Origin of the sequence: Lysobacter arseniciresistens ZS79, assembly GCF_000768335.1 — a bacterium.
Classification (GTDB): Bacteria; Pseudomonadota; Gammaproteobacteria; order Xanthomonadales; family Xanthomonadaceae; genus Novilysobacter; species Novilysobacter arseniciresistens.
In genome coordinates, this window is record NZ_AVPT01000004.1 from 1 (window position 1) to 57293 (window position 57293).

At 69.2% G+C, this 57293-nt stretch carries 51 protein-coding genes and 2 tRNA genes (1 of these 53 running past the window's edge); 40 read left to right on the top strand and 13 right to left on the bottom strand.

The features are described from left to right. Positions 1-76: 76 nt before the first annotated feature. The 3 genes from rnfB to N799_RS03235 all read right to left on the bottom strand — a co-directional run bounded on the left by rnfB (position 77) and on the right by N799_RS03235 (position 3202). Positions 77-523: an Rnf electron transport complex subunit RnfB gene (gene rnfB / locus N799_RS03225; RefSeq protein ID WP_052101171.1), complete on the bottom strand. Its 447-nt coding sequence runs from the start codon at positions 521-523 to the stop codon at positions 77-79. Between the two features lie 34 nt (positions 524-557). Then, positions 558-2624 (bottom strand): methionine--tRNA ligase, encoded by a 2067-nt coding sequence (gene metG, locus N799_RS03230; protein ID WP_036207856.1) that lies wholly within the window; start codon positions 2622-2624, stop codon positions 558-560. 137 nt (positions 2625-2761) lie between these two features. After that, on the bottom strand, positions 2762-3202 hold the full coding sequence (locus N799_RS03235) for a DUF2147 domain-containing protein (protein WP_036207860.1): 441 nt from the start codon (positions 3200-3202) through the stop codon (positions 2762-2764). 227 nt (positions 3203-3429) lie between these two features. Here N799_RS03235 and apbC point away from each other — a divergent pair, with 227 nt between their 5' ends. Next, positions 3430-4470 carry an iron-sulfur cluster carrier protein ApbC gene (gene apbC / locus N799_RS03240; protein ID WP_425476946.1) on the top strand — a complete coding sequence of 347 codons (1041 nt, stop codon included), beginning with the start codon at positions 3430-3432 and terminating at the stop codon, positions 4468-4470. An 83-nt stretch (positions 4471-4553) separates the two neighbouring features. Next, entirely contained in the window at positions 4554-6095 is a 1542-nt protein-coding gene (locus N799_RS03245) for a tetratricopeptide repeat-containing sulfotransferase family protein (protein ID WP_338038878.1), read from the top strand. A 79-nt stretch (positions 6096-6174) separates the two neighbouring features. Here N799_RS03245 and N799_RS03250 read toward each other — a convergent pair whose 3' ends face one another. Continuing rightward, positions 6175-9063, bottom strand: a complete 2889-nt coding sequence (locus N799_RS03250) for a TonB-dependent receptor plug domain-containing protein (RefSeq protein ID WP_036207866.1) — start codon at positions 9061-9063, stop codon at positions 6175-6177. 354 nt (positions 9064-9417) lie between these two features. Here N799_RS03250 and dcd point away from each other — a divergent pair, with 354 nt between their 5' ends. After that, positions 9418-10005: a dCTP deaminase gene (dcd, locus tag N799_RS03255; protein WP_036207868.1), complete on the top strand. Its 588-nt coding sequence runs from the start codon at positions 9418-9420 to the stop codon at positions 10003-10005. A 35-nt stretch (positions 10006-10040) separates the two neighbouring features. Here the strand turns inward: dcd and N799_RS03260 are convergent, their stop codons facing one another. Continuing rightward, entirely contained in the window at positions 10041-10487 is a 447-nt protein-coding gene (locus N799_RS03260) for an HIT domain-containing protein (protein ID WP_036207870.1), read from the bottom strand. A gap of 10 nt (positions 10488-10497) precedes the next feature. Continuing rightward, positions 10498-11163: a dienelactone hydrolase family protein gene (locus N799_RS03265; RefSeq protein WP_036207873.1), complete on the bottom strand. Its 666-nt coding sequence runs from the start codon at positions 11161-11163 to the stop codon at positions 10498-10500. A gap of 152 nt (positions 11164-11315) precedes the next feature. On the opposite strand from N799_RS03265, the gene rimO reads away from it, so the two are divergent. After that, positions 11316-12689 carry a 30S ribosomal protein S12 methylthiotransferase RimO gene (rimO, locus tag N799_RS03270; protein ID WP_036207877.1) on the top strand — a complete coding sequence of 458 codons (1374 nt, stop codon included), beginning with the start codon at positions 11316-11318 and terminating at the stop codon, positions 12687-12689. Positions 12690-12892: 203 nt separating this feature from the next. Here the strand turns inward: rimO and greB are convergent, their stop codons facing one another. Then, positions 12893-13396: a transcription elongation factor GreB gene (gene greB / locus N799_RS03275; protein WP_036207881.1), complete on the bottom strand. Its 504-nt coding sequence runs from the start codon at positions 13394-13396 to the stop codon at positions 12893-12895. A gap of 124 nt (positions 13397-13520) precedes the next feature. Here greB and N799_RS03280 point away from each other — a divergent pair, with 124 nt between their 5' ends. Beyond that, entirely contained in the window at positions 13521-15008 is a 1488-nt protein-coding gene (locus N799_RS03280; RefSeq protein ID WP_052101172.1) for a rhomboid family intramembrane serine protease, read from the top strand. Between the two features lie 27 nt (positions 15009-15035). On the opposite strand, the gene N799_RS03285 is transcribed toward N799_RS03280, so the two are convergent. The 3 genes from N799_RS03285 to N799_RS03295 form a co-directional block, all read right to left on the bottom strand. Continuing rightward, entirely contained in the window at positions 15036-16292 is a 1257-nt protein-coding gene (locus N799_RS03285; RefSeq protein ID WP_036207884.1) for a DUF4013 domain-containing protein, read from the bottom strand. Between the two features lie 129 nt (positions 16293-16421). Then, on the bottom strand, positions 16422-16916 hold the full coding sequence (locus tag N799_RS03290) for a copper resistance protein NlpE (protein ID WP_052101173.1): 495 nt from the start codon (positions 16914-16916) through the stop codon (positions 16422-16424). 72 nt (positions 16917-16988) lie between these two features. Further along, positions 16989-18524 (bottom strand): helicase HerA-like domain-containing protein, encoded by a 1536-nt coding sequence (locus tag N799_RS03295; RefSeq protein WP_036207886.1) that lies wholly within the window; start codon positions 18522-18524, stop codon positions 16989-16991. Between the two features lie 161 nt (positions 18525-18685). On the opposite strand from N799_RS03295, the gene N799_RS03300 reads away from it, so the two are divergent. After that, the gene (locus N799_RS03300; protein ID WP_052101194.1) at positions 18686-20191 is read left to right on the top strand and encodes a transglycosylase SLT domain-containing protein; all 1506 of its coding nucleotides are present in this window, start codon (positions 18686-18688) and stop codon (positions 20189-20191) included. Positions 20192-20195: 4 nt separating this feature from the next. Here the strand turns inward: N799_RS03300 and asd are convergent, their stop codons facing one another. Further along, entirely contained in the window at positions 20196-21038 is an 843-nt protein-coding gene (asd, locus tag N799_RS03305; RefSeq protein WP_036207887.1) for an archaetidylserine decarboxylase, read from the bottom strand. A 22-nt stretch (positions 21039-21060) separates the two neighbouring features. Continuing rightward, positions 21061-21708, bottom strand: a complete 648-nt coding sequence (locus N799_RS03310) for an SCO family protein (protein ID WP_036207888.1) — start codon at positions 21706-21708, stop codon at positions 21061-21063. A 138-nt stretch (positions 21709-21846) separates the two neighbouring features. On the opposite strand from N799_RS03310, the gene prmB reads away from it, so the two are divergent. The 11 genes from prmB to N799_RS03365 all read left to right on the top strand — a co-directional run bounded on the left by prmB (position 21847) and on the right by N799_RS03365 (position 34035). Continuing rightward, a complete protein-coding gene (gene prmB, locus N799_RS03315) occupies positions 21847-22794 on the top strand; it encodes a 50S ribosomal protein L3 N(5)-glutamine methyltransferase (RefSeq protein WP_036207890.1) in 948 nt (315 codons plus the stop codon). Between the two features lie 114 nt (positions 22795-22908). After that, on the top strand, positions 22909-24009 hold the full coding sequence (aroC, locus tag N799_RS03320; RefSeq protein ID WP_036207893.1) for a chorismate synthase: 1101 nt from the start codon (positions 22909-22911) through the stop codon (positions 24007-24009). Between the two features lie 126 nt (positions 24010-24135). Further along, positions 24136-25155 carry an aspartate-semialdehyde dehydrogenase gene (locus tag N799_RS03325; RefSeq protein WP_036207896.1) on the top strand — a complete coding sequence of 340 codons (1020 nt, stop codon included), beginning with the start codon at positions 24136-24138 and terminating at the stop codon, positions 25153-25155. 94 nt (positions 25156-25249) lie between these two features. Then, positions 25250-27073 carry a type IV pilus assembly protein FimV gene (locus tag N799_RS03330; RefSeq protein WP_052101175.1) on the top strand — a complete coding sequence of 608 codons (1824 nt, stop codon included), beginning with the start codon at positions 25250-25252 and terminating at the stop codon, positions 27071-27073. 4 nt (positions 27074-27077) lie between these two features. Further along, a complete protein-coding gene (truA, locus tag N799_RS03335) occupies positions 27078-27926 on the top strand; it encodes a tRNA pseudouridine(38-40) synthase TruA (RefSeq protein WP_052101196.1) in 849 nt (282 codons plus the stop codon). Beyond that, a complete protein-coding gene (locus N799_RS03340) occupies positions 27923-28582 on the top strand; it encodes a phosphoribosylanthranilate isomerase (protein WP_036207902.1) in 660 nt (219 codons plus the stop codon). Before truA ends, N799_RS03340 begins: the two co-directional genes overlap by 4 nt. A 62-nt stretch (positions 28583-28644) precedes the next feature. Next, entirely contained in the window at positions 28645-29859 is a 1215-nt protein-coding gene (gene trpB, locus N799_RS03345; protein ID WP_036207906.1) for a tryptophan synthase subunit beta, read from the top strand. Between the two features lie 23 nt (positions 29860-29882). Further along, positions 29883-30695, top strand: a complete 813-nt coding sequence (gene trpA / locus N799_RS03350) for a tryptophan synthase subunit alpha (protein WP_036208234.1) — start codon at positions 29883-29885, stop codon at positions 30693-30695. A gap of 80 nt (positions 30696-30775) precedes the next feature. After that, positions 30776-31666 carry an acetyl-CoA carboxylase, carboxyltransferase subunit beta gene (accD, locus tag N799_RS03355; protein WP_036207910.1) on the top strand — a complete coding sequence of 297 codons (891 nt, stop codon included), beginning with the start codon at positions 30776-30778 and terminating at the stop codon, positions 31664-31666. 16 nt (positions 31667-31682) lie between these two features. Continuing rightward, positions 31683-33026, top strand: a complete 1344-nt coding sequence (gene glmM / locus N799_RS03360) for a phosphoglucosamine mutase (protein ID WP_036207913.1) — start codon at positions 31683-31685, stop codon at positions 33024-33026. A 67-nt stretch (positions 33027-33093) separates the two neighbouring features. Beyond that, the gene (locus tag N799_RS03365; protein WP_036207916.1) at positions 33094-34035 is read left to right on the top strand and encodes an isopenicillin N synthase family dioxygenase; all 942 of its coding nucleotides are present in this window, start codon (positions 33094-33096) and stop codon (positions 34033-34035) included. Here N799_RS03365 and N799_RS03370 read toward each other — a convergent pair. Continuing rightward, the gene (locus N799_RS03370; protein ID WP_036208236.1) at positions 34022-34531 is read right to left on the bottom strand and encodes a DNA-deoxyinosine glycosylase; all 510 of its coding nucleotides are present in this window, start codon (positions 34529-34531) and stop codon (positions 34022-34024) included. The genes N799_RS03365 and N799_RS03370 overlap by 14 nt on opposite strands. 94 nt (positions 34532-34625) lie before the next feature. Between N799_RS03370 and tpiA the strand changes: the two genes are divergently transcribed. From tpiA to truB, 23 genes are all read left to right on the top strand, one after another. Continuing rightward, positions 34626-35378, top strand: a complete 753-nt coding sequence (tpiA, locus tag N799_RS03375) for a triose-phosphate isomerase (protein ID WP_036207919.1) — start codon at positions 34626-34628, stop codon at positions 35376-35378. A gap of 49 nt (positions 35379-35427) precedes the next feature. Continuing rightward, entirely contained in the window at positions 35428-35862 is a 435-nt protein-coding gene (gene secG, locus N799_RS03380) for a preprotein translocase subunit SecG (RefSeq protein WP_036207921.1), read from the top strand. Positions 35863-35979: 117 nt separating this feature from the next. Then, positions 35980-36064, top strand: a tRNA-Leu gene (locus N799_RS03385). Between the two features lie 99 nt (positions 36065-36163). Beyond that, on the top strand, positions 36164-36520 hold the full coding sequence (locus tag N799_RS03390) for an NADH-quinone oxidoreductase subunit A (RefSeq protein WP_036207923.1): 357 nt from the start codon (positions 36164-36166) through the stop codon (positions 36518-36520). A 38-nt stretch (positions 36521-36558) separates the two neighbouring features. Further along, positions 36559-37104 (top strand): NuoB/complex I 20 kDa subunit family protein, encoded by a 546-nt coding sequence (locus N799_RS03395; RefSeq protein WP_407074586.1) that lies wholly within the window; start codon positions 36559-36561, stop codon positions 37102-37104. Between the two features lie 11 nt (positions 37105-37115). Then, the gene (locus tag N799_RS03400) at positions 37116-37838 is read left to right on the top strand and encodes an NADH-quinone oxidoreductase subunit C (protein WP_036208237.1); all 723 of its coding nucleotides are present in this window, start codon (positions 37116-37118) and stop codon (positions 37836-37838) included. A 50-nt stretch (positions 37839-37888) separates the two neighbouring features. After that, the gene (locus tag N799_RS03405) at positions 37889-39172 is read left to right on the top strand and encodes an NADH-quinone oxidoreductase subunit D (RefSeq protein ID WP_052101198.1); all 1284 of its coding nucleotides are present in this window, start codon (positions 37889-37891) and stop codon (positions 39170-39172) included. 44 nt (positions 39173-39216) lie between these two features. Further along, positions 39217-39744 (top strand): NADH-quinone oxidoreductase subunit NuoE, encoded by a 528-nt coding sequence (gene nuoE / locus N799_RS03410; protein WP_036207927.1) that lies wholly within the window; start codon positions 39217-39219, stop codon positions 39742-39744. A 3-nt stretch (positions 39745-39747) separates the two neighbouring features. Then, complete coding sequence (gene nuoF / locus N799_RS03415; protein WP_036207929.1) at positions 39748-41100, top strand: NADH-quinone oxidoreductase subunit NuoF; 1353 nt, start codon at positions 39748-39750, stop codon at positions 41098-41100. Next, complete coding sequence (gene nuoG, locus N799_RS03420) at positions 41097-43328, top strand: NADH-quinone oxidoreductase subunit NuoG (protein WP_036207931.1); 2232 nt, start codon at positions 41097-41099, stop codon at positions 43326-43328. Before nuoF ends, nuoG begins: the two co-directional genes overlap by 4 nt. 14 nt (positions 43329-43342) lie before the next feature. Next, positions 43343-44392, top strand: coding sequence for an NADH-quinone oxidoreductase subunit NuoH (gene nuoH / locus N799_RS03425; protein ID WP_275040603.1), 1050 nt, complete (start codon positions 43343-43345; stop codon positions 44390-44392). A gap of 7 nt (positions 44393-44399) precedes the next feature. Next, the gene (gene nuoI, locus N799_RS03430) at positions 44400-44903 is read left to right on the top strand and encodes an NADH-quinone oxidoreductase subunit NuoI (protein WP_036207934.1); all 504 of its coding nucleotides are present in this window, start codon (positions 44400-44402) and stop codon (positions 44901-44903) included. A 9-nt stretch (positions 44904-44912) separates the two neighbouring features. After that, a complete protein-coding gene (locus N799_RS03435) occupies positions 44913-45569 on the top strand; it encodes an NADH-quinone oxidoreductase subunit J (protein ID WP_036208242.1) in 657 nt (218 codons plus the stop codon). Between the two features lie 11 nt (positions 45570-45580). Beyond that, positions 45581-45883 carry an NADH-quinone oxidoreductase subunit NuoK gene (gene nuoK / locus N799_RS03440; protein ID WP_036208244.1) on the top strand — a complete coding sequence of 101 codons (303 nt, stop codon included), beginning with the start codon at positions 45581-45583 and terminating at the stop codon, positions 45881-45883. A 7-nt stretch (positions 45884-45890) separates the two neighbouring features. Next, positions 45891-47948: an NADH-quinone oxidoreductase subunit L gene (gene nuoL, locus N799_RS03445; protein WP_036207937.1), complete on the top strand. Its 2058-nt coding sequence runs from the start codon at positions 45891-45893 to the stop codon at positions 47946-47948. Between the two features lie 22 nt (positions 47949-47970). Then, complete coding sequence (locus N799_RS03450; protein ID WP_425476947.1) at positions 47971-49488, top strand: NADH-quinone oxidoreductase subunit M; 1518 nt, start codon at positions 47971-47973, stop codon at positions 49486-49488. A 48-nt stretch (positions 49489-49536) separates the two neighbouring features. Then, the gene (nuoN, locus tag N799_RS03455; protein WP_036207940.1) at positions 49537-50979 is read left to right on the top strand and encodes an NADH-quinone oxidoreductase subunit NuoN; all 1443 of its coding nucleotides are present in this window, start codon (positions 49537-49539) and stop codon (positions 50977-50979) included. An 83-nt stretch (positions 50980-51062) separates the two neighbouring features. Next, positions 51063-51139: transfer RNA gene (locus N799_RS03460), tRNA-Met, on the top strand. A 244-nt stretch (positions 51140-51383) separates the two neighbouring features. Then, entirely contained in the window at positions 51384-51986 is a 603-nt protein-coding gene (rimP, locus tag N799_RS03465) for a ribosome maturation factor RimP (protein WP_036208251.1), read from the top strand. A gap of 4 nt (positions 51987-51990) precedes the next feature. After that, on the top strand, positions 51991-53478 hold the full coding sequence (nusA, locus tag N799_RS03470; protein ID WP_036207943.1) for a transcription termination factor NusA: 1488 nt from the start codon (positions 51991-51993) through the stop codon (positions 53476-53478). 120 nt (positions 53479-53598) lie between these two features. After that, the gene (infB, locus tag N799_RS03475) at positions 53599-56169 is read left to right on the top strand and encodes a translation initiation factor IF-2 (RefSeq protein ID WP_036207946.1); all 2571 of its coding nucleotides are present in this window, start codon (positions 53599-53601) and stop codon (positions 56167-56169) included. Between the two features lie 3 nt (positions 56170-56172). Continuing rightward, entirely contained in the window at positions 56173-56544 is a 372-nt protein-coding gene (gene rbfA / locus N799_RS03480; protein WP_036207949.1) for a 30S ribosome-binding factor RbfA, read from the top strand. A 182-nt stretch (positions 56545-56726) separates the two neighbouring features. After that, positions 56727-57293: the 5' portion of a tRNA pseudouridine(55) synthase TruB gene (gene truB, locus N799_RS03485; protein ID WP_036207953.1), read on the top strand. Its footprint extends 375 nt past the window's final position; only the first 567 of its 942 coding nucleotides appear in the window; it begins with the start codon at positions 56727-56729; its stop codon lies off the right edge, out of view.

A 57293-nucleotide genomic window follows, 5' to 3' on the forward strand; every position in this document is an offset into this window, starting at 1 on the left:
CGAAGACACAAGCGGCTTCAGCCGCGATCGGCAATCGTGCAGCCGCGGCGGCCGCTGATCGGGGCTGAAGCCGGCCCTAAAGCGGCTGTGCGCCTGACACCATCACGATGCAGTCCACCGGGCACGCGGGTACGCACAGCTCGCAGCCGGTGCACAGCGGCTCGATCACCGTATGCATGTGCTTGGCGCCGCCGATGATGGCGTCGACCGGGCAGGCCTGGATGCACTTGGTGCAGCCGATGCAGTCGTCCTCGACCACCAGCGCGACTTCGCCGGGCCGGTACACGCCACGGCTGCGGTCGTAGGAGCGGGGCGGCCGGCCCAGCAGGGCTGCCAGCGCCAGCGCGCCGTGGTCGCCACCCGGCGGGCAGCGGTCGACGTCGGCCTCGCCGGCGGCCATCGCTTCCGCGTAGGGCCGGCACCCCGCGTACCCGCACTGGCCGCACTGGGTCTGCGGCAACAGGCGGTCGAGGCGTTCGACAAGGTCCTGCATGGTGATGGCGACGGAGCGGTGGTAGTGCATCCGGGCGCGACGGACCCGCCGCCGCGCATGGTCCTCAGCGGACCGGCATGCCGGCCTGCGCGGCGGTATCGGCGTCGAGCAGCGCCAGCGCGCCGGCATCGAAACCGGCCGACAGGATCATCCCCTCGCTCAGGCCGAAGCGCATCTTGCGCGGGGCGAGGTTGGCGATGAACACGACGTTGCGGCCGACCAGCTTTTCCGGCTCCGGGTAGGACGCGCGGATGCCGGAGAAGATCTGCCGCTGGCCGAGTTCGCCGGCGTCGAGCTGGAAACGCAGCAGCTTGTCCGAGCCGTCCACGAACGCGCATTCGAGCACCTTGCCGATGCGCAAGTCGAGCTTGGCGAAGTCGTCGATGCCGATGGTGGCGGGTGCCTCGTCACCGCTCTTAGCCGGTGCGGTGGCCGGCGCGGCCTGAGCCGTTCCCGCAGGGGCGGAGCTGTCGGTCGACTTCATGGATTCCTTGCTTGCTTCGGTCATGGCTTCGATCAGTTTCGGGTCGATACGGGTGAACAGCGGGGTGTAGGTGGCGATGCGGTGGGCGGTCAGCGGCGCGGCGATCGCGTCCCACCCGGCCACCGGGGCATCGAGGAAGGCCTCGGCCTGCGCGGTCACGCGCGGCAGCACCGGCTTGAGCGCGGTGTTGAGCACGCGGAACAGGTTCAGCGCCTGGGTGCAGACCGCCTGCAGCTGCGCGTCGGCGCCGTCCTGCTTGGCGATCACCCACGGCTTGTGCTCGTCGATGTAGCGGTTGGCCTCGTCCGCCAGCGCCATCGTCAGGCGCAGCGCGGCGGCAGCCTCGTTGCGGGCGTAGGCGTCGGCGATCGGCTGCAGTTGCTCGACGAAGCGCGCGTACATCGCCGGGTCCGGCAGCGCGTCGGCCAGGCGGCCGTCGAAGCGCTTGGCGATGAAACCCGCGCTGCGGCTGGCGAGGTTGACGAACTTGCCGACCAGGTCGGAGTTCACCCGGGCGACGAAGTCGGAAAGGTTGAGGTCGACGTCGTCGACGCCGCCGGCGGTCTTGGTGGCGAAGTAGTAGCGCAGCGCCTCGGGGTCGAGGCCGGCGTCGAGGTAGGTGCGCGCCATCACGAAGGTGCCGCGCGACTTCGACATCTTGGCGCCGTCCACGGTCAGGTAGCCGTTGACGTGCAGCCGGGTCGGCGCGCGGAAGCCGGCGCCGTGCAGCACCGCCGGCCAGAACAGGCCGTGGAAGTTGACGATGTCCTTGCCGATGAAGTGGTGCAGCTCGGCCTGGCTGTCACGCGCGAGGTAGCTGAAGAAGTCCAGACCCTCGCGCTCGCACAGCGCCTGGAAGCTCGACAGGTAACCGATCGGCGCGTCGATCCACACGTACAGGTACTTGCCCGGGTGTCCCGGGATCTGGAAGCCGAAGTACGGCGCGTCGCGCGAGATGTCCCAGGCGCGCAGGCCGCCCTCGGCGTCCAGCCATTCGCGCAGCTTGGCCTTGACCCCCGGTGCGGCGACGTCGCCCGCCAGCCACTCGCGCAGGAACGCCTCGAAGTCGCCGACCTCGAAGAAGAAGTGCTCCGACTCGCGCAGTTCCGGCGTCGCGCCGCTGACCACCGAGCGCGGCTCCTTCAGTTCGGTCGGGGCGTAGGTTGCGCCGCAGTGCTCGCAGTTGTCGCCGTACTGGTCGGGCGTGCCGCAGTTGGGGCAGGTGCCCTTGACGAAGCGGTCCGGCAGGAACATGCCCTTGACCGGGTCGTACAGCTGCGCGACCGAGCGGCGCTTGATGTGGCCGTTGTTGTCGAGCTTGGCGTAGATCGCCTCGGTCAGAGCCCTGTTGCGCGGCGAGTTGGTGGAGTCGTAGTGGTCGAAGGCGACGCCGAAGTCGGCGAAGTCGCGCTCGTGGCTGGCCTGGATGCCGGCGATGTAGGCCTCCGGGGTCATCCCGGCCTTCTCGGCGGCGAGCATGATCGGGGTGCCGTGGGTGTCGTCGGCGCAGACGAAATGCGCGGTGTGGCCGGACAGGCGCTGCGCCCGCGCGAAGATGTCGCCCTGGATGTAGCCGACCAGGTGACCCAGGTGCAGCGGGCCGTTGGCGTAGGGCAGGGCGCAGGTGACGACGAGCTCGCGGGACATGGGCGTGGCGTGGCTGGGGTAGCCGGCGATTATCGCATGGGCCGGCCGCCGGCCCGGAGCCGGCGTGCGCGGCGGCCGCAACGAAAACGGCCCGCCAAGTGGCGGGCCGTCGCGTGTCGATGTGCCGGGGCGTGGCGTTACTTGCGCACCCAGGTCTGGGTCTTGCCCAGCAGCGAGAAGCCCATGAAGCCGCGGACCTCGAGCTTGGCGCCACCTTCGACCGGCCGCATCTTCACCGAGTAGACCTTGCCGCTGGCGGGGTCCAGGATCTTGCCGCCCTCCCAGGTGTCGCCGTCGCGGGTCACGCCCCACAGGATCACCATGCCCTCGATCGGCTGGTTCTTGCGGTCGCCGTCGCACTCCTTGCACACCGGGTTGTCGCCCTGGGTCGACTGCAGAACCTCGACCACGCGGCCGGCGAGGCTGCCGTTGCGGGTCTCGTAGATCTCGACGGTGGACTTGGGCTGGTTGGTCTTGTCGTCGATCGTGGTCCAGGTGCCGACCGGCGTCTCCTGCGCGAACACGGAGAACGACAGCGCCAGCAGCGGCAGCGCGAGCAGGGTGGTCAGTTTGCGCATGATTCCTCCGGGGATTCGTGGTCGTTCGTTCGGCGGGCCTCGCGGCGCGGGCCGATCGCGCCCTTTATACCGCATCCGTACGGGCCCGCACCGCCGGTGGACGGGCCGGGGTTCAGCCTCATGAAGCCGGCCCGGCCCCTGACCTGGATCAGGGGGCCGGCGGGCGATCCTGCGACAATGGCGGCACCCCAAGGAGGCCCCACGTGAGCGACCCGCTGCAGAACCGAATCGAAGCCCTTTCCATTCCCGGCACGGCCATCGCCGTCAGCGAAGCCGCGGGGCGCGTCCGGGTGGCGCGTGCCGACGGCGCGGCGGCGGTCTCGATCGAACTGGGCATGCCGGTCGCGGGGCTGCAGGCCGATCTGCAGGAAGTGGTGTCGGCGCTGGTGGCGCAGGAGGGCTTGTCACTGTCGCGGCTGGAGCTCGCCCAGCGGATCACCGCGCACGCGGTCCAGCCCAAGCTGTCGCCGCTGCAGAAGGTGCGCAACATCATCGCGGTCGGTTCCGGCAAGGGCGGGGTCGGGAAGTCGACCACCGCGGTCAACCTCGCCCTGGCGCTTGCGGCCGACGGCGCGCGGGTGGGCGTGCTGGACGCGGACGTGTATGGCCCGAGCGTGCCGATGATGCTCGGTATCAGCGGCCGCCCTGACAGCCCCGACGGCAAGAGCATCGAGCCGATGCGCGCCCACGGCGTGGAGGCGATGTCGATCGGCATGCTGGTCGAACAGGACACGCCGATGATCTGGCGCGGCCCGATGGCCACCGGCGCGCTGACCCAGTTGCTCAACGACACGCGCTGGGGCGACCTCGACTACCTCGTCGTCGACCTGCCGCCCGGCACCGGCGACATCCAGTTGACCCTTGCGCAGAAGATCCCGGTGGCCGGCGCGATCATCGTCACCACCCCGCAGGACGTGGCGACGCTGGACGCGAAGAAGGCGCTGAAGATGTTCGAGAAGGTCGAGGTGCCGGTGCTCGGCCTGGTCGAGAACATGGCGGTGCACGTCTGCAGCAACTGCGGCCACGCCGAGCACGTGTTCGGCGAAGGCGGCGGCCAGCGCATGTCCACCCAGTACGGCGTGCCGCTGCTGGGCAGCCTGCCGCTGGAGCTGGCGATCCGCGAGCAGGGCGACGCCGGCGTGCCGGTGGTGGCGGCGCAGCCGGACTCCGCGGCGGCACAGGCCTACCGGACGGCCGCGCGGCAGGTGGCGGCGGCGTTGGCGACCCGTCCCCGGGTGACGCCGTCGATATCGGCGTCGCTGCTGTAGCGACTCGCCGCCGCGTTAGGATCATCCGATTCCCAAACGTGGTTTCCGGAATGAATGAGCCTGCTCACCAGTATGCGCGAGCGGTGGATGCCCTGAATCGCGGCGACTGGCGCAGCGCCCAGGTGCGGGCGGAAGAGTTGTTGTCCGTTGCCTCCGGCCACGCCGGCGTCCAGTTCGTCGCCGGCGTGGCGGCCCTCCACCTGCAACAGCTGCCGAGGGCGCTGCGCCATCTCGAAGCATCGGTCAGGCTCAATCCCGCCCGCGCGGACTACGCGGCGCAATGGGCGCGCGCGCTGGCGTCCGCGGCGATGACCCGCGAAGCGCTCGAGGTTGCGCGACGGGCGGCGGATCGGAACCCGCGGGACACGATGACCCTCGACACGCTGGGCGTGGTGTTCACCCTCTGCAATGCCCACGAGGACGCGGTGCCGGTCTTCCGGCGGGCGTCGGCGATGAACCCCGACGTTGCGAGCTACCACTTCAATCTCGCAACCTCGCTGAGCATCATCAACCGAATGGAAGAGGCCGAGCAGGAGTACGAGGCCTGCCTGGGCCGCGATCCGAAGTACTGGAAGGCGCACCTTGCGCTCGCCCAACTGCGCCGCCAGAGCGAGGCATCCAACCATCTCGATCGCCTGCGGGCGTTGCACGCGGATGTGGGCGGCGACCACCAGGGCCGGATGTACGTCAACCTTGCATTGGCCAAGGAGCTGGAGGATATCGGCGAGTACCGGCAATCGCTGGAGCATCTCCGGGAAGGGAAACGTGCCGGGAGAGAGGGGCGCGGCTACAGCTTCGAGCGCGATCAGGCGCTGTTCGACGCGCTGGTTGACGCATTCCCGGTCCCGATCGATCCGGTTGAAGGACATGACAGCCAGGAGCCGATCTTCGTGATCGGCATGCCGCGAACCGGTACGACCCTGGTGGATCGGATACTGAGCAGCCATCCGGACGTGCAGAGCGCCGGGGAGTTGCCTAACTTCGGCTTCCTGCTGAAGCGGATGTCGGGCAGTCGGACACCGGCCCTGCTGGATGCCGACACGCTCGCATCCGCGCAGGGCCTCGATCATGCGGCGCTTGGTCGTGCGTACGTGGACAGCACCCGGCCAGGTACCGGCCAGCGCCGGCACTTCGTCGACAAATTGCCCCACAACTTTCTGTATGCCGGACACATTGCCCGGGCCCTGCCGCGGGCACGGATCGTCTGTCTGCGTCGCAATCCGGTCGACACCTGCCTCAGCAATTTCCGGCAGCTGTTCGCGCAGGGGTCCCAGCACTACGACTATTCGTTCGATCTCCTGGATACGGGCCGTTACTTCCTCCAGTTCGAGCGCCTGATGGCGCACTGGAAGCGAGTGCTGCCCGGCCGCATCCTCGAGGTGGATTACGAAGCCCTTGTCGAGCAGCAGGAGCCCGAGACCCGACGGTTGCTGGAGTTCTGCGGGCTGCAGTGGAACGACGCATGCCTGGCGTTTGAACGCAACGCGGCGCCGGTGGCCACAGCCAGCCTTGCCCAGGTTCGGTCGCCGTTGTATCGGACGGCGGTCGGGCGCTGGAAGCGTCACGAAGACCAGCTGGGAGACCTGCTGGGACTGCTTGAGCAGGGCGGCGCAGCCATCCGGTGACCGGGCCCGCGGGGGCCGCGCATGGAAAGGCCCCGCCGAGGCGGGGCCTTTATTTGGCAACGTCAGGTCGATCCGGCGATCACTTGCCGAAGTTGTAACGCGCCTCCACATACATCGAACGACCGTACACGCTGTAGTTCCCGCTGTTGTACGGAGCTCCGCTCGTGCCCGGGAACGTGGCGTCGTAGGGAGGCATCTCGTCGGTGAGGTTGTTCACCAGGAACGACAACTCCAGCGTGTCGAGCGGGCGATAGCTGACACTGGCATTGAAGGTCGTGGTGGAGTCGAGCTTGGCTGCGCCTTCCGCGTCGTAGCCCGAGGTGCTGACCAGGGCGCGGTAGTTGGGCGTCTCACCGATCCAGTTGGCATACAGCGTGGTCGACCACTTGTCGCGGTTCCACGATGCCGACAACGTGGCCCGGTCCGCCGGGTCGCCGCTGTAGTACGGATCGTCGAGGTAGTCCAGCACCGGGTCACCTTCATACACGATGCGGTCATGCTTCAGGATGCGGGTGTAGTTGCCGTCGAAGGAGAAGGTGCCAGCACCGTCGGTCGGCATCACGTAGTTGAAGGCTGCGGTTGCGGCCTGCATCTCGCGCTTGGACACGTTGATCTTCGGGGTGAAGATCTCGACGACGTAGTTGTTGCTGTCCTGACGGGTGACCTGGGACAGCGTCTGCACGCAGGTCGGCGAGTTGATGTCGTCGATGCCCGCGCGGCAGCGGTAGTCCTGCATCATCAGCGCATCAGTGCTCTGCTGCGTGACTTCGTTGTCGATCTCCCAGCTGTAGTAGTCGGCCGTGAAGGACAGGCGGTTGGTCGGCGCCCAGACCACGCCGGCGTTCCACACGTCGGCGTTGATCGGCTCCAGGTCCACGTTGCCCGCCTGGGTACCGAACACCTGCCGGCTGGAGAACTGCGACGGGCACGCGTCGATCTGCGCCGGATCGGCCGGGTCATACCCGGCTTCACTGCACAGGTAGTAGTCGGTCACGAACGTGTAGAAGCCGCTGCGTCCCTGGAACTGGTCGGACAGCGTCGGCGCGCGGAACGCGGTGCCGTACTTGCCTCGCAGCATCAGGCTCTCGAGCGGACGGAACTCGACACCCAGGCTGTAGGTCGACTTGCTCAGTGTGCTGCCGCCGTCGGGCGAGAACGAGTCATAGCGTCCCGACCCGGTGACCGTCAGCATGTCGACGATCGGCATGCGCAGCTCGGCGGTCGCCGCATAGCGGTCGCGCTCGCCACCGCCGGCCACCGCCGTGGTGCCCCAGATCGAACCATCGAGATAGCGGGGATCCGGATCGTAGTTCCAGGTCTGCCGACCGCTTTCCAGTGCGATAGCGACACCGGCGTCGCCGCCGGGCAGCGAGAACAGCGAACTGTTGGTCACCTGTGCCCGGACCATCGCATCGGTGGTCTTGCTGCGACTGGTCGCATAGCCGGTGAAGCTGGCGAAGTCTTCCGCGGAGATGGGCTGGTAGAAGGCACCATAATCCGGGGTAAATACCGGATAAGCGCCGAAGTACGGATCCCAACCCTGTTGCGGACCCAGTACCCGGTCCTGGAAGTAGTCGTTGATGGCATCGGCCCAGCGGACAAAACCCTTCTCTTCCAGCTCGTAGCGCGTGTAGGTGCCACCGAAGTCGTAACTCCAGTCCGAGTCCCCGAAGTAGCCGTTGACGCCCAGCGCCGTCTGGTATGCGTCGCTCTGGTCGAAGCTCATCGAGTTGCGGAAACCCTCCGGCCCCATGTCCTCGGGGGCGAAGGCGCGCTGCAGGTTGATCAGGCCGTCCACGTCGGGGTCGTAGTAGTAACCCCACTTCACACCGGTGCCCCACCAGGTGTAGTTGGAACCGATGTGATAGCCGACCTCCTCGGTGCTGTAGAGAAGATCGGCATACAGCTGTGCGTTGTCGTTGAAGTCCCAGGTCACGTGGCCGACGAACTGGGCGGCTTCCTTCTCGTTGAGGATGGTGCGGTAGCCGGGCGTGAAGAACGAACCGCAGTATTCACCGGAACCAGGACGCACCTGCGGACCTTCAGTGCCGCCGAAGAAGTGGTCGACGTTGGAACACTCCGCGGCTTCCGGGGGCAGGTCGACGTAACCGAAGTTGCCGAAGCGGAACTGGCTGATGCCCTTGTAGCCGTACACCAGGAAGTCGCGGCTCGCGATCGGGGGCGAGGCGCCATTGGTATTGAACTGCCTTGTGAGGTCGCGCTGGTAGGCCCAGATCGGGTCGCGCTGCTCGAACTGCACGCCCATCAGGCCGTTCAGGCGCCCACCAATGGCCGAGAAACCATCGGCGATGCTGGCCCGGAAGCTCGAGCCGCCGCCATCCGAGTACCAGCCGCCGCGGACGCCAATGCTCGTGCCATCGGTGCGCTTCTTGAGCTTGATGTTGATGACGCCGGCGATCGCGTCCGAACCGTAAAGCGAGGATTGACCACCCGGCAGGATCTCGATCGTTTCGACCAGGTCGATCGGGATGTTGCTGATGTTGTTGAACGTGTCGCTGCCGTTGTACAGGGCCGGGAAGTTGGCCATCGGGCGGCCGTCGATCAGGTACTTGGTGTAGCCCGGATCAAGGCCGAACATGCCGATGGTCTCGGCGCCCTGGGTGAACGACGCGGAGCTCTGCGCGCCCTGGGTACCGCCGGTGGAGACCGCGTTTTCCTGCAGGACTTCGGCGACCGAGGTGAAGCCGCGGGAACGAATGTCCTCCGCGGTGATGGTCATGACGGGCGAGAAGGTCTCGATTTCCGTCTGCGGGATCAGGGAGCCGGTCACCAGGACCCGGTCAAGATTGGTGGCGCGCGACTCCGCCGTCTGGGAGGTGCTGTCCTCCGCTTCCGTACTCGTATCGGTGTCCTGTGCCATCACCCCGGTGGACACCGGTATCACCAAAGCCGCAATCAGGGCTGCACTCAAACGGCTGCGCTGCAGCCGGGAACTCTTAACTGCCATTCTGGATCCCCAAAGTTGAGCGTGCGCGTGTATCGGCATTCCGTTGCCAGCGACGCACGAAATGTCAAGTCTCCCTCCGGACGGCTCGACCTTAACATGGCATTAATGAGGTTGTCACAGTTCCGCTGGAGGCCTTGATTCCAGAGGCTTTCAGCTGGGTCGGGGCGTGTTCTGACACGGCCCTTCCCAAGGCCTGGCGACGCGGGAAGGCCCGTGCGCCAGGCGGGTGTCCCGGGTGCGATCGGGTTGATCTGTTTCAGGTGGGTCAGGGTGCCGTTGCGGGCCGCATTCCCTACAATCGCGGGTCCTGCCAGCGGCGCGGATCCGTGCCGGGCACAGCCTTCCGGGAGCCGCATGAGCATCAAATCCGACCGCTGGATCCGTCGCATGGCCGAGCAGCACGGCATGATCGAGCCGTACGAGCCGGGTCAGGTGAAGTTCGCCGACAAGGGCGGGGCCGAGGGGCAGCGGATCGTCAGTTACGGCACGTCCAGCTACGGTTACGACGTGCGGTGCTCGCGCGAGTTCAAGGTGTTCACCAACATCAACTCGACGATCGTCGACCCCAAGCACTTCGACCCGGGAAGCTTCGTCGACGTCGAGGCGGACGAGTGCATCATCCCGCCGAACTCGTTCGCGCTGGCGCGCACGGTGGAGTATTTCCGGATCCCGCGCGACACGCTGGTGGTGTGCCTGGGCAAGAGCACCTACGCGCGCTGCGGGATCATCGTCAACGTGACGCCGCTGGAGCCGGAGTGGGAGGGCCACGTGACGCTGGAGTTCTCCAACACCACGCCGCTGCCGGCGCGCATCTACGCCAACGAGGGCGTGGCGCAGATGCTGTTCTTCCAGGCCGCGGCCGACGATGTCTGCGAGACGTCCTACAAGGACCGCGGCGGCAAGTACCAGGGCCAGCGTGGCGTGACCTTGCCGCGGACCTGACTGCAAGCGTCAGTGCACCACGCGGCGACGCGTCGTCAGGCCGTGCCGGTCGCCTTGCCCAGCGCGGCCTGCAGCGCCGCGACTCGCTCCACCAGCATCTCGGCCGAATAGGGCCGCGCCGTGGCCGAGCCCCAGACGGGCCGCGGCCACGCGATGTCGTCGCGGAAGCGGGCGATCACGTGGATGTGCAGCTGCGGGACCATGTTGCCCAGCGCCGCGACGTTGAGCTTGTCGGGCTTGAACAGTGCCTGCAGCGCCCGGCTGACGGTGGTTATCTCCGCCGACAGCTCGGCTTGGCCGGCGGGATCAAGATCGATCCACTCGATGGCGCCTTCCACGCGCGGCACGAGGATCAGCCACGGGTGGTTGGCATCGTCCATCAGTCGCAGTTCGCTCAGGCCGAGGTGGGCGACCGGGTGGGTGTCGGCGGCGAGTTGCGGGTGCAGTTCCCAGCCGGATGCGGGCGGGCGGCGCGGGTTCATGGCGGGGGCCTCATCGCAGGTTGTCGGTGAAGAACGTGGTGGTGCGTTCCCACGCGATCGCGGCGGATTCGGGGGCGAAATCCTGCCCGCGCAGTTCGCAGTTGAAACCGTGGCCGGCGGGGTAGACGTGGATGGTCGCGCCGGGGTGTTTCTCACGATGCAGCGCGACGTCCGCCGGCGGAATGATCGTGTCGTGCTCGCCGAAGTGGAACAGCATCGGTGCGCGCAGCGGTTCGTCCAGGAACGGCACGCTGCGCCCGCCGTAGTAACTCACCGCCGGCAGCCCGAGCCGGGTGTTGGCCAGCATCGCCAGGGTGCCGCCCCAGCAGAACCCGACCGTCCCGGTGCGCAGGCCTTCCGCCTGCAGCGAGTGGGCCGCGGCGCCGACCAGGTCGACCGCCCGGTCGAAGCCCAGTTTCGCCGTCAGCGCGCGGCCCCGGTTGATGCCGGCGCGGTCGTAGTCGAGTTCGACACCGCGCTCGACCGGGTCGAACAGCGCCGGGGCGAGGGCGAGGAAACCGGCGTCCGCGAAGCGGGCGGCCACGTCGCGGATGTGGCTGTTCAGGCCGAAGATTTCCTGCACCACGACCACCGCGCCGCGGGAAGGACCGGCGGGTTCACAACGCCAGCCGCGGATGGGGCCGTGCGGGGTTTCGAGGTCGATCCAGCGGTTCATCGCGATTCCGTTCAGTTGCGGGCCGGGAACGGCTCCGGCCAGTCTAGCCCCGGGGGCTATAATCCGCGCCCGCCCGCGCCGATCGCGCCCCGCCCGTGAAGGGCACGGGGCGCGTCGTGCTTGCCGGCTCCATCCGCACACCCCGGTACCCCATGTCCATCCAGTCCGCCCCGTCCAGCAATCCCAAAGTCGGCTTCGTCAGCCTCGGCTGCCCCAAGGCGCTGGTCGACTCCGAGCGCATCCTTACCCAGCTGCGGGTCGAGGGCTACGACCTGGTACCGACCTACGACGACGCCGACGTGGTGGTGGTCAACACCTGCGGCTTCATCGACTCGGCGGTGGCCGAATCGCTCGACGCGATCGGCGAGGCGATGGCCGAGAACGGCAAGGTCATCGTGACCGGCTGCCTGGGCAAGCGCGAGGAGGTGATCCGCGAGGCGCACCCGGGCGTGCTGTCGATCAGCGGGCCGCAGGACTACGAGAGCGTGCTGGGCGCGGTGCACAAGGCGCTGCCGCCCAAGCACGATCCGTTCACCAGTCTCGTCCCGCGTCGGCCTCTCGAGGCCGACACAGACACGGTCGGCATCAAGCTGACGCCGAAGCACTACGCCTACCTGAAGATTTCAGAGGGCTGCAACCACCGCTGCAGCTTCTGCATCATCCCGTCGATGCGTGGCGACCTGGTCTCGCGTCCGGTCGACCAGGTCCTGCGCGAGGCCGAGAAGCTCGCGCTGAACGGCGTGCGCGAACTGCTGGTGATCTCGCAGGACACCTCGGCCTACGGCGTCGACCTGCGCTACGCCGAGCGCGAGTGGCGCGGCAAGGCGTACCAGACCCGCATGAAGGCGCTGTGCGAGGGCCTCGGCGAGCTCGGCCTGTGGACGCGGTTGCACTACGTCTACCCGTACCCGCACGTGGACGACGTCATCCCGCTGATGGCGGAAGGGAAGATCCTTCCGTACCTCGACATCCCGTTCCAGCACGCCAGCCCGCGCGTGCTGAAGCTGATGAAACGCCCCGGTGCGGTCGACAAGACGCTGGAGCGCATCCAGCGCTGGCGCGCGATCGCGCCCGACATCACCATCCGCTCGACCTTCATCGTCGGCTTCCCGGGCGAGACCGAGGCGGAGTTCGAGGAGTTGCTCGACTTCCTCGACGAGGCGCAGCTCGACCGTGTCGGTGCGTTCGCCTATTCGCCGGTGGAGGGCGCGAAGGCCAACGAGCTGCCCGATCCGGTGCCGGAGGAGGTCAAGCAGGAGCGGCTGGCGCGCTTCATGGAGCGGCAGGCGGCGATCAGCGAGGCCAAGCTCGAAGCCAAGGTCGGCACGGTGCAGCGCTGCATCGTCGACGCGGTCGACGGCGAGCTGGCGATCGCGCGGTCGATGGCGGATGCGCCGGAGATCGACGGCCTGGTGCAGATCCAGAACGGCTATTTCGCAGGCCTGAAGCCGGGCGATTTCTGCGACGTCGAGATCATGGGCAGCGACGAGCACGACCTGTTCGGCGAGGTGGTGTTCGGCGACTAGCCGCGGGAGCGGAGCCGCCGCCGCGTCGGACGCAGGAGCTGCGTTCGCGTGGTAGGAGTGACGTAAGTCGCGACCCGCCGAAGTTGTCCGGAGAGGACGCCGGCAGGATGCGGCGATGGCACGAGGCGGATTCAGGAAGCATCGCCGTTCGCCGACCCTCCACCGCCCCCGCAGGGGCGTGCCGGTCGCGACTTACGTCGCTCCTACACGGGATAACCGACGTCCACGATCGCGAACCGCCGCGCGCCACCCGGCAACTCCGCCTCGAACTCGTCATCCAGCCGCTTCTTCAGCATCGCCCGCGCCAGCGGTGAGTCGATGCTGATCCAGCCGGCCTTGGCGTCGGTCTCGTCGGGGCCGACGATGCGGTAGCGGCGGGTGTCGCCGCTGTCCACGTCCTCCACCTCGACCGTCGCGCCGAAGAACACCGCGGCCGGGTCGGCGGGTGCCTCGTCGACCACGCGCAGCGCCGGCACGCGCTTGCTGAGGTAGCGCACGCGGCGGTCGATTTCGCCCAGCTGCTTCTTGCGGTAGGTGTACTCGGCGTTCTCCGAGCGGTCGCCCTCGGCCGCGGCGGCGGCGAGGGCCTTCACCACTTCCGGCCGCTTGACCCGCCACAGCTCGTCGAGTTCGGCCTTGAGGCGTTCGTGGCCGGCGCGGGTGATCAGCGCGGTGCTCTTTTCTGCGGGGGGACGCCAGCGGCCCATCGGTACTTCCGGTGTGTTCGAACGGGGCTTATGCCCCAGCCGCGGCGGGCATTCAAGCCGCGCGTGCTTGCGCCGCGGGCGCGGGATCGCCGAGTCTTGCGCGCAACCGACACGGACGCCACCCATGCTGATCCTGCCCCTGCATCGCCCGATCAACCGCGCCACCTTCCCGGTGGTCACCGTGCTGCTGATCATCGTCAACGTGCTGGTGTTCTTCGGCTGGCAGGCCGGCGACGACGCGGCGATGCAGCGCGCGAGCCACCACTACGTCGCCAGCGGGCTGGCAGGGCTGGAGGTCCCGGCCTACGAGCGGCACCTGGTCGAGACATCGCAGGTCGACGTGCTGGAGGAGTTTCGCGGCGTTCCCGACGGCATCCGTGGCGATTACGTCGCCCAGCGCACCTTCACCGACGTCGCCTTCCTCGACGCCCTGCGCAGCGGCGCGTTGTTCGACGACGCGGCGACGCTGGAGGCATGGCGGCCGTTGCGCGCGGACTACGACGCCGAACTCGGCGAAGTGTTCACCCTGCGCCACATGCTGCGCAGCTCCGAGGTCGATCCGTGGCGGATGCTCGCCGCGGCGTTCCTGCACGGCGGGGTGATGCACCTGGTCGGCAACATGCTGTTCCTGCTGGCGCTGGGGTTGCTGGTGGAGGGTGCGCTCGGGCCGGGGCGCTACCTCGCGCTGTACCTGCTGGGAGCGGTCGGGTCGAGCGCGTTCTCGTTGATGTGGCGCTGGGGCGAGGTCGGTGGCGGGCTCGGCGCGTCGGGCGCGGTGGCGGCGCTGATGGGCGCGTTCTGCGTGGTCTGGGGGCGCCAGCCGGTGCGGTTCTTCTACTGGCTGTGGGTGGTGTTCGACTACGTGCGCGCCCCGGCGATCCTGCTGCTGCCGGCGTGGCTGGGCTGGGAGGTGCTGAACCTCAACCTCAACGGCGACAGCAACGTCGGTTTCGACGCGCATATCGGCGGGTTGCTCGCCGGCGCGCTGATGGGCGCGGTGCTGGTGGCCACGGGGCAGGTGCGGCAGTCCTTCATCCGCGACGACGGCGGGGTGGCGGTGGATGACCGGCTGGCGCGCGCGCAGGCCTCCATCGGCCGCATGCAGCTGGTGGAGGCGGACAGCCTGCTGGAGGAGCTGGCGCGCGAGCAGCCCGGAAGCTTCGAGATCAAGCTGCTGCGCTACCGCGTTGCACGCAACGGTGGCCGGGTGGCGGCCACGGCGGAGCGCGCGGCCGACGTGCTCGCGGCCGTTGCGCCCGATGCCGACGCGATCCGGGCGCAGGGCGACGTGCTGGCCGAGCTGCACGGCACCCCCCTCGCGCCGGCGATGGGCGATCGCCTGCGGCTGGCCGGGCGCTGGCTTGAGGCGGGCGCGCTGGACACGGTCGAGGCCGCGCTGAAGCCGGTGGCCGGTGACGACGGGGCCGAGACTGCGGCGCGGTTGTGGTTCCAACTGGCGCTGGCCCGGCGCGATCGCCACCAGGACGACGCCCACCGGCGCGCGTTGAGCCAGCTGGTCGAGCGATACCCGGCCCAGCCGCAGGCGGCGAAGGCGCGGTTCCTGCTGGGCGAGCCGGAGCCCGTGGACGGAGCGACGCAGCCGGCCACCTGAGCGGGCCGCGTCGCCCGCCCTCGACCGTCAGGCGGTGACCGGAACCTGCACGGCCTTCAGCGCGGCTTCGATCTTCGCCTGCAGCGCTTCGTCCTCGCAGCGCTCCAGCGCCTGTTCCAGCAGCGCGCGGGCCTCGTCGTCGCGGCCGCTGCGGTCGACCAGGAGCAATGCCGCGTCCAGACCCCAGCGCGGCGCGTCGGGGTGGCGCGGGTGCGCCTTCAGCAAAGCGCGGAGCGTGTCGGCCGCCAGTTGGCCTTGGCCGGCGAGGCGGGCGCGTTCGGCCAGCTGGCGGCCGTGCTCGACCTGTGCCGGGGCGAAGTCCGGGTCGGCGTCCAGCGTCTCGCGCAGCAGGCCCAGCGCACGCCGGTCCTGGCGCTCCAGCATCAGCAGGTTGAGGTACTGGCCGGCGTGTTCAGCCAGCGCCGCGGTGTTGCCGGACTGGCGCAGCAGGCGGTGGTAGAGCTCGTGCACGTCCAGGCTGACCGCGCGGCTGCGGGTCTCGGCGCGCAGCAGTTCCAGCGCCGTGTCGAGGTGGCCTTCGCGCACGTGGGCCTCGGCCTCGCCGAGCAGGTCGGCATCAGGCGCGTGGCGCGACGGCAGGCCGGCCGCGCCCGTGGGCTCGTAGCCCAGCGCCTCGTGGTACTGGTAGATCAGGTAGCCCATCAGGTGGAAGGCGGCGAACAGACCCCAGAACGACACCGCGGTCACCGCCAGCTCGGCCAGCACCGGCGGCATCCACAGCGCCAGCCATACGCTCGCGGTCAGCGCGCTGGCCTGGATCACGAACAGCAGGCCGAATACCGCCAGGTACGGCCAGCCGATCCGGCTGACAATCTCGAACGGCGTGGACGGATTGAGTGCGTGCGACAGGCTGCCGTCCATCGCCAGCGACATCACGCAGCCCGGCTGCAGGAAGGTCACCAACGCCAGCACCGCCAGCCCGATGATCGGCCCGCCGATCAACAGCGCCGCCACCACCACCACGATGAAGACCAGCTGCATCGCCACCAGCCGCAGCACCACGCCGTCGCCGGTGCCGATCACCACCTCCGGCGCCTCCATCCGGCCATCGGCGGTGGTGCGCAGGATCTCGAACGCGAACTTGTAGGCGCCGATCCAGACCAGCAGCGAAATGATCCAGCCGACGACCGGGATCAGCCCGAGCAGGCTGGCCAGTGTGAGCACGACCAGGCTGGCGAGCGCGGCGCCGCGGAAGGGGTAGAGGGTGATCGCGCGCAGGCGGTGCCAGAACGGCTCCGGCGTGTGGGTCTGGATGGACGACATCGGCTTCGCTCCCTGAACAAGGCGTTCATTCTGCGGGGGCGTGATGCGTCGTCACAATCCCCGGCCGGCAAATGACCGCCGACCGGGAGTGAAACACGGCCGTCGCGAGGGCGGCGGCCGCGGCTGCGATCAACCGGCCGGCTGGCGGTCGAGGCCGTAGTCCAGCCCGCTTTCGGCCGGCTGGCCATCGGCACCGAGCTGGGTGATGTGGTCGTTGGAGTCGATCGCGAACAGGCGGTCCTGCTCCGACTTGCTGTTGGGGTCGAGCAGGATCTGCGTGCCGTCCGCCTCGGCGGTCCAGGTCCCGTCCATCTGCGCCGGCGCGCCGGCTTCGTCCTGGTAGGTCTCGGTGATGGCGTAGGTGCCGTCGGGGTTGAGCACCAGGGTGGTGTCGATGCCGGGGCAGCTGGCGCACGGCAGGGTGCCGCTGAAGGTGCCGGCAAAGGCGCGGACGTCGAACTCGGCGCCCGCGGGGTCCGCGCCGGTGGGGACGATATCGACCGCGGCCGGCGCGGTGTCGGTCGCGGCGGGTGTGGTGTCGGTGGGCGCGGCCGGTTCTTCCTGCTTGCACGCACTGACGGCGAGCACGGTCAGGCAGGCGAGGGTGAGCAGTCGATGGGTCATGCGGGGACTCCTGTCAGTCGAGGGGCTTGGGGGAACGGGTCCGTGGCCGCCGCGGCCGCCACGGCAAACGGGTCAGCGGCCCTTGCCGAAGATGCCGCCGAGCAGGCCGCGCAGGATCTGCCGGCCGATCTGGCTGCCGATGGTGCGGGCGGTCTGCTTGGCCATGGTTTCGACCATGCCCTGCCGGCGGCTGGTGCCGAACACCGCGTTGCGCACGGCCTGGCCGAGCCCGCCTTCCTCGTCGTCGGCCTCGGCGCCCTTGGCCGGCGGCGCCGCGGCCTGTTCGGTGGCGGCCTCGGCCTTGCGAGCGAGCATCTCCTCGGCGGATTCGCGGTCGACGCGGGTGTCGTACTTCGCGCCCACCGGGCTGCCGGCGCGCACCGCGGCGCGCTCGGCGTCGGTGATCGCGCCCATCCGGCAGCGCGGCGGCGCGACCAGCGTCTGCTCGACCGGCATCGGCACGCCCTTGGCCTGCAGCGTCGACACCAGCGCCTCGCCGGTCCCGAGCCTGGCGATGGCTTCGGCGACGTCCAGCGCCGGGTTCTGCACGAAGGTTTCCGCCGCCGTGCGCACCGCCTTCTGGTCGCGCGGGGTGAAGGCGCGCAGCGCGTGCTGCACGCGGTTGCCGAGCTGGCCGAGGATGTCGTCGGGCACGTCGTCGGGGAACTGCGAGCAGAAGTACACGCCCACGCCCTTGGAGCGGATGATCCGGACGACCTGTTCGACGCGCTGCACCAGCGCCGGCGGCGAGTCCTCGAACAGCAGGTGCGCCTCGTCGAAGACGAATACCAGCTTCGGCCTGTCGAGGTCGCCGACCTCCGGCAACTGCTCGAACAGCTCCGACAGCAGCCACAGCAGGAACGACGAATACAGCCGAGGCTTCAGCACCAGGCTGTCGGCGGCGAGGATGTTGATCACGCCGCGGCCGGTGGTGGTGGTGCGCATCAGGTCGGCCAGCTCCAGCGCCGGTTCGCCGAAGAACATCCCGCCACCGTCGGACTCCAGCCGCAGCAGCGCCCGCTGGATCGCGCCGATCGACGGCGTGCTGACCAGCCCGTACTCGGTCGACACGCTCTTGCGCTCCTCGGCGACGAGGTTGAGCAGGGCGCGCAGGTCGTCGAGGTCGAGCAGCAGCAGGCCGCGGTCGTCGGCCAGCTTGAACACGATGTCGAGTACGCCGGACTGGGTGTCGTTGAGCTCCAGCATGCGCGACAGCAGGGTCGGGCCGATCTCGCTGACGGTTGCGCGCACCGGGTGGCCGAGCTTGCCGTAGAGGTCCCAGAACACCACCGGGCTGCCTTCGCTGGTGTAGCCCTCGATGCCGATCTGGTCGATCCGCGCCTGCAGCTTGTCGTTGAGCGTGCCCGGCACCGCCAACCCGGCGACGTCGCCCTTCACGTCGGCCATGAACACCGGCACGCCGATCCGCGAGAAGCCCTCGGCGAGCGTCATCAGGGTGACCGTCTTGCCGGTGCCGGTGGCGCCCGCCACCAGGCCATGGCGGTTGGCCAGGCGCGGCTGCAGGAAGACCCGGCCGCCGGTGTCCGGCAGTGCATCGGGGGTGGTGACGGCTTTGCCTACGAGGATCGACGGGGTGTCCTGCGCCATGTCCGCTTCCGTGGTGGGGTCGGCCGATTCTATGGCCTAACGCGCGCCGGTTCCGCCGCCGCGCGGGCAGCGTGACGGCGCGCGTGAAGAAGGGGCGTGCTCGATTGCCGGGTCACGATGGCGCGGCTAACCTGCAGAGCGTTCCACCCCCAGTGAAAGCCGTGCCTGTCCGACTGTCCCGAAGCCTCGCTCCGCTGCTCGTCCTCCTGCTTGCCGCCGTGTCCGCCGATGCCGCCGCCCAGTCGCGCCGCGACCGCGCCGCGACCGAAGCGCTGCAGCAGCGGATGCAGGAGGCGGAAACGCGTTACCGCGAGGCGATCGTGGCGATCGGCAACCACGACCCGGAAGGCGCGGCCCACGCCGACGCCGCGCTGGAGGACATGGAGGATGTGGTCACCGCCTGCGTCGGCCAGCGCGGTTGCTCCGTCACCACCATGCTCACCACCTACGAGCGGCTGCTCAAGCTCGGTGCCGACATCGAGGGCGGCGAGGGGCTGGAGGAGGAAGACCCGGACGCCGAATCGCACCACGCCGCGGCGATCGCCCGCGACGTGCCGGAGGCCGCGCGCGCGGCGGCGTTGCTGGGCGACGAACACGACTTCGACCACATGGTCCAGTACAACCCGGCGGTGCAGGAGGGCATCCGCCGCTGGCTGACCGACATGCGCGACGAATTCCTGACCAGCCACGAGAACTACCAGTACCTGCGCCGGTTGATGTGGCCGCAGTACCAGCGCGCCGGGCTGCCGGAGGCGCTGCTGTTCGGCATCCTCGCCAAGGAGTCCAACGGCCGGGTGCACTCGACCTCGCGCGCCGGCGCGTCGGGGCCGATGCAGTTCATGTACGCCACCGGGCGCCGCTTCGGCCTCGGCGAGGACGGCACCGGCTTCGACACCCGCTACGACCCGTATGCCGCTTCGGCCGCCAGCGTCGCCTACCTCAACGAGCGTATGGGCGAGCTCAACCGCAACATCGAGCTGGCGCTGGCGGCCTACAACGGCGGCGAGGGCCGCGCGCGCCGGGTGCACCGGGCCAACCCGGGCAAGAGTTTCTGGCACGTCGACGTCTACAACGAGTTCCCCCCGGAGACGCGTGACTACGTGCCGATGGTGATCGCCGCGGCATGGCTGTTCCTGCATCCCGACGAGTACGGGCTGAGCCTGCCGAAAGTGGACGCGCGGCCGGCCAAGCTGCAGCTGCAGCAACCGGCGTCGATCTACCAGCTGACGATCTGCCTGGGCAACCGCGGCGTGCGCGACGGCTACATGCGGGCGCTGCGCAACCTCAACCCGCGTTACCGCGCCGACGACATGCTGCCGGCCGGTGCCGTGCTCGACGCGACCCCGAAGATCGCCGGGCTGTACCGGCGGCACTGCGTCGACGGCTCGCGCGCGCGGCTGGCACGCGAACTGGTGGCCAGCGACCCGAGCCGGGCGATCGTGCGTGGCGGCCCGGATGCGCCGGTCGTGGTCGCCGCGGCAGTGCCCGCGCCCGTGCAGACCGCGGCGCCAGCGACCTACCGCGTCCAGCGCGGTGAAACCCTGAGCTCGATCGCGCGCAAGTTCGAATGCCGTGCCACCGAACTGGCCCAGGCCAACGGCATCCGCGGCCCGCGCTACACCATCCGCCCCGGCCAGCAGATCGAGCTGGCCGGCTGCGCCAATTGAGCCGTCAGCGCAGCGTCGCCAGCCGCTGGCCGAGCTTCACCGCCGACTCGGCGCACAGGCCGGCGGACAGCTCGGCCACGCCCGCCGGCAGCAGCACGATCACGGTCGAGCCGTAGTTGAACCGCGCCATCTCCTCGAAGCGCTCGATCGTGATGCCCTCGCCGCGGTAGTCGCGGGTGGTCACCCGGCTGCCGTAGGCGGGAATCTCCTCGCCGGCCCAGACCGTCTCCACGCCCGACACCAGCAGGGCGCCGACCATCACCACCGCCATCGGGCCGAAGTCGGTGTCGAAGTGGCAGACCAGCCGCTCGTTGCGCGCGAACAGCCGCGGCACGTGCCGCACCGCCGCCGGACCGACGCTGAACAGCCGCCCGGGCACGTGCACGGTCTCGCGCAGGGTGCCGGTCCACGGCATGTGCACGCGGTGGTAGTCCTTCGGCGAGAGGTAGACGGTCGCGAACAGGCCGTGCTCGTACGGCTGCGCCGCCCCGGTGTCGCCCAGCAGCTCGGTGGCGGTGAACGACTGCCCCTTGGCCTGGAATATCCGGCCGGCCTCGATCGCGCCGCACTGGCTGATCCGGCCGTCGGCGGGCATCAGCAGCGCGCGCGGGTCCGGGTCGGCGACACGCACGCCCGGCCGCAGCGCGCGGGTGAAGAACGCATTGAAGGTCGGGTAGGCGGCCGGGTCGGGCTGCGCCGCCTCGGCCAGGTCGACGCCGAACCTGCGGGTCACGTTGTCGATCAGCCAGCGCCGCACGCGCGGATGGTCGGAGTACGCCAGCCGGCGGGCCAGCGACGACAGCAGGCGGTGGGGCAGCGCGTAGGTGAGTCGGGTGGCGAGGCTCATCGGGGCTCCTGCATCGCACCGGTCAAGGCGCAGCGGCCTGGGTCAGCGCGGCGAGGTCGGCGGCGATGAGGTTGGGGTCGAACGGCGGCTGCACCAGCCCGGACATGCGGCCCTGTGGGTCCAGCACCGCCATCGAGGCGCTGTGGTCGACCGAGTACTGGTCGGCCGGCGCGCCATCCTCCGGCGGCACCTTGGCGAACACCATGCTCAGCGATGCGGCGAACTTCTCCAGCGCCGGGATGTCGGCGGTGGCCGCCAGCGTGTCCTTGTGGAAGGCGTGGGCGTACTCGCCGATGCGGTCGGGGCTGTCGCGTTCGGGGTCGACCGAGACGAACAGCACGCGCGGACGGATCGACTCTGGGATCGCCTCCCACTGCTTCTGCGCCTGCGACAGCTGTGCCAGCGTCATCGGGCACACGTCCGGGCAATGGGTGAAGCCGAGGAACACCAGGGTCCAGTGGCCCTTGAGCTCGCCCGGCACCAGCTGGGTGCCGTCGGACTGGCGGAGGCTGAAATCGGGCAGCTCGCGCGGGGGCTGGAACAGCCGCACCGCCTGCGTCTGCGGCCAGCCGGTCACAGCCGGCGAGGCGAAGTATTTCTGCGAGGCCCACAGGCCCAGGCCGGCGGCGACCGCGGCGATCAGGATGACGAGGGTGGTGCGGTTGAACATGGAGACCTGCGGGCGGCGCCCGGGCGCGTCGCGTTCGGGCAGTGGCCGCCATGATAGCGGGCGTCGGCCGCTATAATCGGCGCCCCTCCGCCTCCCCGAGCGCGCGCCGGCCGACCGCCGACGTGCCGACCGCACCGCATGGCCACTCCGCGCGCCGATTTCACCGACACCGCCTTCGAGCAGCTCTCCATCATCGACCTGATCCGCTTCGGTGGCAGCCGCTTCGCCGAGGCCGGGCTGACCTTCGGCCACAGCTACGACAACGCCCTGGACGAGGCGACCCAGCTGGTGCTGCACGCGCTGTCGATGCCGCACGACCTGAGCCCGGTGTACGGCGCCTCGCGCGTCAGCCGCGAGGAAAAGGCGAAGGTGCTGGCGCTGTTCGAGCGCCGCATCAACGAGCGCATCCCGGCCGCGTACCTGACCGGCGAGGCGTGGTTTGCCGGCCTGAGCTTCAAGTCGGACCCGCGCGCGCTGGTGCCGCGCTCGCCGATCGCCGAGCTGATCGAGAACGGCTTCGAGCCGTGGCTGGGCGGGCGCGAGGTGTCGCGCGCGCTCGACCTGTGCACCGGCTCGGGCTGTATCGCCATTGCGACCGCCCACTACCACCCGGACTGGCAGGTGGTCGGCATCGACATCAGCGACGACGCGCTGGCGCTGGCGGCCGAGAACAAGGCACGCCTGCACGCCGACAACGTCGAGTTCCGCAAATCCGACCTGTTCGCCGGCCTGCAGGGCGAGGTGTTCGACCTGGTCGTCACCAACCCGCCGTACGTCACCCACGAGGAGACCGACGCGCTGCCGGCCGAATATGCGCACGAACCCGAGCTGGGCCTGCGCGCCGGCGACGACGGCCTGGACCTGGCGCTGCGGATCATGCGCGACGCCCCCAAGCACCTGAGCGGGGACGGCCTGCTGATCTGCGAGGTCGGCGAGGCCGAGCGCGCGCTGGTCGAGCTGCTGCCGGAACTTCCCATGGCCTGGGTCGAGTTCAAGGTCGGGCAGATGGGCATCTTCGTGGTGGAGCGCGCCGACCTGGTCGCGCACCATGCGAGGATCAAGGCGCTGGCCGACGCGCGCGGCTGACGCCACCCCGTAGGAGCGACGCAAGTCGCGACCTGTACATCGCCTCCACCGCTCGGCGGGTCGCGACCTACGTCGCTCCTACACAGAAGCCATACGACAACCGCAGGAATCGCAGTGGCCAGCAACACCTTCGGAAAACTGTTCGCGGTCACCACCTTTGGCGAAAGCCACGGGCCGGCGATCGGCTGCGTGGTCGACGGCTGTCCGCCGGGGCTTGCGCTGGCACCGGAGGACTTCCGCCACGACCTGGAGCGCCGCGCGACCGGCCGCACCCGCCACACCTCCGCCCGCCGCGAAGCCGACGAGGTCGAGATCCTCTCGGGTGTATACGAGGGCATCACCACCGGCACGCCGATCGCGCTGCTGGTCCGCAACACCGACGCGCGCAGCAAGGACTACGCGAAGATCGCCGATCAGTTCCGCCCCGGCCACGCCGACTACACCTACTGGCAGAAGTACGGCGTCCGCGACCCGCGCGGCGGCGGCCGCTCCTCGGCGCGCGAGACCACGATGCGCGTCGCCGCCGGCGTGATCGCCCGGAAATGGCTGGCCGGGCGCCACGGCGTCCGTGTGCTGGGCTACATGTCGCAGCTGGGCGAGGTGACGCCGGGCCGTCGCGACCTCTCGGCCGTCGAGGACAACCCGTTCTTCTGGCCCGACGCCACCCAGGTGCCGGCGCTGGAGGCCTACATGGACGCCCTGCGCAAGTCCGGCGACTCGGTCGGCGCGCGGGTCGACGTGATCGCCACCGGGCTGCCGCCGGGCTGGGGCGAGCCGGTCTACGGCAAGCTCGATGCCGAACTCGCCGGCGCGCTGATGGGTATCAACGCGGTGAAGGGCGTCGAGATCGGCGACGGCTTCGCCTCGGTCGCCCAGCGGGGCAGCGAGCACCGCGACGCGATCGACGCCGCAGGGTTCGCCTCCAACCATGCCGGCGGCGTGCTCGGCGGCATCAGCTCCGGCCAGCCGCTGCGCTGCTCGGTCGCATTCAAGCCGACGTCCAGCCTGCGCCTGCCGGTCGACAGCCTCGACACCGACGGCAACCCGGTCGAAGTGGTCACCACCGGCCGCCACGACCCCTGCGTCGGCATCCGTGCCACGCCGATCTGCGAGGCGATGGTCGCGCTGGTGCTGATGGACCAGGCCCTGCGTCACCGCGCCCAGTGCGGCGACGTGGGCGACGTCACCCCGCGGGTGCCGCCGGGTAAACCGTAGCCGCCTGTAGGAGCGACGTCGGTCGCGACCTGAACATCACTCCAAGCGTTCGGCGGGTCGCGACTGATGTCGCTCCTACAAGAACTCCCCTCCAGAAACCGGCCCCGGCCCAGCAGGAACTCCCAGATGACCCAGTCCCCCAACGTAGCCATCGTCGGTGCCACCGGTGCCGTCGGCGAGACCATGCTGAAGATCCTCGCCGAGCGGAAATTCCCGGTCGGGCGGCTGCACGTGCTCGCCAGCGAGCGTTCGGCTGGCGGCAAGGTCGAGTTCGGGGCGAAGAAGATCGTGGTCGAGGACCTGGCCACGTTCGACCCGGCGGGCATCGACATCGCGCTGTTCTCGGCCGGTGGCAGCGTCTCCAGGGAGTACGCGCCAAAGTTCGCCGCGGCCGGCGCGGTGGTGATCGACAACTCCTCGGCGTTCCGCCAGGACGACGACGTGCCGCTGGTGGTGGCCGAGGTGAATCCGGACGCGGCGCGCAACCGCCCGCGCGGGATCATCGCCAACCCCAACTGCTCGACCATGCAGATGCTGGTCGCGCTGGCGCCGATCCACCGCGCCGCCGGCATCGAGCGGATCAACGTCGCCACCTACCAGTCGGTGTCCGGCACCGGCCGCCGCGCGCTGGAGGAGCTGGGCCGCCAGACCGCCGGCATGCTGAACTTCCAGGACCCCAGGCCGGAGGTCTACCCGGTGCAGATCGCCTTCAACGTGATCCCGCACGGCGGCGATTTCTGCGACAACGGCTACACCACCGAGGAGATGAAGCTGGTCTGGGAGACCCGCAAGATCCTCGGTGATGACTCGATTGCGGTGAACGCCACCGTGGTGCGGGTGCCGGTGTTCTACGGCCACTCCGAGGCGGTCCACCTGGAAACCCGCGACAAGCTGTCGGCCGCAGACGCCCGCGCGCTGCTGGAGGCCGCGCCGGGCATCGAGGTGGTGGACGCGCCGGAGGGCGGCGGCTACCCCACGCCGGTCACCCACGCTTCCGGCAAGGACCCGGTCTATGTCGGCCGCATCCGTGACGACATTTCCCATCCGCGCGGCCTGTCGCTGTGGGTGGTGGCCGACAACATCCGCAAGGGCGCCGCGCTGAATGCGGTGCAGCTGGCCGAACTGGTGCTCGCAGAACGCTCATGAATGTCTCGCAAGGCATTGAAATAGCGACGGGATCGCATTGCCGCGGGGCGCGCCGGTCGCTAGAGTCGCGCCAGGGGATGCAGCAGGAGTACCGGTGAATCGATTCGCGCAAACCGCCCTGGCACTGGCGCTGGCTCTGGCCAGCAGCTCGGCGGCCGCCCTCGGGCTGGGCCAGCTGGAGCTGAAGTCCAAGCTCGGCGAGCCGCTGGTGGCCGAGATCCGGATCATCTCCAACGATCCGGCCGAGCTGGAGCGCCTGCGCGCCGGGCTGGCGTCGCCGGAGACCTTTGCCCGGATCGGGCTGGAGCCGCCGCGCGGCGTGGTCGCCAACCTGCAGTTCGTCTCGGCGCTGGATGCCAGCGGCCGCCCGGTGATCCGCGTCACCAGCAGCGAGCCGATCCAGCAGCCGCTGCTGACCTTCCTGGTCGAGGTGGACTGGGGGCAGGGCCGGCTGGTGCGCGAGTACTCGGCGCTGCTGGACGCGCCGCGCACGGTGTCGGCACCGATGCAGCCGCCGATCGAGGCACCGGTGCTGGCGCCGTCCAACACGATCGTGCGTGAGCCGGAGCCGCTGCCGCCGGAACCGGAAGCCGAGGCGGAACCCGCGGATCCGGTCGCCGCGACGCCGGCCCCGGCCGAGGAAGCGCCGCAGCCATCCGCGATCACCCCGACCGCGCCGCCCCCGGCTCCGGTCGTCGCGCCCGGGTCGCGACCCCGCACCACCGAGTACGGAGCGGTCCTGCAGGGCGAGACCCTGTCGGAGATCGCCAGCTCGCTCGACCTCGGCGTCAATCTCGACCAGGCGATGATCGCGCTGCTCAACGCCAACCCGGACGCCTTCATCGACGGCAACGTCAACCTTCTGCGCCAGGGTGCGGTGCTGCGGGTCCCGGACCGCGACGAGATGCAGGCCACGTCGGTGGCGCAGGCGATGGCCCAGGTCCGCGAGCAGACCCGCGCCTGGCGCGCGATGCGTGCGCCGACCCCGCAGCCGGTGCTGGCCGACGCCGCCCCGGCACCGACGCAGGCGGACCAACAGACTGCCGCGGCCCCGGTGGGCACCACGACCGCCGACGCACGGCTTGAAATCGTCCCGCCCGGCGCAGGCGACGCATCGCAGGCGGGAAACCAGTCCGGCACCAGTGCCGGCGGCGAGGGCGACACCATGAGACAGGACCTGCAACAGACCCGCGAGACCCTGGCCGCGCGCGACGCCGAGCTGGCCGAGCTGCAAAGCCGGGTCGCCGAACTCGAGAAGCTGCAGTCCGACCAGCAGAAGCTGCTGGAGATGAAGGGCAACGAGTTGAACGCGGTGCAGGCGCAACTGGCGAATGCCGACAAGGCCGAGCAGGCGGCGCGTGGTTCGGGCCTGCCGTGGGTGCTGGGCGGTGCCGCGCTGCTGCTGCTGGCACTGCTGGGCGGCTGGTGGATGCGCCGGCGTCCCGCTGCGGCACCGTCGTTCCGGCCGAAGACGGCGCCGCCTTCGCCGCTGGCTGCCGGGTTCCCGGGTGCGACCGCCGTGCCAGCCGCGCCAGCCGCGACCATGCCGCGGGAAAGCCCTGCGTCCGACGTGGCGGACGAGCCCGCCGTGGCCGTGCAGCCACTGCACGCGTCGCCCGCACCCGTGCCGGCGACGCCGCCGCAACCGGCTGCCGTGCCGACCTGGCATCCGGGCAGCGCCGCTCGCAAGGAACCTGCCGCGCCCGTCGCACCGCACATCGCCCCCGGCCTCGACTTCGGCAATCCACCGGAGCCGTCGGACAGCGAAGCGCCGGGGCGTGAGCGGCTCGAACTGGCCCGCGCCTACCTCGACCTTGGCGACCGCGACAGCGCCCGCCAGCTGCTCGACGAAGTCGTGATCCATGGTGACCTGGCCGCGCGCCAGGAAGCGGCGCGGATGCTGCGCGACCTCGACTGACGCCGTGCCTGTCGAACCCGACCCGCCACCCGCCGGACCCGCCCGGCAGCCATCCGCGCGCCGGCGCTTCGCGCTCGGCGTGGAGTACGACGGCAGCGGATTCTCCGGCTGGCAGCGGCTCAACAAGCCCGGCGAGCCCGGGCGTCGCGACGAACCGACCGTGCAGGCGGCGCTTGAGCAGGCGCTGTCGTTCGTGGCGGGGGAGGCGGTCGAGGTTGTCTGCGCCGGGCGCACGGATGCCGGCGTGCACGCGGCCGCGCAGGTCGTCCACTTCGACGGACCGGCCCGGCGCGACCCGCGCGGCTGGGTGCTGGGCACCACCAGCCGCCTGCCGCCGGCGATCTGCGTGCGCTGGTGCGTACCGGTGGCCGACGACTTCCACGCGCGTTTTTGCGCGCGTGCGCGCCGCTACCGCTACTCGATCCTCAACCGGCCGGTGCGGCCCGCGCTGCAGCGCCAGTACCTGAGCTGGGAGCGTCGCCCGCTGGATGCCGACGCGATGCATCGCGCCGCCCAGGCGCTGGTCGGCGAGCACGATTTCTCCGCGTTCCGCACCGTGCATTGCCAGGCACCCCACGCGCGGCGCGACCTGCAGCATATCGACGTCAGCCGCGCCGGCGAGGTCGTCACCATCGAGGTGCAGGCCAACGCGTTCCTGCACCACATGGTCCGCAACATCGTCGGCAGCCTGCTGCCGGTGGGCCGGGGCGAACGGCCGGAGGGCTGGGTCGGCGAGCTGCTGACCGGCCGCGACCGCACCGCCGCCGGGCCGACCGCGCCGTCGGCCGGGCTGGTGTTCCTCGGGCCGCGCTACCCTGCACAATGGGGGCTTCCCGCCGAGGTCGAGCTGTGAACCGCATTCTTTTCCGCACCCGCATCAAGTTCTGCGGCTTCACCCGCCCCGGAGACGTGCGCCTGGCCTGCGAGCTGGGCGCCGACGCGATCGGCTTCGTGTTCGCGCGAAGCAGCCCGCGGCGGATCGAGCCGGAGGAGGCGAGGGCCATGCGCCAGGCGCTGGCGCCGCTGGTCGATGCGGTCGCGCTGTTCATGGACAACCCGGTCGACGAGGTGCGCGACGTCGTGCGCCAGATCCGCCCGAGCCTGCTGCAGTTCCACGGCGACGAGGACGACGCGTTCTGCCGCGGCTTCGGCGTGCCGTACCTGAAGGCGATCCCGATGGGCGGCGAACTCACCCAGCAGCACCCGGCCGCGCTGCACGCGCGTTACCCGGGGGCGGCCGGGTTCCTGTTCGACAGCCACGCCGCGGGCAGCGGTGGCGGCAGCGGCCGGACGTTCGACTGGGGACGCATCCCGGCCGGCGTGCAGAAGCCCTACGTGCTGGCCGGCGGGTTGACCTCCGACAACGTGTTCGACGCGATCATCGCCACGCTGCCGTGGGCGGTGGATGTTTCCAGCGGCATCGAGAGCGGGCCGGGCCTCAAGGACGGCGACAAGATGCGCCGCTTCGTCGAGGAAGTGCGCCGCGCCGACTGCCACGTGCTCGACTGAGCCTGTCCTGTTGCCACCGGCACCGCGATGCGGCGGCCGGGCGGCATTGTTGAAGAGCCCACATGCCTGTTTCCCCGATCGACTACCACGCCACCCCGGATGCCAGCGGGCACTTCGGCCGTTTCGGCGGCCGCTTCGTCGCCGAGACCCTGATGGGGCCGCTGCAGGAGCTGGCCGACGCTTACGACGCCGCCCGCGTCGACCCCGGCTTCATCGAGGCCTTCGACCGCGACCTTGCGCACTATGTCGGCCGCCCCAGCCCGATCTACCACGCCCGGCGCCTCAGCGACGAGGTCGGCGGCGCGCAGATCCTGCTCAAGCGCGAGGACTTGAACCACACCGGCGCGCACAAGATCAACAACACCATCGGCCAGGCGCTGCTGGCCAGCCGCATGGGCAAGCCGCGGATCATCGCCGAGACCGGCGCCGGCCAGCACGGCGTCGCCAGCGCCACCGTCGCCGCCCGGCTGGGCCTGGAGTGCGTGGTGTACATGGGCGCCACCGACATCGAGCGGCAGAAGATCAACGTCTACCGCATGCAGCTGCTCGGCGCGAAGGTGGTGCCCGTGTCCAGCGGCTCGGCCACGCTCAAGGACGCGCTCAACGAGGCCATGCGCGACTGGGTGACCAACGTCGCCGACACCTTCTACATCATCGGCACCGTCGCCGGCCCCGACCCGTACCCGCGCATGGTGCGCGACTTCAACGCGGTGGTCGGCCGCGAAGCGAGGGCGCAGATGCTGGCCGAGTACGGCCGCCTGCCGGACGCCGTGACCGCCTGCGTCGGCGGCGGCAGCAATGCGATCGGCATCTTCCACGCCTTCCTCAACGATCCGGGCGTGCGCATCGTCGGCGCCGAGGCGGCCGGCGAGGGCACCGACAGCGGGCGTCACGCTGCTTCGCTGTCGGCCGGGCGGCCGGGCGTGCTGCACGGCAACCGCACCTACGTGCTGTGCGACGACGACGGCCAGATCACCGAGACCCACTCGGTCTCCGCCGGTCTCGACTACCCTGGCGTCGGCCCCGAGCACGCCTTCCTCAAGGACACCGGCCGCGCCGAGTACGTCGGCGTCACCGACACCGAGGCGCTGGATGCTTTCCACCGCCTGACCCGCACCGAGGGCATCCTGCCGGCGCTGGAGTCCAGCCACGCGATTGCACAGGCGATCAAGCTCGCCCGCGAACTGCCGAAGGACGCGCTGGTGCTGTGCAACCTGTCCGGCCGCGGCGACAAGGACGTGCACACCATCGCCGCCCGCGACGGGATGGTGTTCTGATGTCGACCTCGCCGGATACCCGCATGAGCCGTATCGACACCCGTTTCGCCGCCCTGCGCGGCGCTGGCCGCAAGGCACTGGTGCCCTTCATCACCGCCGGCGACCCGTCGGACACGGCCACCGTGCCGGTGATGCACGCGCTGGTGGAGGCGGGCGCCGACGTGATCGAACTCGGCGTGCCTTTTTCCGACCCGATGGCGGATGGCCCGACCATCCAGCGCAGCTCCGAGCGGGCGCTGGCGCGTGGCGTGGGCATGGCGCGGGTGCTGGAGTACGTCGCGGAGTTCCGCCGGCGCGACGACGCCACGCCGGTGGTGCTGATGGGCTACCTCAACCCGGTCGAGATCCGCGGTGCCGGGGCGTTCGCCCGCGCCGCGTCGCAGGCTGGTGTCGACGGCGTGCTGCTGGTCGACCTGCCGCCGGAGGAGGCGGCCGGGTTCCGCGAGGCGTTCGATGCGCAAGGGGTCGCCCTGATCCTGCTGGCCGCCCCGACCAGTTCCGACGAGCGCCTCGCCCTGCTGCGGGACGCCGCCTCGGGCTACCTCTACTACGTGAGCTACGCCGGCGTCACCGGCGCCGACCACCTCGACACCGGCCTGGCCGGCCAGCGCCTGCGCGCTTTGCGCGAGGGCAGCCCGGTGCCGGTGGTGGCGGGCTTCGGCATCAAGGACGCCGACAGCGCCGCCGGCATGGCCGTCGAGGCCGACGGCGTGGTGGTCGGCAGCGCGCTGGTGGCTGCGATGGCCGACGTCGCCGACGATGCGGCGGCCGCCCGCGCGGGCGCCGCGTTCCTCGCGCCGCTGCGCGCCGCGCTGGACCGGCACCCTTGCGCGTGAAGCCCCTGCGCTAAACTGACCTGATCGCCCGCCGTCCAGACGGCGGCCGCCTGTATTGCCTGAACGGAACCACCCAACGCATGTCCTGGCTCAAGAAACTCATGCCGTCCGGCATCCGCACCGACAACGCGAGCGCCAAGCGCCGCAGCGTGCCGGAAGGTCTGTGGGAGAAGTGCGACCGTTGCGGCGCGGTGCTGTACCGCCCCGAGCTCGAGGAAAACCTCGAGGTCTGCCCCAAGTGCAGCCACCACCGGCCGATCCGCGCCCGTGCCCGTCTGGCCGCGCTGTTCGACCCGGGCAGCACGAGCGAGATCGCCGCCGCCCTGGGTCCGACCGACGTACTCAAGTTCAAGGACCAGAAGAAGTACTCCGACCGCATCAAGGCCGCGCAGAAGTCCACCGGCGAGCGCGACGCGCTGGTCGCGATGCGGGGCACGCTGAAGCAGCGCCCGCTGGTTGCGTGCTCGTTCGACTTCGCCTACATGGGCGGCTCGATGGGTTCGGTGGTCGGCGAGCGCTTCGCCCGCGCCGCCGAGACCGCGCTGGAGCTGGGCTGCCCGATGGTGTGCTTCACCGCCACCGGCGGCGCACGCATGCAGGAGAGCCTGTTCTCGCTGATGCAGATGGCCAAGACCTCGGCCGCGCTCGGCCGCCTGCGCGCGGCGGGCCTGCCGTACATCGCGGTGCTCACCCATCCGACCACCGGTGGCGTTTCGGCGTCGCTGGCGATGCTGGGCGACATCAACATCGCCGAGCCGGAGGCGCTGATCGGCTTCGCCGGCCCGCGCGTGATCGAGCAGACCGTGCGCGAGACCCTGCCCGAAGGCTTCCAGCGCAGCGAGTTCCTGCTCGAGCACGGTGCGATCGACCAGATCTGCGACCGCCGCGAGATGCGCGACCGGCTGTCCCACCTGCTTGCGCTGATGATGAAGCAGCCGCAGCCGGAAGACGACGCCGAGATCGCCAACTGAGCGCGGAGGAGAGCCTATGAGCCGCAAGTATTTCGGCACCGACGGCATCCGCGGCCGGGTCGGTGAAGGCCCCATCTCGGCCGACTTCGTGCTGCGCCTGGGCAACGCCTACGGCCACGCGCTGGCGCGCAACGCCTGGCGCAAGCCGCTGGTGGTCATCGGCAAGGACACCCGCATCTCGAACTACATGTTCGAGGCCGCGCTGGAGGCGGGCCTGGTCGCTGCCGGCGTCGACGTGCAGCTGATGGGGCCGATGCCGACGCCTGCGGTCGCGCACCTCACCCACTCGTTGCGCGCCGACGGCGGGATCGTGATCTCGGCGTCGCACAACCCGCATTTCGACAACGGCATCAAGTTCTTCTCGGCCCAGGGCGAGAAGCTCGACGACGCCACCGAACTGGCGATCGAGGCCGCGCTCGAGCAGCCGTTCCGGACCGTGCCGTCCGAGCAGCTCGGCAAGACGGTGCGCACCCGTGACGCGGTCGGCCGCTACGTCGAGGCCTGCAAGAACTCGGTGCCCAGGGGGTTCGACCTCGGCGGGCTGAAGATCGCGATGGATTGCGCCAACGGCGCGACCTACCAGATCGGCCCGCTGGTGCTGCGCGAGCTGGGTGCCCGGGTCGACGCCATCGGGGTCGAGCCCAACGGACTCAACATCAATGACGGCGTGGGCTCGACCCACCCGGAGACGCTGGCCGCGCGCGTGCGCGAGACCGGCGCCGACCTCGGCATCGCCTTCGATGGCGACGGCGACCGGGTGATGTTCGTCGATGGGCAGGGCGCGGTGTGCGACGGCGACGACCTGCTGTACATCCTCGCCCGCGACTGGCAGGCCAGCGGCCGGTTGCGTGGCCCGGTCGTCGGCACCCTGATGACCAACTACGGGCTGGAGCAGGCATTCGCGCAGGCGGGCATCGGCTTCATCCGCGCGAAGGTCGGCGACCGCTACGTGCACCAGCAACTCGTCGCCAACGGCGGCGTGCTGGGTGGCGAGGCGTCCGGCCACCTGCTGTGCCTGGACCGCGCCAGTACCGGCGACGGCATCGTCAGCGCGCTGCAGGTGCTGGAGGTGCTGTCGCGCCGCGGCATCGGGTTGCGCGAGGCGCTGGCCGGGCTGAGCCGGGTGCCGCAACGCACCGTCAACGTGCGCTTCGGCAGCGGTGCCAAGCCGGCCGAGGCCGAATCGGTGCAGGCCGTGCTGGCCGAGGTGCAGGCGGCGGTGCAGGGCAGGGGGCGCGCCTTTCTGCGCCCGTCGGGCACCGAGCCGGTGGTGCGGGTGACGGTCGAGGCCGACGACGCCGCGCTCGTGCAGGCCAACCTCGACCGTCTGGCCGAGGCCGTGCGTGCGGCGGCAGGTTGAGCCACCCAACCCGCCGTACAGCATCCGCCCCCGATCATTTCCGAAGTCCTTCCGTGGTATCGCCCGCATGCCCCCGTCCCGCATTCCGACCCTCGACATCCGCCGTTTCGACACCGACCGGGACGCGTTCGTCGCCGAGCTTGGCGCGGCCTACCGCGAGTGGGGCTTCGCCGGCATCCGCGGGCACGGTATCCCGGCCGGGCAGATCGATGCCGCCTACGACGTGTTCCGGCGCTTCTTCGCACTGCCCGATGAAGTCAAGCGCAAGTACCACGTACCGGGCGGTGGCGGCGCGCGCGGCTACACCCCGTTCGGGGTGGAGACCGCCAAGGGCGCGCAGCATTTCGACCTCAAGGAGTTCTGGCACGTGGGCCGGGAGATCCCGCGCGACTCCAAATACGCCGGCGTGATGCCGCCCAACCTGTGGCCGGAGGAGGTCCCGGAGTTCCGCGAAGTCGCCTACGGGCTGTACCAGGCGCTTGACGGTCTCGGCTCGCGGGTGCTGTCGGCGCTGGCGCTGCACATCGGCCTGCAGGAGGATTTCTTCGCCGACAAGACCGACAGCGGCAACTCCATCCTGCGGCCGATCCACTACCCGCCGATCACCGCGCCGGAAGTCCCAAACGTGCGCGCCGGCGCGCACGAGGACATCAACCTCATCACCCTGCTGGTCGGTGCCAGCGCCGAGGGGCTGGAGGTGCGCTCGCACCAGGGCGAATGGGTGCCGTTCACCGCCGACGCCGACACCATCGTGGTCAACATCGGCGACATGCTGCAGCGCCTGACCAACCACGTGTACCCGTCGACCACCCATCGCGTGGTCAACCCGCCGGGCGAGAAGGCCCGCCAGCCGCGTTACTCGACGCCGTTCTTCCTGCACCCCAACCCGGACTTCCTGATCGACGTGCTGCCGTCGTGCACCGGCGCCGAAAACCCGAGCCGCTATCCCGAGCCGATCACCGCGCAGGGTTACCTCGAAGAGCGCCTGCGCGAAATCAAGCTGAAGTGACGCCCGCCTCGCGCAGGGCGTCGCGCCAGGCGGCGAGCTTGGCGTCGACGCGTTGTGACGCGTTGGCCGGACTGGTCGACGGCAGCCGGCGGTAAATCAGTCCGTCGCGCGCCAGCGACGGCCGCACCAGCCGGCGGAAGCTCGCTTCGGCCTTGCCGCCGTTGAACAGCACCATGCCGATCCGCGGATACGCGTCGAACAGCGCGGCGAAGTCGTTCGGCCGGGCGGTCTCGTCACGGATCGCCGAGTCCAGGCTGCCCTCGCGCTCGCAACTGGCGAGCACGTCCCACACGGCCACGCCGGCCTCGACCAGCCGTCGGCAGCGGTGCGGGTAGGGCAGTTCGAAGCCAGCGCCCAGCAGTTCGCCCATGAACGGCCAGAAGCGGTTCTGCGGGTGGGCGTAGTAGCGACTGGCCTCCAGCGAACGCACGCCCGGCATGCTGCCGAGCACGAGCACCCGCGCACCGGCGCCGATGATCGGCGGAAAACTGCACACCACCGGCCCAGCGGGTTCCGCCGCGACGGGCGCGCGATGGCCCCGCCGCCGGACGCCTGCGCTAGAATCGCCGCTTTCATTGTCAGGGTGGGTCATGGCTCGTCGCAGGATCGTCGCGGGGAACTGGAAACTGCATGGCGATCGCCGCTTTGCCGGCGAATTGCTCGATGCGGTTGTCGAGGCCGTCGTACCGGCCGGGGTCGAGCGCATCATCCTGCCTCCGCTGCCCTACCTGGGTGAACTGGCCCACCAGTACGGCTCCCGCGGCGTCGCGTTCGGCGCGCAGGATGTCAGCGCCAATGCCAAGGGTGCCTACACCGGCGAGGTGTCGGCGGCGATGCTGGTCGACGTGGGCGCGCATTACGCGCTGGTCGGCCATTCCGAGCGCCGCCAGTACCACGGCGAGACCAGCGAGCTGGTCGCGGCCAAGTTCCTCGCCGCCCGGGCCGCCGGTCTGACGCCGGTCCTGTGCGTCGGTGAAACCCTCAGCCAGCGCGAGGACGACCAGACCTGGTGGCGGCTGGAAAAGCAGCTCGCACCGCTGCTCGCGCAGGGCGCGGAGGTGTTCGACGGCGCCATCGTGGCCTATGAGCCGGTCTGGGCGATCGGTACCGGCAAGACCGCCACGCCGGCGCAGGCGCAGGAGGTCCACGCATTCATCCGTAGCGAAATCGCCGCGCACGATGCTAGAATCGCTGGCTCGCTGCCGATCCTTTACGGCGGCAGCGTGAAGGCCGACAACGCCGCCGAGCTGTTCGCGCAGCCCGATGTCGACGGCGGCCTGGTCGGCGGGGCCTCGCTGGTGGCCGCCGACTTCAACGCCATCGCAACCGCGGCGGCACCCTGACCGGTATCGGGCCCGCCCGTTACCGACTCAATACGAGAGTTTTTTGCGAATGATGCTGTTCCTCACAGTCATCTATGTGCTGGTCGCGATCGCGATGGTCGCGCTGATCCTGATGCAGCGCGGCGCGGGTGCGCAGGCCGGCTCGGGCTTCGGCGGGGGCGCCTCGGCGACCGTGTTCGGTGCGCGCGGCGCGTCGAGCTTCCTGTCCAAGGCCACCAAGTGGCTTGCCATCACCTTCTTCGCGATCAGCCTGTTCATGGCGTGGCACGCGACCGATCGCAGCCGCGCCGAAGGGCAGGCCGTCGATCTCGGCGTGATGTCGCAGGTTCCGGTGGCGCCGGCTGCGCCGCAGGGTGACGCGGCGGTTCCGGTCGCGCCGGCGCAGGCGGTTCCCGCCCCGGCGGCGGAGGTTCCTGCGGCGCCGGTTACCGATACCGTGCCCCAGTCGCCGGAATCGGCACCGTCCGAACCTGCTGGCGAGTAACACAACACGATACAATGCGGTTCATGACGCCCGGCAAGGAAGTCGGGGGTCCGGTCATGATGACCGGAGCGGCGGCCCAGCGATGGGTGGCCCGATCAGGGAGATGCTGGAACATGTGCCCAGGTGGCGGAATTGGTAGACGCACTACCTTGAGGTGGTAGCGGCTTCGGTCGTGGGGGTTCGAGTCCCCCCTTGGGCACCACTCCAGTTGCACAACAGAACGGCATCCCGTGCCGACCGCGGCACCATCGATGCCGCCGAGCCAAGGCCGCGGGGACGCGGCGTAGCCGAGAGAACACAAGTGCTGGCCGAATACCTGCCGACCCTGCTGTTCCTGATCGTCGCCAGCGTCATCGGCGTCGCCCTGCTCGTGGTGGGTCACACCCTCGGACCCAAGCGCCCCACGCTGGAAAAGCTCTCGCCCTACGAGTGCGGATTCGAGGCCTTCGAGAGCGCGCGCATGCAGTTCGACGTGCGCTACTACCTCATCGCCATCCAGTTCATCATCTTCGACCTGGAAATCATCTTCATCGTGCCGTGGGCGACCGTGTTCCGTGACCTCGGGATCGTCGGCCTGATCGAGATGGGCATCTTCGCGAGCATGCTGCTGCTCGGTTTCATCTACGTGTGGAAGAAGGGAGCGCTGGAATGGGAGTGAGCGAGTCCAGGACCCTGGGCGATCGCGTCTCGGGCCTGATGCACAACCCGGTCCCGGAAGGGCGGCTCGACGACATCCTCCGCCCCGACGGCGACAACCCGCTGCTGCAGCAGGGCTTCGTCACCACCAACCTCGACACCCTGTGGAACTGGGCCCGCACCGGTTCGATGTGGCCGATGACGTTCGGCCTGGCCTGCTGCGCGGTCGAGATGATGCACGCCGGCGCCTCGCGCCTTGACCTGGACCGCTACGGCGTGGTGTTCCGCCCGTCGCCGCGCCAGTCCGACGTGATGATCGTCGCCGGCACGCTGGTCAACAAGATGGCCCCGGCGCTGCGCAAGGTCTATGACCAGATGCCCGACCCGAAATGGGTGATCTCGATGGGCAGCTGCGCCAACGGCGGCGGCTACTACCACTATTCCTACTCCGTGGTGCGCGGCGTCGACCGCATCGTGCCGGTGGACGTGTACGTGCCGGGCTGCCCGCCGACCGCGGAAGCGCTGGTGTACGGCATCCTGCAGCTGCAGAAGAAGATCCGGCGCGGCACCAATTTCGGCGAGAACCGGCAGGGCATGCGCGGATGAGCAGCGAAGGCATGAATCCGGCGGCGCTGTCGGAGCGCCTGCACGCACGCTTCCCCGAGGGGGTGGTCAGCCTCGCGCAGCCGCGTGGCGAGATCACCCTCGACGTCGAGCCGGCCGCCTGGCTGGCCGCGGCGCGCGTGCTGCGCGACGAGTTCGGCTTCGACACGCTGGTCGACGTCAGCGGCGTGGATTATCTGGGCTACGGCACCGACGAGTGGAACACGGAGCCGTCGTCCGAGGGTTTCTCGCGCGGCGTCGAGGGCAAGGGGCCGGGCCGCTTCGTCTGGGGCGAGTCGCCCAACGGCGCGGCGGACGCACCCGAGCGCCGCTTCGCCGCGGTGGCCCACCTGCTGTCGGTCGAGCACAACACCCGCGTCCGGCTGCGCACTTTCGCCGCCAACGACGACCTGCCGGTCGTGTCCTCGCTGACCTCCGTCTGGCCGGGCGCTGACTGGTTCGAGCGCGAGGCGTTCGACCTCTACGGCATCGTGTTCGAGGGCCATCCGGACCTGCGCCGGATCCTCACCGATTACGGTTTCGTCGGCCATCCGTTCCGCAAGGACTTCCCGCTGATCGGCAATGTCGAAGTGCGCTACGACGCCGACCGGCAGCGCGTGATCTACCAGCCGGTCTCGATCGAGCCGCGCGTGCTGGTGCCGCGGGTGATCCGTGACGACGCGCGCTATGAGACCGCCGTGCGCGAGTCGGCCCAGCGCCGCGAGGTGAAGCAATGAGCACCCAGGTCCGCGACGACGCGACCCAGATCCCGCCGCCGGCGGACTCCATGCCGCTGGTCAATACCTCGGGCCTGAAGAGCGCCGAGATCCGCAACTACAGCCTCAACTTCGGCCCGCAGCACCCGGCCGCGCACGGCGTGCTGCGCCTGATCCTGGAGATGGACGGCGAGGTCGTGCAGCGTGCCGATCCGCACATCGGCCTGCTCCACCGCGGCACCGAGAAGCTGGCCGAGTCCAAGCCGTTCAACCAGTCGATCGGCTACATGGACCGGCTCGACTACGTGTCGATGATGTGCAACGAGCACGCCTACGTCCGCGCGATCGAGTCCCTGATGGGGATCGAGGCGCCGGTGCGTGCGCAGTACATCCGCACGATGTTCGACGAGATCACGCGCATCCTGAACCACCTGATGTGGGTCGGTTCCAACGGGCTCGACCTCGGCGCGATGGCGGTGTTCCTGTACGCCTTCCGCGAGCGCGAGGAACTGATGGACTGCTACGAGGCGGTCTCCGGTGCGCGCATGCACGCGACCTACTACCGCCCCGGCGGCGTCTACCGCGACCTGCCGGAGCGGATGTCGAAGTACCGCGAGTCGCCGTGGCGCAAGGGCAAGGACCTCAAGCGCTTCAACGCGTGGCGCGAGGGCTCGCTGCTGGACTACCTCGACGCCTTCTGCGACGAGTTCCCGAAGCGCGTCGACGAGTACGAGACGCTGCTGACCGACAACCGCATCTGGAAGCAGCGCACCGTCGGCGTCGGCGTGATCAGCCCCGAGACCGCCAAGGCCTGGGGCATGACCGGCCCGATGCTGCGCGGCTCCGGCGTCGCCTGGGACCTGCGCAAGATGCAGCCGTACGCGAAGTACGCCGAGGTCGACTTCGACATCCCGGTCGGCACCAACGGCGACTGCTACGACCGCTACCTGGTGCGCGTCGCCGAGATGCGCGAGTCCACCCGGATCATCAAGCAGTGCGTGAAGTGGCTGAAGGCCAACCCGGGCCCGGTCATGGTCGACAACTACAAGGTCGCGCCTCCCTCCCGCGAGGAGATGAAGGACGACATGGAAGCGTTGATCCACCACTTCAAGCTGTTCACCGAGGGCTACTGCGTGCCGGCCGGCGAGACGTACTGCGCGGTCGAGGCGCCGAAGGGCGAGTTCGGCTGCTACCTGATCTCCGACGGTGCCAACAAGCCGTTCCGGGTCAAGCTGCGCGCGCCCGGTTTCGCGCACCTGTCGTCGATGGACACGGTGGTGAAGGGGCACATGCTGGCGGACGTGGTGGCGATGATCGGCACCTACGACGTCGTGTTCGGCGAGATCGACCGCTGATCCCGCCGGGAACGGCGGCGATCGGCTGAGGACCTATTGAAGAAATGAAAGCGACCGGAAATTTCGAGGCTTGCCGAGACGTCGACCCGATGGTGGCGCTGTCGGACAAGACCCGTGCGCACATCGACCATTGGCTCACCAAGTTCCCGCCCGACCGCAAGCGTTCGGCGGTGCTGCAGGGGCTGCACGCGGCGCAGGAGCAGAACGGCGGCTGGCTGAGCGACGAGATCATCGCCGCGGTCGCGCGTTACCTGTCGATCCCGCCGGTGTGGGCCTACGAGGTCGCCAGCTTCTATTCGATGTTCGAGACCGCACCGGTCGGCCGCAACAACGTCGCGTTCTGCACCAACATCAGCTGCTGGCTCAACGGCGCCGAGGCGCTGGTCGAGCATGCCGAGAAGAAGCTCGGCTGCAAGCTGGGCGAGTCCACCGCCGACGGCCGCGTCTTCCTTAAGCGCGAGGAAGAGTGCGTGGCCGCGTGCTGCGGCGCGCCGGTGGTCGTCATCAACGGCCATTACCACGAGAAGCTCGACACCGCGAAGGTCGACGAGCTGCTGGACGGGCTGGAGTAGGGCATGGGGCACCACGATTACAGCAAGGGCTACGGCCCGGTCGGCCCGGCGCCGCAGGAGCACAACGTCGTCTATACGACGCTGCACTTCGACAAGCCCTGGTCGTACGAGAACTACCTGAAGACCGGTGGCTACAGCGCGCTGCGCAGGATCATCGACGAGAAGATGGACGGCGCCGCGATCATCGAGATGATCAAGCAGTCCGGCCTGCGCGGCCGTGGCGGCGCGGGCTTCCCCACCGGGCTGAAGTGGAGCTTCATGCCCAAGCACGATGGCGAGAAGTACATCCTGTGCAACTCGGACGAGTCCGAGCCGGGCACCGCCAAGGACCGTGACATCCTGCGCTACAACCCGCACGCGGTGATCGAGGGCCTGGCGATCGCGTGCTACGCCACCAACACCAAGGTCGCCTACAACTACCTGCGCGGCGAGTTCCACCACGAGCCGTTCGAGCACCTTGAAGAGGCGACCCGCGAGGCCTACGCCAACGGCTGGCTGGGCAAGAACATCCTCGGCAGCGGCATCGACATCGACATCTACAACGCGCTGGGCGCGGGCGCCTACATCTGCGGTGAGGAAACCGCGCTGATGGAGTCGCTGGAAGGCAAGAAGGGCCAGCCGCGCTACAAGCCGCCGTTCCCGGCCAACTTCGGCCTGTACGGCAAGCCGACCACGATCAACAACACCGAGACCTACGCCTCGGTGCCGGCCATTGTCCGCAACGGAGCGGAGTGGTTCCTCAACCTCGGCAAGCCCAACAACGGCGGCGCCAAGGTGTTCTCGGTGTCGGGCCACGTCGCCCGCCCGGGCAACTACGAGATCCGCCTCGGCACGCCCTTCGCCGAGCTGCTGGAGATGGCCGGTGGCATCCGCCCGGGCCGCAGGATCAAGGCGGTGATCCCGGGTGGATCGTCGATGCCGGTGCTGCCGGGCGAGACGATGATGGGCCTGACGATGGACTACGACGCGCTGCAGAAGGCCGGCTCCGGCCTGGGCTCGGGAGCCGTCATCGTGATGGACGACACCGCGTGCATGGTCCGCGCCTGCCGGCGCATCGCGCGCTTCTACATGAATGAAAGCTGCGGCCAGTGCACCCCGTGCCGCGAGGGCACCGGCTGGATGTACCGGATGGTCAACCGCATCGCCAACATGGAGGCGACCCTCGACGACCTGGAAATGCTGCGCACCGCGGCCGGCCAGATCGAAGGCCACACCATCTGCGCGTTCGGCGAGGCCGCGGCGTGGCCGATGCAGGGCTTCCTGCGGCATTTCCGCCCCGAGTTCGAGTACGCGATCGTGAACAAGCGGTTCCTCGTCGACGACCAGGCGGCCGGCCTCGTGGAGAAGGCCGCATGAGCGCACAGCCGGAAAACCCCAACGTGCCCGCCGACCACGTCACCATCCAGATCGACGGCGTGGAGATGCACGCGCCCAAGGGCTCGATGATCATCCAGGCCGCCGACAAGGCAGGCATCCCGATCCCACGCTTCTGCTACCACGACAAGCTGAGCATCGCGGCCAACTGCCGCATGTGCCTGGTGGACGTGGAGAAGATGGGCAAGCCGGCGCCGGCCTGCGCCACGCCGGTGATGGACGGGATGAAGATCAGCACGCGCAGCGACAAGGCGCTGGGCGCGCAGCGCAACGTGATGGAGTTCCTGCTGATCAACCACCCGCTCGACTGCCCGGTCTGCGACCAGGGCGGCGAGTGCGAGCTGCAGGACCTGTCGCTGGGTTACGGGCGCTCGGTGAGCCGCTTCGTCGAAGGCAAGCGTTCGGTGGCCGACGAGGACATCGGTCCCCTGGTCGCGACCGAGATGACGCGCTGCATCCACTGCACGCGCTGCGTCCGTTTCACCGCCGAGATCGCCGGCACCTACGAGCTGGGCGGCATGTACCGCGGCGAGAACCTGCAGATCGGCACCTACGACGGCAAGCCGTTGACCACGGAGCTGTCGGGCAACGTCATCGACGTCTGCCCGGTCGGCGCGCTGACCAACAAGCCGTTCCAGTTCAAGGCCCGCGCGTGGGAGCTGGTGGCCCGCGAGTCGCTGGGCTACCACGACGCGCTGGGCAGCAACCTGTTCCTGCACGTCCGTCGCGGCCAGGTGCTGCGCTCCGTCCCGCGCGACAACGACGCGGTCAACGAGTGCTGGTTGTCGGACCGTGACCGCTACTCGAACCAGGGCCTGTACGCCGACGACCGCGCGACCGCGCCGATGGTCAAGGACGGCGGCCAGTGGCGCGAGGCGAGCTGGGACGAGGCGCTCGCGCGCGCCGCGAAGATCCTGCGCGAGAACGGGGCCGACGGCCTCGGCATGCTCGTCCACCCGGCCACCTCGAACGAGGAAGGCGCGCTGCTGGCGCGGCTGGCCGATGCGCTGGGCAGCGGCAACATCGACCACCGCATCTCGCAGCACGATCTGTCCGACGCGGCCGTCGCCGCGACCTTCGCGATGCCGGTCACCCAGATCGAGAAGGCCGACCTGGTCGTCCTCGTCGGTGCCAACCTGCGCCACGAACTGCCGCTGGTGAACGCCCGCGTGCGCAAGGCGTGGCTGGGCGGCGCCAAGGTGCACGTGGTCAACCCGGTCGACTTCGAGCAGACCTTCGACGTTGCCGGCAAGCAGATCGTCGCGCCCTCGGCGATTGCCGGTGCGCTCGGCAACGCCGGGCTGCGCGAGGCGGCGACGTCGGCCTCGCGGGCGGTCGTGATCGTCGGTGCGCTGGCCGAGAACGGCCTGCACGCCGCCGCGATCCGCGCGGCCGCCGCCGACTTCGCGCGTGCTACCGGCGCCGCGCTGTGCCGCATCCCGCAGGGCGCCAACGCGGTCGGCCTGTCCGACCACGGCGTGCTGCCGACCGGCCGCGACGCGGGGGGGATGCTCGCCGAGCCGCGCACCGCGTACGTCGTCTACGGCATCGAGCCGGGCCTTGACTTCGCCGACACCGGTGCCGCGATGACGGCGCTCGGCGGCGCCCAGGTCGTGGCATTCAGCCAGTTCGCCTGCGAGTCGACCCGCGCGGTTGCCGACGTGATCCTGCCGATCGGCCTGCTGCCGGAAATCGACGCCACCCTGACCAACCTCGACGGCCGCGAGCAGGTCGTGGTCGCCGGCGGCAAGCTGCCGGGCGAGGCGCGTGCCGGCTGGCGCGTGCTGCGTGCGCTGGGCGGGCTGCTGGAGGCCGAAGGCTTCGACTTCACCGACCTGGCCGGCCTGCGCGCCGGCATCGCCAAGCGCGATGTCAACGTCGCCGCCGGTCGTGCGCCGCAGCAGTCCGGTGACGGTGCCGAGCTGGCTTCCAGCGTCGGCATCTACCGCAGCGACGCGGTGGTCCGCCGCGCCGCCGCACTGCAGGCGCATCCGCTGAACCGCGCGCCGCAGGCGGTGATCCATCCGGCCGACGCCGAAACGTTCGGCCTCGCCGACGGCGTAACCGGCCGGTTCACCACCGCGCAGGGCACTGCGACGCTGCCGGTGTCCACCAGCGACCGGATCGCGCGCGGCACGGTCTGGGTCGAAGGCGGGCATGGCGCCACCGCGCCGCTTGCCGCCGGCCGCGTGCAGGCGGGGAGGGCTTGAGCATGGTGTCGGGCATGATCGACGCGATCCACGACGGTTTCCTGTCCTTCGGCATGCTGGGCGAGGGCGCCTGGATCGTGCTGAAGATCCTGCTGATCGCGATGCCGGTGATCATCGCCGTCGCGTTCTACGTGCTGTGGGAGCGCAAGCTGATCGGCTGGATGCACGCACGCCACGGGCCGATGTATGTAGGCATGGGCATCCTGCAGACTTTCGCGGACGTCTTCAAACTGCTGTTCAAGGAAGTCATCCAGCCGTCCAGTGCCTCGCCGTTCCTGTACCGCCTGGCACCGCTGCTGGTGCTGGTGCCGTCGTTCGCTGCGTGGGCGGTGGTGCCGTTCGACGCGCAGCTGGTGCTGTCCAACGCCAATGCCGGCCTGCTTTACCTGCTGGCGATGACCTCGCTGGGCGTGTACGGGATCATCCTCGCCGGCTGGGCATCCAATTCGAAGTACGCCTTCCTCGGCGCGATGCGTGCCGCCGCGCAGATGGTGTCCTACGAAATCGCGATGGGCTTCGCGCTGGTCGGCGTGATGGTCGCCGCCGGGAGCCTCAACCTCAGCGAGATCGTGATGGCGCAGGCCGGCAACGGCGGCCTGTTCGAGTGGTTCTGGCTGCCGCTGCTGCCGCTGTTCGTCATCTACTTCGTATCCGGCGTGGCCGAGACCAACCGTGCGCCGTTCGACGTGGTCGAGGGCGAGTCGGAGATCGTCGCTGGCCACATGGTCGAGTACTCGGGCGCCTCGTTCGCGCTGTTCTTCCTGGCCGAGTACGCCAACATGATCCTGATCAGCTTCCTGGTCTCGATCTTCTTCCTCGGTGGCTGGCTGAGCCCGTTCCAGGGTCTGGGCATCCCGCTTCTGTCAGTCGATGGCTGGTGGTGGCTGTTCGCCAAGGTATTCATCTTCGCCAGCGCCTACATCTGGTTCCGCGCCACGTTCCCGCGCTACCGCTACGACCAGATCATGCGGCTGGGCTGGAAGGTGTTCATCCCGCTGTCGATCGCGTGGATCGTCGTCGCCGCACTGATGGCGTACTACGGCGTGTTCCTGCCGGGGCAATGAGACTGAGATGAGCAATTACGCGCCAAACAAGATCGTGTCGTACTTCCGGAGCCTGCTGCTCATCGAGCTGCTCCAGGGCATGAAGCTGACCCTCGGCTACCTGTTCAAGCCGAAGTACACGCTGATGTACCCGATGGAAAAGACCCCGCAGTCGCCGCGTTTCCGCGGGATCCACGCGCTGCGCCGGTATCCCAATGGCGAGGAGCGCTGCATCGCCTGCAAGCTGTGCGAGGCGGTGTGCCCCGCGCTGGCGATCACGATCGACTCGGAGAAGCGCGAGGACGGCAGCCGCCGCACCACGCGCTACGACATCGACCTGTTCAAGTGCATCTTCTGCGGCTTCTGCGAGGAGTCGTGCCCGGTGGACTCGATCGTCGAGACCCACATCCACGAATACCACTTCGACCAGCGCGGACAGAACATCGTCACCAAGCCGCAGCTGCTGGCGATCGGCGACCGGCTCGAGGCCGAGATCGCCGAGCGCCGCGCCGCCGACGCGCCCTACCGCTGAGTGCCCGACATGGACCTCGCTTTCATCGCCTTCCTCGTCTTCGCCCTGACCGCGGTCGCCGCCGCGATCGGCGTGATCAGCTTCCGCAACCCGGTGCATGCGGCACTGTCGCTGGTGCTGACGTTCTTCTCCGTGGCCTGCGTGTGGCTGATCGCCGGCGCGGAGTTCCTTGGCGTCGCGCTGGTGCTGGTCTACGTCGGTGCGGTCATGGTGCTGCTGCTGTTCGTCGTGATGATGCTCGACATCGACGTCGCGCCGCTGTGCGAGGGCTTCGTGCGCTACCTGCCGCTGGGCCTGGCGGTGGCGGTAGTGATGCTGGTGGAGATCCTGCTGCTGATCGGCGTCAAGGCGCAGGTCTCGACGCCGCTGGCGGTCGACCCGACCGCCGGGATCTCCAATACCGCGTGGCTGGCGCGTGCGCTGTTCACCCGTTTCCTGCTGCCGTTCGAGACCGCCGCGGTGATCCTGACCGTGGCCGTGATTGCCGCGGTGATGCTGACCCTGCGCCGCCGCGAGGGCGCCAAGCACCAGAACCCGGGTGACCAGGCCCGCGTGCGTGCCGGCGACCGCCTGCGGATGGTCAAGGTCGACGCGGTCCGGCCGGCGCCGGAGCTGCCGCCGCGTTCGCTCGATGAGTCCGCGTCCGACGTGGAGGTGAAGCCGTGACCCTGTTCGCCCTGACCCCGGGCCATTTCCTCGCGCTGGGCGCCGCGCTGTTCTGCATCAGCGTCGCCGGCATCTTCATCAACCGCAAGAACGTCATCGTCCTGCTGATGTGCCTGGAGCTGCTGCTGCTCGCGGTCAACATCAACTTCGTGACGTTCTCGCGGCAGTTCGGCGACCCGGCCGGCCAGGTGTTCGTGTTCTTCATCCTGACCGTCGCCGCGGCCGAGGCTGCCATCGGCCTGGCGATCCTCGTCACGCTGTTCCGCAACCGGCGCACGATCAACGTCGCCGAAATCGACACGATGAAGGGCTGAGCCGGGTATGGAGTACGCCATTTCCAAGTCGCTGCTGCTGGCGATCGTGCTGGCCCCGCTGCTGGGTTCGATCATCGCCGGGCTGTTCGGCCGCCAGGTCGGCCGCGCGGGCGCGCACAGCGTCACCATCCTCGGCGTTGCCGCCAGCTGTGCGATGTCCGCATACGTGCTGTGGCAGCTGGTCGGGCAGGGCGCCGCGCCGTTCAACGAGAACGTCTACACCTGGTTCCAGGTCGGCGGCATCGAGGCGCACGTCGGCTTCATGGTCGACAAGCTGACCGCGATGATGATGGTGGTCGTCACCTTCGTGTCGCTGCTGGTGCACCTCTACACCATCGGCTACATGCACGAGGACGACGGCTACCAGCGTTTCTTCAGCTACATCTCGCTGTTCACCTTCTCGATGCTCATGCTGGTGATGAGCAACAACTTCCTGCAGCTGTTCTTCGGCTGGGAAGCGGTGGGCCTGGTGTCGTACCTGCTGATCGGTTTCTGGTTCAAGAAGCCGACCGCGGTGTTCGCCAACCTCAAGGCGTTCCTGGTCAACCGCGTCGGCGACTTCGGCTTCCTGCTCGGCATCGCCGGCGTGCTGCTGATGTTCGGCTCGCTCGACTACGCGACCGTGTTCGCCAATGCGCCGGCCATCGAAGGCATGACCATGTCGATCATCGCCGGCAAGGAGTGGTCGGTCGCGACGGTGATCTGCATCTGTTTGTTCATCGGCGCGATGGGCAAGTCGGCGCAGGTGCCGCTGCACGTCTGGCTGCCCGACTCGATGGAAGGCCCGACCCCGATCTCGGCGCTGATCCACGCCGCGACGATGGTGACCGCGGGCATCTTCATGGTTGCGCGCATGTCGCCGCTGTTCGAGCTCAGCCAGACCGCGCTCAACTTCATCCTCTTCATCGGTGCCACCACCGCGTTCTGGACCGGCCTGATCGGCATCGTGCAGAACGACATCAAGCGCGTGGTCGCGTACTCGACGCTGTCGCAGCTGGGCTACATGACCGTTGCGCTCGGCGTGTCGGCCTACAGCGCCGGCGTGTACCACCTGATGACGCACGCGTTCTTCAAGGCGCTGCTGTTCCTCGGCGCCGGCTCGGTGATCATCGCGATGCACCACGAGCAGGACATGCGCCGGATGGGCGGGCTGCGCAAGTACATGCCCATCACCTACTGGACGATGCTGCTGGGCACCCTGGCGCTGGTGGCGACGCCGTTCTTCAGCGGCTACTACTCCAAGGACGTCATCATCGAGGCGACCCACCTTGCGGCCGCCAGCGACCGCGCCGGCTGGATCGGCCACTACGCCTACTGGGCCGTGCTGCTGGGCGCCTTCGTCACCGCGTTCTACAGCTTCCGCCTGCTGTTCATGACCTTCCACGGCAAGGAGCGGTTCCGCGACTCGCACGGCCATGACCACGCGCATGACGACCACGGCCACCACGGTGCGCACGAGCCGCACGAGTCGCCGTGGGTGGTGACCGTCCCGCTGGTGCTGCTGGCGATCCCGTCGGTGCTGATCGGCTTCTTCACCGCCGGGCCGATGCTGTTCGGGACCGACTGGAGCGGCCACGCGGAGCAGCTCCCGTTCTTCCTCGGCGCGATCGAGGTCGACGCCGCGCGCGACGTCATGGCGACGCTCAAACGGGAGTTCTGGCACGGCCCGGTGGCGCTCGCGCTGCACGCGGTCAAGGCGCCTTCGTTCTGGCTGACGCTCGCCGGATTCGGGCTCGCCCTGGTCATGTACTGGTGGAAGCCGGAGCTGGCCACCCGCGCGCGCGAGACCTTCAAATGGCCGGTGCGGGTGCTGGAGAACAAGTACGGCTTCGACGCGCTGTGGATCAATGGCCTCGCCGGCGGCAGCGTGCGGCTCGGCCAGGCCTCGCGCGCGGTCGACACCCACCTGATCGACGGCGTGGTGGTCAACGGCAGTGCGCAGTCCGTGGGCCTCGTCGCCCGCGTCGCCCGCGCGCTGCAGTCGGGCTTCCTCTACCACTACGCCTTCGCGATGATCCTCGGCCTGATCGTGCTGCTGGCCGTGCTCATCTCGACTTTGAACTGACAAGGACCGCGACGTGAATCCTGTGCCTGCATCAAGCACGCTGCCCTTGCTGAGCCTGCTCGTCTGGCTGCCGATCATCGGCGGCTTCGCCACCCTCGCGTTCGGCAACGGGCGCGCCAACGCGGCGCGCTGGTTCGCCACCGCGGTGGCCGCGCTGACCCTGCTGCTGACCCTGCCGCTGTTCACCGGCTTCGACATGGCGACGCCGGCCATGCAGTTCGTCGAGGACCACGCGTGGATCCCGGCGTTCGACATCCGCTACAACCTCGGCGCCGACGGCATCTCGGTCGCGCTGGTCGGCCTGACCACGTTGACCTCGCTGCTGGTGCTGATCGGCGCGTGGAACGTCGACAAGCGCGTCAGCCAGTACTACGCGGCATTCCTGATCCTCGAAGGCCTGATGGTCGGCGTGTTCGCCGCGCTCGACGCGATGCTGTTCTACGTGTTCTTCGAGTGCATGCTGATCCCGATGTTCATCATCATCGGCGTCTGGGGCGGCCCGCGCCGGGTGTACGCGTCGATCAAGTTCTTCCTGTACACCTTCCTCGGTTCGCTGTTCATGCTGGTGGCGCTGATCTACCTGTTCATGAAGGGGGGCAGCTGGCAGCTGGCCGACATGTACGCGCTGCCGCTCACCGCGACCGAGCAGATGTGGATCTTCTTCGGATTCCTGATCGCGTTTGCGGTGAAGGTGCCGATGTTCCCCGTGCACACCTGGCTGCCGGACGCGCACGTGGAAGCGCCGACGGCGGGCTCGGTGATCCTGGCCGCGATCATGCTGAAGATCGGTGGCTACGGCTTCCTGCGCTTCGTGCTGCCGATCGTCCCCGACGCCGGTGCCGAGTGGGCGTGGCTGGTGGTCGCGGCCAGCCTGGTGGCCATCGTCTACGTCGGTCTGGTGGCGCTCGCCCAGGACGACATGAAGAAGCTGGTCGCTTACTCGTCCGTGTCGCACATGGGCTTCGTGACCCTCGGCGTGTTCATCGCGTTCGCACTGGTGCGTGACTACGGCAACCTCGACGGCGCGCGCCTCGGCCTGCAGGGCGCCATGGTGCAGATGATCAGCCACGGCTTCATCTCCGGCGCGATGTTCACCTGCATCGGCGTGCTGTACGACCGCATGCACACGCGGCGGATCTCGGACTACGGCGGTGTGGCCAACTCCATGCGCTGGTTCGCGCTGTTCTACGTGCTGTTCGCGATGGCCAACTCGGGCCTGCCGGGCACGTCGGGCTTCGTCGGCGAGTTCATGGTGATCATGGCGAGCTTCCAGAAGCACCCGCTGATCGCGTTCTTCGCCGCGCTGACGCTGATCATCGGCGCCGGTTACACGCTGTGGCTGGTCAAGCGCGTGTTGTGGGGCCCAGTGGCAAACGACAACGTCGCCAGCCTCAAGGACATCGACGGCCGCGAGTGGACCGTGCTCGGTGTGTTCGCCATCGGCACGCTGCTGGTGGGCGTGTGGCCCAAGCCGTTGACCGACCTGATGGAACCGTCGATCGCCAACCTCGCGATGCAGATCGCGGCCTCCAAGCTGTAAACCCGGACCCGGTTCGGCGCACCACGCCGACCCTTCAGAGATTTGCCCATGATTGCAGTACGTTCCGCCGCCGAGTTGATGCCACTGCTGCCCGAGCTGGTGCTGGTCTGTGGTGCCTTCGCGCTGCTGATGCTCGACCTGTTCCTGCCGGCCGGGCGCCGGGTGGTGACCCACCTCGGTGCGATCGCTCTGCTGCTTGCGGTGGTGGTGCTGGTGGTCTGCGGTGTCGGCGGCCATGGCGACGTGCTCGGCGGCATGTTCGTGCGCGACACCGCGGCCGACGTGATGAAGATCTCGATCGCCGGCATCGGTGCGCTGGCGATGGTCTACCTGTGGCCGTACCTGCGCGAGCGCGGGCTATACCAGGGCGAAGTGTCGGTGCTGATGCTGTTCGCCACCCTCGGCATGATGCTGCTGGTGTCGGCCGGTTCGCTGGTGATGGTCTATGTCGGCCTGGAGATGCTGGCGCTGTGCTCGTACGCGCTGGTCGCGCTGGACCGCGACAGCCCGTTGGCCTCCGAGGCCGGCATCAAGTACTTCGTGCTCGGCGCGCTGGCGTCGGGCCTACTGCTGTACGGCCTGTCGCTGGTCTACGGCTCGACCGGCACGCTGGATCTCAGCGAGATCGCGGTCGCGGCGCAGGCCAGCGGCGCGTCCACCATGCTGGTGACCGGCGTCGTCTTCATGGTCGCCGGCATCGCCTTCAAGTTCGGCGCGGCGCCGTTCCACATGTGGCTGCCGGACGTCTACCACGGCGCGCCGACCCCGATCACGCTGTTCATCGGCTCGGCGCCGAAGCTGGCGACTTTCGGCATGACCTACCGCCTGCTCGAGGTCGGCGTCGGCCCGCTGGACGACCACTGGCGCCTGATGCTGGCCGGCCTGGCGGTGCTGTCGCTGGCGCTGGGCAACCTCGGCGCGCTGGTGCAGACCAACTTCAAGCGGATGCTGGCGTTCTCGACCATCTCGCACGTCGGCTTTCTGTTCCTCGGCTTCGCCGGGGGCGGGGCGGACGGCTTCGCGGCGGCGCTGTTCTACGCGATCAGCTACGCGATCATGGCCACCGCCGCGTTCGGCGCGATCGTGGTGATGTCCAGCCGCGGCTTCGAGGCCGACCGCATCGACGACTACAAGGGCCTCAATGCCCGTAGTCCGTGGCTGGCGTTCATGATCCTGGTCACGATGGTGTCGCTGGCCGGCGTGCCGCCGTTCCTCGGCTTCTGGGCCAAGCTCGCGGTGCTGCAGGCCGCGATCGAGGGCGACATGCTGTGGCTGGCGATCGTCGGCATCGTGTTCGCGGTGGTCGGCGCGTTCTACTACCTCCACGTCGTCAAGGTCATGTACTTCGACGAGCCCGAAGGCGCGATGCCGGCACCGAGCGGCAACCGCCCGATGCGCATCGTGTTCGGCGTCAACGCGCTGGCGCTGCTCGCGCTGGGCCTGGCCTGGAATCCGATCATGGCGTGGTGCCAGCGCGCCTTCGCGGGCTGACACGGGGATCCACGCGGCCGGCAGGAAAATTTCCTGTTCAGGCTTGCGAAGTTCGAAGTCCGTCGCTATCATGGACGGCCTGATGCGGGGTGGAGCAGTCTGGCAGCTCGTCGGGCTCATAACCCGAAGGTCGCAGGTTCAAATCCTGCCCCCGCTACCAGCTTCGGCGCAGCTTTTTTAAAGCTGGATGAGGAAGCCTCTTCGCGAGGCTTTCTTTTTTAAGCCGGCGGCTCGGGCTAGGCGACGCGTTCTGCTCACGCGTCGCACCGACATCCAGCGGTACGGACAAGGGGCCCTCGGGCCCTTTGTCGTTTCCGGCCTTCGGGCCGGGGTTTCCGCCCCTGCCTCGCCGTCGTGCGGCACCGCAGGAATATTCGCCAGTCGCAACCGCAGGAGTGCAGCGCGTGACGGACAAAGCGACCGAGATTTCCCGCCTGCTGGCCCCGACCGTCGAGTCGCTGGGGCTGGAGCTGCTGGGTATCGAGTACCTGCCCGCACCGGGTGGGGCAGTGGTGCGCCTGTACATCGACGTTCCGGCGGAAACGGCGGGCGAGGGCGACGGCGAGGAGCCGCGCGCGGTCGGCATCGAGGACTGCGAGGCGGTCAGCCGGGAGGTGTCCGCCCAGCTCGACGTCGAGGACCCGATCAGCGGCAACTACACGCTCGAGGTGTCGTCGCCCGGGCTGGACCGCCCGCTGTTTACGCTCGCGCATTTCCAGCGCTTCGTGGGCGAGACCGCGAAGGTGACCCTCAAGCTGCCGCAGGACGGCCGTCGCCGGCTGACCGGCACGATCGCCCGCATCGAGGGCGGCGACATCGTTTTCCTGGTCGACGGTGCGGAGTTCACCGCGGCGTTCGACAACATCGACAAGGCGCGCCTGGTCCCCGACTGGGCCGCGCTGGGGCTCGCCCCCGCAAAGCCCGGCGGCAAGCGTCGCCAGGACAACCCGCAATCCGACAAACCAACCAACAAGCCGGCGGCCGACAAGCCGACCCCGGCGGAGTAACGAGATGAGCAAGGAACTGTTGCTGGTCGTGGACGCGGTCGCCAACGAGAAGGGCGTGCCGCGTGAGGTGATCTTCGAGGCGATCGAGGCCGCATTGGCGTCCGCCGCCAAGAAGCGTTACCACGACGAGGACGTGCTGGTGCGCGTGTCGATCGACCGCAAGGACGGCAGCTACGAGACCTTCCGTCGCATGGAAGTGGTCGCCGACGACGTGGTGATGGAGTCGGTCGACCGCCAGGTGCGTCTGATGGACGCGGTCGACGAGGTCGAGGGCGTGGAGGTCGGCGACTACATCGAGGAACAGATCGAGAACCCGGATTTCGGCCGCATCGCCGCCCAGGCCGCCAAGCAGGTGATCGTGCAGCGCGTCCGCGAGGCCGAGCGCGCGCAGGTCGTCGACCAGTGGAAGGACCGCGTCGGCGAGCTGGTCACCGGCATCGTCAAGCGCGTGGAGCGCGGCAACATCTACGTCGACCTGGGCGGTAACGCCGAGGCGATCATCCCGAAGGACAAGGGCATCCCGCGCGACGTGCTGCGCGCCGGCGACCGTGTCCGCGGCTTCCTGTTCGACGTGCGCAGCGAGCCGCGTGGCCCGCAGCTGTTCATCAGCCGCGCCGCGCCGGAATTCATGATGGAGCTGTTCAAGCTCGAGGTGCCGGAAGTCGGCCAGGGCCTGGTCTCGATCATGGCCTGCGCGCGTGACCCGGGTGACCGCGCCAAGATCGCGGTGCTGGCGCACGACAACCGCACCGACCCGATCGGCGCCTGCATCGGCATGCGTGGTTCCCGCGTGCAGGCGGTGACCAACGAGCTCAACGGCGAGCGCGTCGACATCGTGCTGTGGTCGGACAACCCGGCACAGTTCGTGATCAACGCGATGGCGCCGGCCGAGGTGCAGTCGATCATCGTCGACGAGGAGAAGCACTCGATGGACCTGGCGGTCGCCGAGGACCGCCTCGCCCAGGCGATCGGCAAGGGCGGCCAGAACGTGCGCCTCGCCAGCCGCCTGTCGGGCTGGCAGCTCAACGTGATGACGCAGGACCAGGTCACCGCCAAGTCGGAAGCCGAGCAGGGTGCCGCGCGCGAACTGTTCCAGGCCAAGCTCGAGGTCGACGAGGAGATCGCCGGCATCCTGGTGGCCGAGGGCTTCAGCACGGTCGAGGAAATCGCCTACGTGCCGGTCGGCGAGCTGCTGGCGGTCGAGGGCTTCGACGAGGACATCGTCGAGGAACTGCGCGCCCGTGCCCGCGACGCGCTGCTCAACGAGGCGCTGGCGGCCGAGGAGGAGCTCGACGAGCACCAGCCGGCCGAGGACCTGCTGACGCTGGAAGGCATGGACGACGAGCTGGCGTACGCGCTCGCCGGCCGCGGCGTGACCACCCGCGACGACCTGGCCGACCTCGCCACCGACGAGCTGACCGACATCGACGGCGTCGACGAGGCCCGTGCCGCCGCGCTGATCATGGAAGCGCGCAAGCACTGGTTCGAGTAAGGGGCGCGGCGATGCAGGACATCCGCCCATGAACACGGGACTGCGCCCATGAGGTAGCAGGGCTAGAATTGAACGATCACGCGCGGGGCCGGTCCCCGCGCCACAGGACACGGAAACCGAATGTCGCAGCAAACCACCATCCGCAAGCTGGCCACGCTGGTGAACACGCCGGTCGAGAAGTTGCTGGAGCAGCTGGCAGAGGCCGGCATGCCCTTCAACGACCCCGACCAGGCCGTCTCCAGCACCGAGAAGGTCAAGTTGCTCGGCTTCCTGCGTCGCACCCACGGCAAGGCCGAAAAGCCGGCCGACGATGGCGTTGCGCCGAAGAAGATCACGCTCAGCCGCAGCCGCAAGCAGGAGCTCACCGTCGGCGGTGGCAAGAGCCGCGCGACGGTCGACGTCGTGGTGCGCAAGAAGGTGACCGTCGTCCGCCCCGATGCCGAGCAGCCCGAGCCGACCGACGAGCGCGCCGAGATCCTGCGCAAGCTGGAGGAATCCAAGCAGCGCAACCTCGCCGAGCAGCAGGCGCTGGCCGAGGCCGACAAGCGCCGCGCCGAGGAGGCCGAGGCCGCCAAGCGCGCCGCCGAGGAGGCCGAGCGCCTGAAGGCCGAGGTCGCCGCCGCGGCCGAGGCCGGCGCGGTGGAGGAGGAAGTCCCGGCAAAGGCGGCGACCAGCCATGGCCATGGTCATCCGAAGCCGGCCCCGGCCCGCACCGACGACCGCGCCAGCCCGCGCCACAAGACCCGTGGCTCGCACGCGATGACCGCCGGCGTCGAGGACGACGACCGCACCAAGCGGTTCGCCGGCCAGATGCACCTGAGCGCGTCCGACCGTGCGCGCCGCACCAGCAGCACCCGCGGCCGCGCCAAGCCGCGCCGCCACGCCGACCAGGCACGCTCGGGCACCGGTTTCACCCGCCCGACCGCGCCGATCGTGCGCGATGTCGCCATCGGCGAGACCATCACCGTCGCCGACCTCGCGCAGAAGATGGCGCTCAAGGGCGGCGAAGTGGTCAAGGCGCTGTTCAAGATGGGCGTGATGGCCACCATCACCCAGTCCATCGACCACGACACCGCCGCTCTGGTGACCGAGGAGCTCGGCCACAACGTGGTCCGCGCCGATGCCGCCGACGTCGAGAACGAGCTGCTGGCCCACGTCGAGGACGTGCAGGGCGAGAAGGTCGCGCGTCCGCCGGTGGTCACCATCATGGGCCACGTCGACCACGGCAAGACCTCGCTGCTGGACTACATCCGCCGCACCAAGGTCGCCACCGGCGAGGCCGGCGGCATCACCCAGCACATCGGCGCCTACCACGTCGAAACCGGCAAGGGCGTCATCAGCTTCCTCGACACCCCGGGCCACGCGGCGTTCTCGTCGATGCGCGCCCGCGGCGCCAAGCTCACCGACATCGTGGTGCTGGTGGTCGCGGCCGATGACGGCGTCAAGCCGCAGACGATCGAGGCGGTGCAGCACGCGAAGGCGGCCGGTGTGCCGCTGATCGTGGCGGTCAACAAGATCGACAAGTCCGACGCCGACCCGATGAAGGTCAAGAACGAACTGCTCGAGCAGGAAGTCGTGGCCGAGGAGTTCGGTGGCGACACCCAGTTCGTCGAGTTGTCGGCCAAGACCGGCCAGAACATCGACAACCTGCTCGATGCGATTTCGCTGCAGGCCGAGGTGCTGGAACTGCAGGCCGTCGCCGAGGGGCGCGCCAACGGCGTGGTCATCGAGTCCGCGCTCGACCGTGGCCGTGGCCCGGTTGCCACGGTGCTGGTCCAGCAGGGCGAGTTGAAAAAGGGCGACTACCTGGTCTGTGGCGTGCAGTACGGCCGCGTGCGTGCGCTGTTCGACGAGACCGGGTCGCAGGTCGAGTCGGCCGGCCCGTCGATCCCGGTGCAGGTGCTCGGCCTGTCGGGCGTGCCCGATGCCGGCGACGACTTCGTCGTGGTCGAGGACGAGCGCCTGGCCAAGGACGTCGCCCAGCAGCGTGATGCCAAGCGCCGCGAGTCGCGCCTGGTCGCGCAGGGCGGCAACCGGATGGAAGACATCATGGCCCAGCTCGGCCAGGGCGAAGGCCAGCTGAGCCTGCCGCTGATCGTCAAGGCCGACGTGCAGGGCTCGGTGCAGGCGCTGAAGGAGGCGCTCACCGCGCTGTCGACCGACGCGATCCGCATCAACGTGATCGGCTCGGGCGTCGGCGGCATCACCGAGTCCGACGCGCAACTGGCGTCGACCTCCAAGGCGACCATCATCGGCTTCAACGTCCGTGCCGATGCGTCGGCGCGCAAGGTCATCGAGACCAACGGTGTCGACCTGCGCTACTTCTCGATCATCTATGACGTGATCGACCAGGTGAAGCAGGTGGCCTCGGGCATCCTGGGCGTGGAAATCCGCGAGGACATCATCGGTACCGCCGAGGTCCGCGACGTGTTCCGCAGCTCCAAGTTCGGCGCGGTTGCCGGCTGCATGGTGGTCGAGGGCGTGGTCAAGCGGAACAAGCCGATCCGCGTGCTGCGCGACAACACCGTCATCTTCGAGGGCGAGCTGGAGTCGCTGCGCCGCTTCAAGGAGAACGTCGACGAGGTCCGGGCCAACACCGAGTGCGGCATCGGCGTGAAGCAGTACAACGACGTCAAGCCGGGCGACCAGATCGAGTGCTTCGAGCGCGTCGAGGTCCAGCGGACGCTGTAACCGATGCCCAAGACCTTCCACCGCACCGATCGCGTTTCCGCCCAGCTCCGCAGGGAGCTGGGCGCTCTCGTGCACGACGCCGTGCGCGAGCACGGACTGCCGTCGGTCAGCGTGTCCGACGTCGAGGTGACCCGCGACCTGGCCCACGCCAAGGTGTTCGTGGTGGCACTGCAGCCGGAACGCTCGGCCGAGGCGATGAAGGGCCTCAAGGAACTCGCCAAGCCGCTGCGCTACGAACTCGGCCGCGCGGTCAAGCTGCGCCACGTGCCGGAGCTGCACTTCCACTACGACGACTCGTTCGACCGCGGCGAGCGCATCGACAACCTGTTGCGCGAGAACCCGCCAGCGGCGTCGGACGACGACGAGCCGGCCTGATCCAAGGTGCGTTGCCAGTCAGGTCGTCGTGCGTGCAGGAGCTTTGTAGGAGCGACGTCAGTCGCGATCTGTACATCGCCTCCAGCGTTCGGCGGGTCGCGACCGACGTCGCTCCTACAACGGGGCTGCGGCTCTGGCGATCGCGCCATGTCCCAAGCAATCGCGAGATTCCCCAGACGCGAATGACCAGGCGCCCGCGCACCATCTTCCGCCCGCTCGACGGCCTGCTGCTGCTCGACAAGCCTGCCGGGCTCAGCTCCAACCAGGCGCTGCAGCGGGTCCGCCACCTGTTCCGCGCCGAGAAGGGCGGCCACACCGGCAGCCTCGACCCGCTGGCCACCGGCCTGTTGCCGATCTGCTTTGGCGAGGCGACCAAGATCGCCGGGCTGCTGCTGGGTGCCGCCAAGGCCTACGAGACCGTCGCCGTGCTCGGCGTTACCACCGACACCGACGACGCCGATGGCCGCCCGTTGCGCGAGCGCGGGGTGCCGCAACTCGACGCCGCCGCGATCGAAACGGCGCTGGCCGCGTTGCGAGGCCCGATCGTGCAACGCGCGCCGATCTACTCGGCACTGAAGCAGGGCGGGGAACCGCTGTACGCCAAGGCCCGTCGCGGCGAGGCGATCGAGGCGCCCGAGCGCGAAGTCGTCGTCCACGCGCTGGAGCTGCTCGAGCACGACGGCAACCGCCTGCGGCTGCGGGTGGAATGCGGCTCGGGCACCTACGTCCGCAGCCTCGTCCGCGATCTC

Excerpts from the sequence above, each read along its gene's own strand:
- rnfB (WP_052101171.1), bottom strand. The coding sequence starts at position 523 with ATGCACTACCACCGCTCCGTCGCCATCACCATGCAGGACCTTGTCGAA.
- metG (WP_036207856.1), bottom strand. The coding sequence starts at position 2,624 with ATGTCCCGCGAGCTCGTCGTCACCTGCGCCCTGCCCTACGCCAACGGC.
- N799_RS03235 (WP_036207860.1), bottom strand. The coding sequence starts at position 3,202 with ATGCGCAAACTGACCACCCTGCTCGCGCTGCCGCTGCTGGCGCTGTCG.
- N799_RS03250 (WP_036207866.1), bottom strand. The coding sequence starts at position 9,063 with ATGGCAGTTAAGAGTTCCCGGCTGCAGCGCAGCCGTTTGAGTGCAGCC.
- dcd (WP_036207868.1), top strand. The coding sequence starts at position 9,418 with ATGAGCATCAAATCCGACCGCTGGATCCGTCGCATGGCCGAGCAGCAC.
- N799_RS03260 (WP_036207870.1), bottom strand. The coding sequence starts at position 10,487 with ATGAACCCGCGCCGCCCGCCCGCATCCGGCTGGGAACTGCACCCGCAA.
- N799_RS03265 (WP_036207873.1), bottom strand. The coding sequence starts at position 11,163 with ATGAACCGCTGGATCGACCTCGAAACCCCGCACGGCCCCATCCGCGGC.
- rimO (WP_036207877.1), top strand. The coding sequence starts at position 11,316 with ATGTCCATCCAGTCCGCCCCGTCCAGCAATCCCAAAGTCGGCTTCGTC.
- greB (WP_036207881.1), bottom strand. The coding sequence starts at position 13,396 with ATGGGCCGCTGGCGTCCCCCCGCAGAAAAGAGCACCGCGCTGATCACC.
- N799_RS03280 (WP_052101172.1), top strand. The coding sequence starts at position 13,521 with ATGCTGATCCTGCCCCTGCATCGCCCGATCAACCGCGCCACCTTCCCG.
- N799_RS03285 (WP_036207884.1), bottom strand. The coding sequence starts at position 16,292 with ATGTCGTCCATCCAGACCCACACGCCGGAGCCGTTCTGGCACCGCCTG.
- N799_RS03290 (WP_052101173.1), bottom strand. The coding sequence starts at position 16,916 with ATGACCCATCGACTGCTCACCCTCGCCTGCCTGACCGTGCTCGCCGTC.
- N799_RS03295 (WP_036207886.1), bottom strand. The coding sequence starts at position 18,524 with ATGGCGCAGGACACCCCGTCGATCCTCGTAGGCAAAGCCGTCACCACC.
- asd (WP_036207887.1), bottom strand. The coding sequence starts at position 21,038 with ATGAGCCTCGCCACCCGACTCACCTACGCGCTGCCCCACCGCCTGCTG.
- N799_RS03310 (WP_036207888.1), bottom strand. The coding sequence starts at position 21,708 with ATGTTCAACCGCACCACCCTCGTCATCCTGATCGCCGCGGTCGCCGCC.
- prmB (WP_036207890.1), top strand. The coding sequence starts at position 21,847 with ATGGCCACTCCGCGCGCCGATTTCACCGACACCGCCTTCGAGCAGCTC.
- N799_RS03325 (WP_036207896.1), top strand. The coding sequence starts at position 24,136 with ATGACCCAGTCCCCCAACGTAGCCATCGTCGGTGCCACCGGTGCCGTC.
- trpB (WP_036207906.1), top strand. The coding sequence starts at position 28,645 with ATGCCTGTTTCCCCGATCGACTACCACGCCACCCCGGATGCCAGCGGG.
- trpA (WP_036208234.1), top strand. The coding sequence starts at position 29,883 with ATGAGCCGTATCGACACCCGTTTCGCCGCCCTGCGCGGCGCTGGCCGC.
- accD (WP_036207910.1), top strand. The coding sequence starts at position 30,776 with ATGTCCTGGCTCAAGAAACTCATGCCGTCCGGCATCCGCACCGACAAC.
- glmM (WP_036207913.1), top strand. The coding sequence starts at position 31,683 with ATGAGCCGCAAGTATTTCGGCACCGACGGCATCCGCGGCCGGGTCGGT.
- N799_RS03365 (WP_036207916.1), top strand. The coding sequence starts at position 33,094 with ATGCCCCCGTCCCGCATTCCGACCCTCGACATCCGCCGTTTCGACACC.
- tpiA (WP_036207919.1), top strand. The coding sequence starts at position 34,626 with ATGGCTCGTCGCAGGATCGTCGCGGGGAACTGGAAACTGCATGGCGAT.
- secG (WP_036207921.1), top strand. The coding sequence starts at position 35,428 with ATGATGCTGTTCCTCACAGTCATCTATGTGCTGGTCGCGATCGCGATG.
- N799_RS03395 (WP_407074586.1), top strand. The coding sequence starts at position 36,559 with ATGCACAACCCGGTCCCGGAAGGGCGGCTCGACGACATCCTCCGCCCC.
- N799_RS03400 (WP_036208237.1), top strand. The coding sequence starts at position 37,116 with ATGAATCCGGCGGCGCTGTCGGAGCGCCTGCACGCACGCTTCCCCGAG.
- N799_RS03405 (WP_052101198.1), top strand. The coding sequence starts at position 37,889 with ATGCCGCTGGTCAATACCTCGGGCCTGAAGAGCGCCGAGATCCGCAAC.
- nuoE (WP_036207927.1), top strand. The coding sequence starts at position 39,217 with ATGAAAGCGACCGGAAATTTCGAGGCTTGCCGAGACGTCGACCCGATG.
- nuoF (WP_036207929.1), top strand. The coding sequence starts at position 39,748 with ATGGGGCACCACGATTACAGCAAGGGCTACGGCCCGGTCGGCCCGGCG.
- nuoG (WP_036207931.1), top strand. The coding sequence starts at position 41,097 with ATGAGCGCACAGCCGGAAAACCCCAACGTGCCCGCCGACCACGTCACC.
- nuoH (WP_275040603.1), top strand. The coding sequence starts at position 43,343 with ATGATCGACGCGATCCACGACGGTTTCCTGTCCTTCGGCATGCTGGGC.
- nuoI (WP_036207934.1), top strand. The coding sequence starts at position 44,400 with ATGAGCAATTACGCGCCAAACAAGATCGTGTCGTACTTCCGGAGCCTG.
- N799_RS03435 (WP_036208242.1), top strand. The coding sequence starts at position 44,913 with ATGGACCTCGCTTTCATCGCCTTCCTCGTCTTCGCCCTGACCGCGGTC.
- nuoL (WP_036207937.1), top strand. The coding sequence starts at position 45,891 with ATGGAGTACGCCATTTCCAAGTCGCTGCTGCTGGCGATCGTGCTGGCC.
- nuoN (WP_036207940.1), top strand. The coding sequence starts at position 49,537 with ATGATTGCAGTACGTTCCGCCGCCGAGTTGATGCCACTGCTGCCCGAG.
- nusA (WP_036207943.1), top strand. The coding sequence starts at position 51,991 with ATGAGCAAGGAACTGTTGCTGGTCGTGGACGCGGTCGCCAACGAGAAG.
- infB (WP_036207946.1), top strand. The coding sequence starts at position 53,599 with ATGTCGCAGCAAACCACCATCCGCAAGCTGGCCACGCTGGTGAACACG.
- rbfA (WP_036207949.1), top strand. The coding sequence starts at position 56,173 with ATGCCCAAGACCTTCCACCGCACCGATCGCGTTTCCGCCCAGCTCCGC.